Source organism: Microbacterium testaceum, from assembly GCF_003075375.1.
Classification (GTDB): domain Bacteria; phylum Actinomycetota; class Actinomycetes; order Actinomycetales; family Microbacteriaceae; genus Microbacterium; species Microbacterium testaceum_E.
In genome coordinates this window covers 57,672-114,890 of the sequence record NZ_QDFT01000006.1, presented here as the reverse complement: position 1 = coordinate 114,890, position 57,219 = coordinate 57,672, and the positions used below count along the sequence as shown (strand labels likewise).

Here is a 57,219-nt window from a genome sequence, read left to right as displayed (position 1 = left end):
GGCCTCGTCGGCACCCAGCACGCCCTCGTCGAGCCGCAGATCGAGCAAAAAGCGATACGCCTCGCCCACCTCGCGACCGGGCGTGAGACCCAGGATCTGCTGGATCTGGTTGCCGTCGAGGTCGGGGCGGATCGCGTCGATCTGCTCCTGCTCGCGCAGGGTGGCGATCCGGGCCTCGATGTCGTCGTAGGCGGATGCCAGACGCTGCGCCTTGCGCTTGTTACGCGTGGTCACGTCGGCACGGGTCAGGATGTGCAGGCGTTCCAGCTCGTCTCCGGCGTCGCGCACGTACCGGCGCACGGCGGCGTCGGTCCACGCCCCCTCGGCGTAGCCGAAGAAGCGCAGGTGCAGCTCGACGAGGCGCGACACCACCGTCGTGGTCGCGGCGTCGAAGCGCAGCGCCTGCAGGCGTTTGCGCGCCATGCGCGCGCCCTTGATGTCGTGGTGGTGGAAGGTGACGCCCCCGCCGGCCTCGAGGCGGCGCGTGGCGGGCTTTCCGATGTCGTGCAGCAGGGCCGCGAGCCGCAGCGCCACGTCGGGGGCGGCATCCGGGTGGCGGCTCTTCTCGAGAGCGATGGCCTGGCGCAGCACGGTCAGGGAGTGCTCGTAGACGTCCTTGTGGTGGTGGTGCTCGTCGACCTCGAGCTTGAGCGCGGGGATCTCGGGGAGGAACTCCTCGATCAGCCCGGTCTCGACCAGGACGCGGATGCCGCGGACGGGATCGTCGGTCTGCAGCAGACGCACGAGCTCGGCCTGCACCCGCTCGGGGCTGACGATCGACAGCGAGGCGCGCAGCTCGGCGATCGCGTCGAGGGTGCCCTGATCGACCGAGAAGTCGAGCTGCGACGAGAAACGCGCCGCGCGGAGCATGCGCAGGGGATCGTCGCCGAAGCTGACGGCCGGATCGATCGGCGTGCGCAGCCGCCCGGCGATGAGGTCTTCGACCCCACCCGTGGGGTCGACCAACGTGCGCGCGGGGACGCGCAGCGCCATGGCGTTCACGGTGAAGTCGCGGCGGCTCAGGTCGGCCTCGAGCGTGTCGCCGAACTCGACCGTCGGCTTACGGGTCACACCGTCGTAGCTGTCGGCGCGGAACGTCGTGATCTCGACCTGCTCGCCCTTGACGCGCGCGCCGATGGTCCCGAAGGCGCGGCCCACGTCCCACTGCACCGACGAGACGGGCTTGATGAGGGCGAGGATCTCGTCGGGACGCGCATCGGTGGTGAAGTCGAAGTCGTGCGTCGTGCGCCCGAGCAGCGCGTCGCGCACGGGACCGCCCACGATCGCCAGATCGCGTCCGGCCTCGGCGAAGGCGCGGGCGACGGTGGCGACGACGGGATGGGCGGCGAGCTCCTCGAGACGCACGAGTCCCTCGGCCATGTTCAGCATGCCTCCGAGCCTAACGAAGGCCGCTGACAGCGCCTCCCGGGGCGCCTCAGTCCTCGAACGACACGAAGCCCGTCACGAGCAGCTCGCGCACGCGGGGCAGCAGGTCGGCGCGCAGGTGCGCGGCATCCACCTCCATCAGCTGCGCGATCGCGTCGATCAGGGTGCCGACGGGCAGGTCGCCGTCGCACGCTCCGACGAGCGCGGCCAGCGCGGGGTCGACCTCGAGCGTGCGCGCGAAGCCCCCACCCTGGCGCAGTTCGATGACGGACGGGTCGCCCTCACCGGGGCGGTGGTGGCGCGCCTCGGTCACGTCCGGGGCGACGCGCAGCACGCTGTCGGCGAGATCGACGTCGTCCAGCAGTGCGGCGCGATCGTGCGCCGCGAGGCACGAGGCGAGGTGCGGGCCGAACCCGCCCTCGCCGCCGCCGGCGACGCGCTCGTAGCGCGACAGGGTCGGCGCCCCGGCCAGCGGCTTGCGCAGCAGCACGTACCCGAAACCGACGCCGGTCACACCGCGACGGGCGAAGTCGTCGAGCCACGCCTCGATCAGCCGCGCGTAGGCGGGCGTCCCCGGGACCGTCCCGCCGTCGCGCACCCACAGCTCGGCGTAGGCGAGCGGATCGAGGACCTCGCGCTCGATCACCCAGGCGTCCAGCGACGGTCCCACCCACCCGCGGACGCGGTCGAGACCCGATTCCTCGCCGTGGTACTCCCAATTGCCGAGCGACTGGGCGACTCCGCCGGGCGCCAGCTGCGCTCCCACCCCCTCGATGACGGCGGCCACGAGCGCGTCCCCCTCCAGACCGCCGTCGCGATACTCGTAGGCGGGCACGCCCTCGACGCGCGGCGTGATGACGAACGGGGGATTGGATGCCACCCGATCGAACGTCTCGCCCGCCACCGGCTCGAACAGCGAGCCGTGCCGCGTCTCGATGCCGTCCACGCCGTTCAGCAGGGCATTCAGTCGTGTGAAGCGCAGGGCGCGCTCCGAGATGTCGGTCGCGACGACGCGGTCCACCAGTCGGCGCAGTCGCAGGGCCTGGATGCCGCATCCCGTGCCGAGGTCGAGGGCGTTACCGCCGCGGCGGGTGAGCTGCAGACGGGCCAGGGTCTGCGAGGCGCCTCCGACGCCGAGCACGTGGTCCTCGGGCAGCGGACCCTGCAGGGCGGCCTCGTCGAGGTCGCTGGCGATCCACCACTCGACCTCGCCCGCGTCGTCGGCGAAGGCCTGCGGACGGACGAGCACGGCGGGCGCGACGTCGGCGCCGACCGTCGCGATCAGGCCGAGGTCGACGGCGCCGGTAACGGTGAGCGTCGGCAGGGCCGCGTCCACGCTCGCGCGGGGGACCGGCATCCCGAGTCCCCACAGACGTCCCAGGACGGCCAGGGCGTCGTCGCGGCCCTCGAGCGCCTGCGCCGCGGGTCCGCGCAGTCCGCGCGCGAGGGCGTCGTCGGCCTGGGCGCCCCACGCGTCGCGCAGGGCGGCGCTGGCGTAGCCGGCGGAGCGGAGGTCGGCCGCGAGGGCCTGACACAGCTGAGGAGCGGGTTCGGGGAGCACCGGTCCATTCAACAGTCTGCGCGGGGCTATCGGGGGGCTCGAAGCAAGCCGGGCCTAGACTCGTGGCGGTGCGAGGCCCCCTCGTGCCACCGACGATCGTATGACCGTGACCTCCCCGCCTTCGGGCTCACCCGTGCCGCGGCGCTCCCTCACGCGCCGGCTGCTGGCGACCCTGGTCGCCGGTGTCCTGGCCCTCGGCGTCGGACTGCCCGCGAGCGCCGCCGCCGCGGCCACTCCCAGCCCGTCCCCGTCGGCGTCGCTGTCGCCGGCCGTGCTCTCCGCCGCCCCCGCCGCGAACGGCGTGCTGCGCGCCGGAGACACCCTGTCGGTGGTCGCCACGATCACCGGCGGCTCGGTCGCGACGACCGCGACACCCCTCTCGCTCTCGCTCGGCTCCGCCGGACTCGCCGACGACGCCGCCCTCGACCGGTGGCTGAGCGGCGACACGACGGGTGTGACACTGCAGCAGGTCGCCACGGGAACAGTGGATGCCACGGCCTCCGGCGCGCAGAGCACCACGACCCTGTCGACCCCGGCGACCGACCCCGCCCTCGCGAACCGCGCCCCGGGGGTGTACCCCGTCCTCGTGAGCGGTGCGGGGATGAGCGCCGCGAGCGTGGTCGTCGTCCCGTCCGAGGCCGCGCCGCAGACGCCGGTGGCCGTCGTCGTGCCGATCACCGCGGCCCCCATGACCCGGGGACTGCTGTCGGCCAACGAGCTCGCCGAGCTGACCGCCGTGGACGGGGCCCTGTCGGCCCAGCTCGACTCCGTCGACGGCACGGGGGCCACGCTCGCCGTCGACCCGGCGATCCCCGCCGCGATCCGCGTCCTCGGCTCCGCCGCCCCGCCCACGGCCGTCTCGTGGCTGCAGCGGCTGCTGGCGTTGCCGAACGACCGCTTCGCCCTGCAGTTCGGTGATGCCGACATCGCCGCGCAGCTGGCCGCGGGGCTCGCGGCGCCGCTGACCCCCACCTCCCTGCAGAACTACATGTCGGCCGCGGACTTCACGCAGCCGGCACCGGCCGTCTCGGCGGTGTCCACCCCCGACCCGTCCGTTTCGGCCGCGCCGGGGCAGCCCGCATTCCCCTCGCTGTCGACACTCCTCGACATCGGCACCGCGACGCCGAACGTCTTCTGGCCCGCCACGGCCAGTGCGGGCGCCGAGGCGATCGCGGCCCTCGCCCCCCTGGGCACCGCCGAGAATCCCGCGCACGTGCTGGTGGCATCCACGTCCGTGGGCGGAGGCACCCGGCAGGCCGCCGCGACCGTCGGGGGAGTGTCCACCCCGGTCTACGACGCCGAGGTGTCCCGCGCCCTCGCCGCGGCGGCAGGGCAGAACGACACCACCCGCCGCGGCGCCTCTCTCGCCGCCGCGCAGGGGTATCTCGCCTTCGCGCGCACGGCCGCGGGTGGCCAGCCCGTCCTCGCCGTCGTCGACCGGGGCACCGACCGCTCGCGGGTCAGCCTGCGCGCGACGCTCGGGCTGCTGACGACCGCCCCGGGCTACACCCCGACGACCCTGCGCGACGTGGCCGCTCTGCCGGCATCCGAGGTGTCGCTCGCCGCCCCCACGATCGATCAGGCGCGCGTGGGCGAGGTGGGCGATCTGCTCGCCGACGAGCAGGTGATCGACCGTTTCGCCTCGATCCTCGACCAGCCCGAGCTGCTGACCGGGCGCGAACGCGCCGAGGTCCTGCAGGTCATGAGCGTCGGATGGACGGGGGATGCCGCCCGCCAGGCCGTCTCGGACCACCGCGCCCAGACCCGCACCACGCTCGACTCCGTCGGCATCCTGTCCTCCGATTTCCGCCTCGTGAGTTCGAGTGCGCCGTTGCGGCCGTGGGTGCGCAACGACCTGCCGTGGCCGGTGACCGTGGTGCTCTCGGTACGGACGAACGACGCCCGCCTGCGGGTGCAGGAGCGCACGACGGTCGAGGCGCAGGCCTCGGCGAACACCCGCATGGAGGTCCCGGTCGAGGCCCGCATCGCCAACGGCGAGGTCAGCGTCGACTTCCAGCTGCTGAGCCCCACCGGCGTCGTCATCGGCACCCCGCAGGCCGTCGACGTCGAGGTGCGCGCCGAGTGGGAGAACATCGGCCTGGTCGTCATCATCGCCCTGATCGTGGGCTTTCTGACGCTCGGCGTGGTGCGCACGGTGGCCCGTCGCCGGCGGACCCGCGCCGAAGAGCACGACGGTTCGGTCCCGGATGCCGACACCCCCACCGACGGCATCGCGCTCAAGGATCAGCACGCCGACGGCCGCGCCGACGCCGACCCCGACGACATCGACACCCCCCTCGACACCGACACCCCGCAGGAGAGCCGCTCGTGAGCAGTATCGGACGGGCGAGCGTGCTCATCGGAGCCGGAACCATCGTCTCGCGGGTGAGCGGGCTGCTGCGCACGATCGTGCTCGTCGCGATCGTCGGCTCGGTGGGGACCGCGGCCGGCGACGCCTTCGGCCTCGCGAACCAGCTGCCGAACAACATCTACACGGTCATCTCGACGGGTGTGCTCACCGCGGTCATCGTTCCCCAGATCGTCAAGGCCGCGGCGCACGCCGACGGCGGTCGGGCGTTCGTGTCGAAGCTGTTCACGCTCGGCACCGTCATCCTTCTGGCCGCGACCGCTCTGGCGATGATCGCGGCGCCGTTCATCGTGACGATCTACATCGACCCCGCCAAGGTGCAGCCCGACCAGATCGCCCTCGCCACGGCCTTCGCCTACTGGTGCCTGCCGCAGGTCTTCTTCTACGGCCTGTACGCGCTGCTCGGCGAGATCCTGAACGCCCGCAAGGTGTTCGGGCCGTACACCTGGGCGCCGATCGTCAACAACCTCGTCTCGATCGTCGGTTTCGGCGCCTTCCTGTTGATCTTCGGCGGACCCAGCCCCGACGTCGTGCAGTGGACGCCGACGATGATCGGCATGCTGGGCGGGGTCGCCACGGGCGGCATCGTCCTGCAGACCATCGTGCTGCTGGTCTTCTGGCGTCGCGCCGGTCTGCAGTTGCGCCCCGACTTCCGCTGGCGCGGTGTGGGTCTGCGCCACATCGGGCGACTGGCCGGATGGACATTCCTGATGGTGATCGTCGGTCAGCTCGCCGGGATCGTGCAGACCCGCGTGCTGTCGGGTGCGTCGGGCACCGGGCCCGCCATCATCGCGTCGCAGAACGCCTGGCTGGTGTTCATGCTGCCGTACTCGATCATCGTGCTCTCGATCGGGACGCCCTACTTCACGCAGTTGAGCGAGCACGCGGCCGCCGAGCGCCATGACGAGGTCAAGGCCGACATCGTCCGCAGCATCCGCGTCCTGGGTCTCTTCATCGTCGCCGCCACGGCCGCTCTCGCGATCGCCGCGGTCCCGGCCACCCGCGTCTTCACCAACGGCGCCGACGAAGCCCTCGCGGCCGCCCCGCTGCTGCTGTGCTTCCTGGTCTGCCTGCTACCGCTCGCGGTGCTGTTCGTCATCCAGCGCACCTTCTACGCGTACAACGACACCCGCACACCGTTCTTCTTCACCCTCGTCCAGGGCGCCCTGGTCGCGGTGACCGCCCTGGCCGCCGGCGCAGCCGCCTCCGCCGGGGTCATCCCGATCACGCAGCTCGCGGCCGCCGTGGCGCTGGGCCAGTCCTTCTCGAGCGTCGTGCAGGTCGTCATCGCGACCGTCATCCTCGACCGTCGCCTGGGCGGCATCGGCATTCGGGAATGGATGCCGCAACTCCTCCGCTTCGTCCTCGTCGCCGTCCCGGCGGCTGCGGCGGGGTGGGGCGTCGTCCTGCTCTGCGGCGGCACGACCGGGTGGCTCGCCTCGGACAAGCTCTGGGGTGCCCTGGGAGCCGCGCTGGTGGGAACCGTCGTCCTCGCCGTGTACCTCGGCATCCTGGCCCTGTTCCGCACCCCGGAACTGGCGCCGGCGCTCGCCCTCGGGCGACGCTTCCTCCCCAAGCGCTAGCCCCCGGGCCGCGGAATATCCCGGGGCTAGCATGGGTTTCATCCGGCGGAATCAACGAAGGGAACGCGCTACCGTGCGTCACGTCATCATCATCGGATCCGGCCCCGCCGGCTACACGGCTGCCATCTACGCGGCCCGCGCCAACCTCGCGCCGCTCGTCGTCGCGAGTTCGGTCGAGGCCGGCGGCGACCTCATGAACACGACCGAGGTCGAGAACTTCCCCGGCTTCCCCGACGGCATCCAGGGCCCCGACCTCATGGCCAAGATGCAGGCGCAGGCCGAGCGCTTCGGCGCCGAGGTGCTCTACGACGACGTCGTCTCGCTCGAGCTCGACGGTCCCGTCAAGAAGGTCACCCTCGGCAGCGGCAAGGTCGAAGAGGGCGTTTCGGTCATCTACGCGACCGGTTCCGCCTACCGCAAGCTCGGTCTCGAGGGCGAAGACCGCTTGTCGGGCCGCGGTGTCTCGTGGTGCGCGACGTGCGACGGCTTCTTCTTCCGCGACCGGACGATCGCGGTCGTCGGCGGTGGCGACTCGGCCATGGAAGAGGCGAACTTCCTCACCAAGTTCGCATCCAAGGTCTACGTCATCCACCGCAAGGACTCGCTCCGCGCCTCCAAGATCATGCAGGAGCGCGCGTTCGCGAACCCCAAGATCGAGTTCATCTGGAACAGCGCCGTCGACGAGATCCTGGGTGATGACGCGGTCAACGGCGTGCGTCTGCGCTCCACCGTCGACGACAGCACCCGCGAGCTCCCGCTCGACGGCCTGTTCGTCGCGATCGGCAACGACCCCCGCACCCACCTGGTGCACGACAAGCTCGAGCTGACGGACCAGGGCACCATCTGGGTCGACGGCCGCTCCTCGCGCACCTCGGTCGAGGGTGTCTTCGCCGCCGGTGACGTCATCGACCCCACCTACCGCCAGGCGATCACCGCCGCGGGCAGTGGTACCGTCGCCGCCCTCGACGTCGAGCACTTCCTCGCCGCTCGGGGCGAGGCGGGCGAGCCCGCCGTCGCCGAGAGCCCCATCGAGGGTCTTCCCGACGCCGCGGTGGTCTGAGGAACAAATCCGCCGCGACCGGCGTTTTCACACAAGACGATCTCATCTAAGGAGAAAAAATGACCGCCAAGGCGACGACCTCCGCGACGTTCGAGCAGGACGTTCTGCAGGCCGACGGACCCGTTCTCGTGGACTTCTGGGCCGAGTGGTGTGGACCGTGTCGCATGGTCGCCCCCGTCCTGGACGAGATCCAGAACGAGAACTCGGGCAAGATCACGATCCTGAAGCTCAACGTCGACGAGAACCCCGATCTGGCCATGAAGTACCAGATCACGTCGATCCCGGCGATGAAGGTCTTCCAGGGCGGTGAGGTCAAGACGACCATCATCGGCGCCAAGCCCAAGTACGCGCTCGAGCAGGACCTCGCGCCGTTCATCGGCTGACACCCTCTTCGAGAAAGGACCCCGGCACTTCGGTGCCGGGGTCCTTTCCCATATCCGGATGCCGCCGTCCTGCGCCGGCGGTGGGTCGCCGACCCCAAGTGTGGTGTGCGAGCCCCTGTACGACCTCAGGACGCGTCGAGACGCACGCTGGCGTCCCAGCGCCGGTGAGGCTCCTCTTCGCCCAGAATGCGCCACACAGCGCGAGTGAGGGGTGGGTACTGCAGAGCGATCTGCCGGAGGACGCGGTAGTTGCGCGACCGATTGGGTCGGACTCCACCGTTCTCGGCGATGTTCTCGGCGCGCAGGGTCAGGACGACGAGTTCGTCCACGCTGGGGAGGTCTTCCATGAAGTCCCACGGGTCCTCACCCCCGCGCAAGCGCTCGTGGATCAGGACGGCGAGCTCGTCGGAGGCTTCGGCGCGCAGGAGTTCGAGGCTGGCGCGACGGCGCAGGTTGTCATCGTTCGCAGTCACTGATCCAGGGTACGTCGCCCCACCGACACCGAGGGGCGTCGGGCGTTCGCTCGCCGCGAGAAGGCGATCGTCAGCCGGTGTACCCGTCTTCACCCAGCGCGGCGAGAATGCGATTGAGATCCTGGGTACTGGCGAAATCGATGCTGATCTGGCCTTTTTTGGCGTTCAGGGACACTCTCACCTTGGTGTCGAGCCGGTCGCCCAACCGGTCGGCGACGTCGTCGAGTCCCGACCGGCGCGATCCGGCCGTGGGCTTCTGCCGGACCGGCGCGACACCGGGCATCTTCGCGGCCGCCTCGGCGGCGCGGACCGACAGATCCTCGTTGACGATCTTGTCCGCGAGCTTCTGCATTTCGCGCGGGTCGTCGAGTGAGAGGATCGCGCGCGCATGCCCCGCGCTCAGGACGCCGGCGGCCACGCGCTGCTGAACGGGCACCGGTAGCTTCAGCAGACGGATCGTGTTACTGATCTGCGGTCGGGAACGCCCGATGCGGGTCGCCAGCTCTTCTTGCGTGATGCCGAAGTCCTCGAGCAGCTGCTGGTACGCCGAGGCCTCTTCGAGGGGGTTGAGCTGCGAGCGGTGCAGGTTTTCGAGCAGGGCGTCCCGTAGGAGGTACTCGTCGTCCGTCTCGCGCACGACCGCGGGGATGGTGTCGAGACCGGCTTCGCGCGACGCTCGCGTGCGCCGCTCGCCCATGATGAGCTCGTAGGTGCCGTCGCCCTTATCGCGCACGACCACCGGCTGCAGGACTCCGAATTCGCGCACCGAGTGGATGAGCTCAGCGAGGTCGTCAGGATCGAAGTGCGTCCGCGGCTGGCGGGGGTTCGGCACGATCGACTTTGGGTCGACGTGGATCAGTCGCGCGCCCGGCACGCTGACGAGGTCGGCCTCGGCGGTGCTGGGGGTCCGATCTGCGTCGCTCTGCGCCGTCGCTCCGGCATCCGGGAAGAAGACGTCCACCGGACGCGCTTCGGACGGTTCCGCCGTGGGGATCAGGGCGCCGATACCGCGGCCCAGTCCGGTCCTCTTCGCCATCAGGAATCCTTCTTCGTGGTGTCACGTGCGACGATCTCGACCGCTGCTTCGCGGTAGGCGATGGCACCTGCTGACTGGCCATCGTACGCGATCACCGTCTGCCCGAAGCTCGGCGCCTCGGATACGCGGACCGAACGGGGGATGACCGTGTCGAGGACTTCGTTCGTGAAGTGGGAGCGAACTTCTTCGGCGACCTGTTGCGCGAGGCGCGTGCGACCGTCGTACATCGTCAGCAGGATCGTCGAGACATGCAGGGCGGGGTTGAGGTGCTTCTGGATCATCTGGACGCTGCCGAGCAGTTGGCTCAGACCCTCGAGGGCGTAGTACTCGCACTGAATGGGGATCATGACCTCATCCGCCGCCGTGAAGGCGTTGATGGTCAGGAGTCCCAGTGACGGCGGGCAATCGATGATGACGAAATCGAAATGGTTGCCCTCGATCGCCAGGTAATCGCGCAGAGCGCCGCGCAGGCGGTGCTCGCGGGCGACCTGCGACACCAGCTCGATCTCGGCGCCGGCGAGATGGATCGTGCTCGGCGCACAGAACAGGTTGGGCGACTCGGGGCTCGTCTGAACGATGTCGGCCAGCGGGAATTCGTCGATGAGCACGTCGTAGACGCTCGGCGTCTCCGCGTTGTGAGCGACTCCCAGGGCGGTCGATGCGTTTCCCTGCGGGTCCAGGTCGATGACGAGGACGCGTGCGCCCACAGAGACGAGAGCCGCAGCGATGTTCACGGCCGTCGTCGTCTTGCCGACGCCGCCCTTCTGATTCGAGACGGTGAAGACGCGCGTGCGCCCGGAGAGCTCGACGGTCTGCGATTCGAGGGCCCGGCGGCGCGCCGACAGATTGGCGATCTCGCGGGCGATGGGGGAGTCCTCGAAGGATGACGACGTGGACGTCTCATCGGACTGTTTCACGTGAAACACACCTCTCACCGTCGCGAACTCGCTCAGTCTACCCGTCCGGTCGGACATTGACCGTGAGGATGAGCTCCCTGTGGAGCGCGCTGCACCGTTAGGTGAGGCCGCCTACAAGGCAGACTACGAGTGCTCCACCGCGTTCATGGGCGTCGCAAGCGTCGTGAAGTGCGCCAGTCAGGAGCACCGCCTACCTAGGGGATAGAGACGTCGATTCCGCTCCGCGTCCCCGCGAACGCCTTATGGGAGCGGTGACGGTTGACTACCTGATTGGCACCCTCTGACTCGAAGTGCACCTGCGCCTCGGCGCCCGACACGTCGGCGCCATCACGATGTCGGCTTGTCGGCCATCAGGCCCACGACACGCCATCTCGGCGCGAAAACTCGCTTCACCCGGCCCCGCCAGGAGCGGGCAGCATGAATAGTGCGGCGGCCTCAACGGCCGCATTGGTGGGGCTCAATGGCGCCCTTGGGGGAGACAGGGCGGTTGGCAACGGCGGTTCGAACGGATGGCATCCCCGCCCTGAGTCGACGAAGAAGCAACCGGGCCCCCACCCTCTGGGCCCACCCGCGCAGGGTAAGCGGAGCTCTCCCGGTTAACAGCCACGTCGCCATTCAGAAGGCCCGCGCAGGCTGGACGTGGGATCGACCAACCGACCGCGATGCCGCACGAAACCCTCACCTGGAGAGTGGTCAGACGTTTCGACGTCGTCACCACCACGAGTCTGATGGCGCCGACGGTGACATTCCTCCCGGTCCATCGGGACGCCTGGCAGGCACGCCGACCGCCGTTTCACGTGAAACATAGGCACAACATCCTCCGTTGGCCGAGCGCACCGCCCGTCATCGAAGCAGCAATGGGACCATTGTGACCGCATCCGTGCGTTCGCATTGTGATCTGACATCCGTACAGCCCGTCACGAGCCGTACCTGGCGCGCGGACCGAGGAATTGGCCTCGTCCATCTCAAGCTGCGGGGCGCCAGCTCAGTATCCGATCCCAAGACAGAGCGCGCCCCATGCGTCGCATGCCGCCTCCCGGGTCCTGCGGATCCGCCGGCGGACAGCAGAGCTCCATGGCCTTTGCGCGCGCAGAGCTCGACTATGTCCATGGCTACTGCTTCACGCTGGGCAACCTGTTGTGGATGGACCTCGTCATGTTTCACGTGAAACATGGGCGCATCCTCGTTTGATGACACCCCATCGCGCGGACAGGCGCATGACGGTCGCGACTCAGTGGCCAACCTCATTATGTCCTGGGGCTTGGCGGAAGTGACCGGGAGGCAGGGTGAAAACTTCCTCATACGCTCGGCCGCTGGTGCCTAAGCGCAGGCGCGTCTGGCGTCAGCGCCCCACGGAGGTTGGTAGTGAGTACGGCGACGCCGCCGCCGGGCGGGCTCGTACCGGCGTCGAGGCTCGCGAGACACACAGCTCCCGCCGTTTTCGACGAGCCCGCGAGCATCGACAGACTCAAAGAGCCCGCCCTTCAGTTTTGGGGCGGGTAGCGCGAGGGATGCGGTGGACAGATCTACGTCAGAACGCCGAGCCCCCTCAGGGCACCTACGACACCCCGATATGCGCTACTTCTGCACTGGGCAGAGCGGACCCTCGTCCGAAGCGCGGGAACACCAAATGGCGTCGAGTGGCTGGATACGCCGAATCCCGGCACTCAGATGCAATGTTCCACGTGAAACATCGGTTCGTGTCGATGGCGGCTCGCCATGCGCAGCCACTCCCGCCCGCAGCCGTCGAACAGGGGTACGGTGACGCGAAGGTCCCATGCGGTGAGAATTGCTCCTCCGCAAAACACCGCCGAGAGATGCACTCTCCCGCGCACCAGCTACCCCGTCCGTGAACTCCACTCGCGAACCGACGACTGCAACGTAACCCGCCGCCTCTTTGCATGACACGACGGCACACATAAGCGTGCGGATAGTCGCCAATATCGCACCACCCAAACGAGTCTGCAGATGATGCCTCAGCGCACCTTGCCGAACGCTACTGGTGCTCGAGACTCGCATCGACTATCAAGGGACCGGTTCCGATGCACCACGCACCGCACGCCCCCGGATCGTACGCGCCCGCCACCGTCGGACCTGTCTGCCGTGAAGCATCCGAACCCCTCGTAGGTCCACCGACAGCGACGCCATTGTTGCGTTTCACGTGAAACATCGACCGCGTGCGCCGGCGCACACCACGACGGAGCGTCGCGAGCCACCTCGAGCGGCGAACCGCCGCCGACCCGATGCGTCGTCACCAGCCTGTCCGTGATCAGGCCAGCCCACGGCACCGACCCACATTCGTGACCCAGCGATCTCGTGGCCGTGTTGGTCGGCGCGATTGCAAGAGCTTTCGAGAGAGCGTGAGGACGCCCGTGAACCGCCATTCCGAGGGAAGAGGTCTGGTCCCTCGTGAAGACACAGCGGACGCCCGCGGAACGCACTGGTCACGAGTGACGAGGTTCGGGAACAAGCCAGCTTGGTGGGGGACTGCCGTGTCCACTCCCGGGGCGCCGGGTGCGTGTCGAAGCGTGGCTCTGAGAGCGAACAAGCGTCTGCGATTCATCGACCCACTCCCGGACATATCATGCGTACGCACATCCACACGTCGCCCTGTGTGCGAAAGCAGAGCAGTGGGAGCGCTGCAACAAGCCCGCTCAGGGAGCGCAGGACACGACAACGCCACGGTGGTGGCGCACCATCCAGGGCAGAACGACGAGAGACGATTGCCTCACGTGGGGCGGTGCAAGCTCTCCGACACGCCCGCACAGACAGGGAAAGACAGGAGAACGCCACGGTGGTGGGGGCATTTTGGACGGGACGACGAGAACCGGTTCCCTCACGTGGGGCAGCGAAAGCGCGGGAGTGGACTGCGAGAGGAGAACAGCTCGGGTGCAGAGCCGGGACGGACGATCGACGCCCCGGCGGGTCGTCGCTGAGGCGGCTGGCGAGCGACGAACAAACCGCGAGAAGCCCTCCGGAACACGCACACACAGCGAGCGTGCACATCGTCCGGCGCCGACTCACAGATCATGAGCAGCCCCCCAACACGCCTCATTCACCGCCACACACTCCGACGACTACGCCGCCGGCCTCGGTCTCACCTTCTCGCCACCCGATCGCACGCACGCGCATGGCGGGGGAGGGGAGGGTGCTCACGACGTCACCTTCCGCGTAAGCACGCTCCAAAAATCTCATAGTTCAGAACGAATATGGCGCTTCTCGCCACGGTCCGAAGGCCACGCGCCTACGGATACGCCGTCCCAGGTGTACTGTCGCCGCTTCCACCGACACCGGAGGCAGCACCCCCGTCGAGCATGGCTATCGCATGGCGGTGGCCACTCGCTTTCCTCGCTGAATCGCGGCCACTTCGCTGAGACCGGCATGCTCCCGCATCCTCTCGCGAAGCGCACCGGGAGACTGACTGCGAGTTGCACAATCCAACCGGTTCCTCACGATGCTGGTCTACTCTCACGCGGCCGAAGCGTGAACGAGACCATACGTCTCAGAGGGCACCTACTCCGGCTTTCACCCAACTAGCGAAAGACGGAAGCCTGCGGGCCGTCTGTCGGGCCGTTAGCGTCGGAGATCTGGACCACCCGCGCGCAGCGCCAGATCGCCTGCTGCGATCACCCACCACTGCCGACATGTTTCACGTGAAACGTGCGTGGCGTCGCTTTGCATCGATGACCACGCGGCCGCACAGCAGACCGCCAACGCGTCACCGGATTCGAGGCCACAACCGCGTCGCGTCGGGATCTGTGGGGTAGCGAAACGCACCTTCCCGAGGACATCCAGCACCATGCACCGGCTGGCCAAGGGACGCTTCCTATCCGGCCTGAGAGACGGAAGCACCCCTTGCGCACGGTCATTCTCCGCGTCCACGGCACTCACGGCAGCTGGCGTCGAGCTCGGCTGAGGCGACGGGGCGGACTCCTTTGCGCGATTCAACGACGTGATGACGAGCACCGAACCGGAGCTCGCGCGTCCAACCCGACCCCGACAGCGTCACGCGCCTCGGAAGCCCCGCGCCGACGGCCGTCGCCGGACCTCGGAAACGGCTCGGGAACGCGGCGAACACGGCGGTGCGTCATGCCACGACCATCTCGCCGGCCTCGCCCGGCCCCGGGAAGGCGGCGAACTGCACCAAGCACGGCGAAGTTCCCCCGCACGATCGTCGCGAGAACCTGTCACCCGCCGCCCGACATGCACGCCGTCGTGTCAGCATTCCCAATCCCGCGTTCCGCACGAAAGACGTGACGAACGGATGATACGCGCCGCATCGCGGCGACCACGGGCGGGGGATCATACACCTGACCTGCCGACCGACGCTCCGATAGCGAGGGCCCGCGCGCCCTGGTTCTGCGCAATAAGCCGAGCGGCGCGATCCGTATGAGGCGGGGTCAGAATGATGTCGAAAAATACCAGGTTAGAGGCTGAATCAGCGGCCCAGAGTCGCCACGAAGACCCGAGTCGGCTCGCCGAGCACGCCCTCGCCGATCACCTCGACCGACACGTCCTCGAGACCGAATTTGCGAATCGCCTTGGCCGCCGACTCGATCTCGGCCCCCACGTTGGCGCCCTTCAAGAAAACGAGTCGTCCCCCCGGCCGCACCAGAGGCGCGGTGAAGGGAAGAAGCGTCCGCAGGGCGCTGACAGCCCGCGCCGTGGCGACATCGAAGACACGACCGTCGGTCCACTCCTCACCGCGCAGACGGGCCACCGTGACGTTGGTAAGCCCGAGGTCGTCGACCTGCTCCGAGAGCCAGGCCGTGCGACGTTCCATCGGCTCGATCAACGTCCACTCCACGTCAGGCCGCGCGATGGCGAGCACCAGGCCCGGTAGCCCCGCACCTGAACCGACGTCGACCGCACGCCCATGGAAGTACGGCGCGGCGATCGCGCTGTTCAGAATGTGACGCGTCCAGAGACGAGGCACCTCGAGGGGGCCGATCAGGCCCCTTTCCTCGCCGTGGGTCGCCAGGTTCGACGTGAACCGCCGAGCGCGCTCGATCTGCTCTCCGAAGAGATCAGCGGCAGCCGCCGGCTCTGTTTCGAGATGTTCCGGCATCCCGGACTCAGCCGCGACGCAGCACGGTGTGGCGGTCCGCACCCTCGCCGAACGACTCCGACGAGTACCCGCGGTCGGCCGCGATGTCGTGGACGAGCTTGCGCTCGTAGCTCGACATCGCGGGCAGCGACGCCTGAGACGCACCCTCGTCGAGACGGGCGATGGCGCGGTCGACGAGGTTCTCGAGCTGGCGCTGACGCGCATCTCGCGATCCACCGATGTCGAGGATCAAACGCGAGAAGCGCCCGGTCGAGCTCTGAACGGCCAAACGGGTGAGCTCCTGCAGCGCCTGCACGGTGTCGGGGTGCGACAGCGTCGACAACGCCTCGATGTCGTCGGCCTCGACCGATACGTAGGCGCGACCTGCGCGCACATCCAGCGCCAGGTCGCCGTCGATATCGGCGATGTCGAGCAGCCCCTCGAGGTAGTCGGCGGCGATGTCGCCTTCTTGCTCGAGCTGTTCTTCCGTAGCAGCGGTCTGTTCGGGCGTGATCTGATCGGACGTCGTCATCGTTGTCTCCGGGCTCAAGCAGGGGAGGACGAACCGGAAGCGCCGTTGGCGCTCGGATTCTTGGCGGACTGCTGCTTCTTCGCGCGCTGCTTGCCGACGGGCTGCTGGCGCTTCGGAGCGGCCGCACGGGCGCGCTCGGCCTCCTCGAGCAGGCGCTGCTGCTCGGCCTCGTACTTCTCCATTGACACGACCTTGCCCGACGAGTCGATCGCCTTGCCCTTGCGCGCCAGGCGCTCCTCACGGGCCTTCGCGGCATCCGATCCCGGAGTCGGCATCTCGCGGATGACGATGAACTGCTGCACCATCGTCCACAGGTTGCTGACGAACCAGTAGATGACGACACCCAGCGGGAAGAAGACACCCGAGAAGATGAAGGCCAGCGGCAGGATGTACAGCATGATCTTCTGCATCTGGTATGCCTGACCGGTCTTGGCCTCGGGCGACAGGTTCTTCGAGATGATCTGCAGCTGCGTGAAGAACTGCGACGCGATCATCAGCACGACGAGGGTCAGCAGGATCGCGACGGTCACCTGACCGTCGGACTGGCCCCAAGCGGTGACGAGGTTGACGTGCATGGATGCCACATCGAACAGGCGTGCGTCATAGAACTCGCGGGTCAGCTCGGGGGTGAGCAGTCCCACACCGCCCTGACCGCTGTTCGCGTGCTTGGACACGTCGTTGAGCACGCTGAAGAGGGCGAAGAAGATCGGCATCTGCACGAGCAGCGGGAGGCAGCTCGACACGGGGGTGGTGCCGTGCTTCTTGTACAGCGCCATCGTCTCGCGGCTCATCGCCTCGCGAGACAGCTGATCGCGCTTGCCCTTGTACTTCTCTTGGACCTTGCGCAGCTCCGGAGCGATCTCCATCATCTTGCGCTGGCTCTTGATCTGCTTCACGAAGAGCGGGATCAGGGCGGCACGGACGACGAGCACCAGACCCACGATGGACAGCACCCAGGTGAGGCCCGCGGCGGGGGCGAGGCCCACGGCGGTGAAGAGAGCGTGCCAGCCCACCAGCACGAGTTCGACCGCCCATTTCAGCGGCCAGAGGATGGTCCCAATGAGATCGAATTGCACGATCAGTCCTTTCGGGCGGGCACGACGAATCCGTGCCGAGTGAGTTCGTGGCGGAAGGCCCGGTGAGGACGGACGTCGTCGATGCCACCCTGAGCCCAGGGATGGCACCGTGCGAGACGGGCCGCGGTGAACGCGATGCCCTTCACGAGTCCATGCTGCTGCACGGCGCCCACCGAATAGGCGGAGCAGGACGGGTAGTACTTGCACACGTCGCCGTAGACGTGCGAGATCGTCGCTCGATACGCGTGCAGCAGGGCGAGCCCCGCATTACGGGGGAGCAGGGGGACGGATGCCAGAACGCCGTCCACCGTGAGACGGCCGGACCCGGTGGCCGACGTCGGAAGCGTGGAGGTGCTCATACCGAAGCTTTTCGCTCGAGACACCGGACGACCTCGGCGCGCAGGGTGGCGTAGTCGACGGTCGCCGCGGAGGGAAGTGCGCGGATGACGATCGAGGCGCCCCCGCGAATGGACGGGAGCGCCTCGGCGCACACCGCTTTGAGGCGGCGGCGAATGGTGTTGCGGGTGACAGCGGAGCCGACCTGTCGGCTCACGATGAAGCCGAAGCGGGGCGTCTCGGTCTCGGCCGACGAGCCGACGTAGGTAACGGTGTGCGCAGCGGCACACCGAGAACCCCGTCGGACTGTGGCTTTGTAGTCCGATCCGCGGGTGAGTCGGTTCGGCTTCGCGAGCACCGGGTCTGTCAGGCCGAGAGCTCGGTGCGGCCCTTGGCGCGGCGTGCCGCGAGGATGCCGCGGCCGGCACGCGTGCGCATACGGGCGCGGAAGCCGTGCTTCTTGGCGCGGCGGCGGTTGTTGGGCTGGAAGGTGCGCTTGCTCATGGGTCACTCCGGAGGTGGTGTCGCCCGATGCTCTTCTGCCGGGGACGGGGTCGGGACTGCCGTATAGGCATAAGTCAACCGACTAAGGCTACGTCGAGTCCGGCGTTAACTCAAACCGGGAAGCCGACCGCCCATTATCCCCAGGCGTTGTCCACAAGCGTGGCAAAGACACGCGGCCGGGTCTTACAGTGGATTTTGCTCCGCGAGAGCCGCGAACTAGCGTGGCCCCGGAAGTTATCCACAGGTTCGACGCGACTTCGTCGATCTCCGTCGCGTCAAGATCCCGGAGGGGACATGTCTCTGTACGAAGTACCGGATGTCCCCGTCTGGTCGGCAGTGCTGGACCATCTTCTCACCGACGATCGCGTCACGCCCCAGCTGCACGGCTTCCTCAATCTCGCGGTGCCGCAGGGCGTCATGGGAGGCACGCTCTATCTCGACGTGCCCAACGACCTGACCGCCGCGCAGTTCAACAAGCGCATGCGCGCCTCGATCCTCGAGGCCCTCGCCCAGGTGCAGGGGAGCGACCCCGATGTGGGGACATTCCGCGTCGTCGTGAACCCCGATCTGGTGGAGTCCCACCGCGAGACCTCGCCGGTCCCGGCTCCGAGCGTCGACCGGTCCGCCCCGGCCCCGATGCCCTCGAGCGCCACGGATCAGGTCCCCGAACCCATCACCCCGGCCTCACGCAACGACACGCGCCTGAACCCGAAGTACACCTTCGACAACTTCGTGATCGGTCAGTCCAACCGCTTCGCCCATGCCGCCGCGGTCGCCGTGGCCGAGGCGCCGGCCAAGGCCTACAACCCGCTCTTCATCTACGGCGATTCCGGCTTGGGCAAGACACACCTCCTGCACGCCATCGGCGACTACGCCGCGAGCATGTACGCCGGCATCCGCGTGCGCTACGTCTCGAGCGAGGAGTTCACGAACGACTTCATCAACTCGATCGCGAACAACCGCGGGTCCGCATTCCAGGCGCGGTATCGCGACGTCGACATCCTGCTCATCGACGACATCCAGTTCCTGCAGGGTCGTGCCGAGACGCAGGAAGCGTTCTTCCACACCTTCAACACGCTGCACGACCACGACAAGCAGGTCGTGATCACCAGCGACCTGCCGCCGAAGCAGCTCACCGGCTTCGAAGACCGGATGCGCAGCCGCTTCGAGTGGGGTCTCATCACCGACGTCCAGGCCCCCGACCTTGAGACGCGTATCGCGATCCTGCGCAAGAAGGCGCAGAGCGAGCGATTGCTCATCCCCGATGACGTGCTCGAGTACATCGCCACGGTGGTGTCGTCGAACATCCGCGAACTCGAGGGCGCCCTCATCCGCGTCTCGGCCTTCGCCAGTCTGAACAGGTCGACGCTCGACATGTCGCTGGCGCAGACGGTGCTGCGCGACATCATCGACCAGGACGACGCGAACGTCATCTCGCCGACCGACATCATCACGGCCACCGCGCAGTACTTCAAGCTGTCGGTCGACGACCTGTACGGGTCCAGCCGCTCGCAGGCCGTCGCGACCGCGCGACAGATCGCCATGTACCTGTGCCGGGAGCGCACCAGCCTGTCGCTTCCCAAGATCGGCCAGCTGTTCGGCAACCGCGATCACACGACGGTGATGTACGCCTACAAGAAGATCAGCGACCTCATGAAGGAGCGCCGATCGATCTTCAATCAGGTCTCCGAGATCACCAGCCAGCTCGGCCGCATGCGCTGAGCGCCTGAACGATCACAGGGCCCGTCCGCGATCCGCGGGCGGGCCCTTTTCCCGTTTTCTTGCGGGAAACGAGCCTGTGACGCGTCTCGCACGCGGTTTTTCGGGGGGTTCTACACAGTGTGGAAAACCTGTGGATAACTCCGATTTCCTGCGGATGACATGTGCACGGCGCTGTTAACTCTGTGGAGGAGCCGTCGAGTCACTGTCGTCGGAGCCGCCTCAAGTGCCCAGGCTCTCCGCAGCGCGTCCACAGTTAACAACCCCCGGCTTCCCTGCTGTTAACAGGCGTGTCGAGAGTTATCCACACTCTCCACAGCTGTTAACAAGATGAAGATCCCAAATCATTGTTAAGAGAGATCCGATGACCTTGCGGTGGGTCGTCGCCCCCGGCGGAGACCGTCCGAGCGGGGCACTAGCATGGGTAAGCCATACCCGCCGTCAAGGGAGCACCCGTGAAGTTCCACGTCAATCGCGATGTGTTCAGCGAAGCCGTCTCGTTCGTGGTCAAGCTCCTGCCCCAGCGCAACCCGCAGCCGATCCTGGCCGGTGTGCTCATCGAGGCCGGCGAGCAGGGGCTGACCCTTGCGGCCTTCGACTACGAGGCGTCCGCACGCACCACCATCGAAGCCACGGTCGACGAGCCCGGCACGATCCTCGTCCACGGCCGACTGCTGAGCGACATCGCCAGCCGACTGCCGAACGCCCCTATCCAGATCGCCGTCGACGACGACGGCGGCATCCTGCTCACCTGCGGCTCCGCGCGCTTCACCCTGGCATCCATGCCCGTTCAGGAATACCCCGCGATCCCCGAGGTCACCGGTGAGTCCGGTCTGGTCCCGGCCGACGAATTCGCGACCGCGATCGCCCAGGTGGCCTTCGCCGCCTCGCGCGACGATGTGACGCCGGTGCTCACGGGCGTGCAGCTCGAGGTGACCGGCACGCAGCTGAGCCTGGTCGCCACCGACCGCTATCGCGTGGCTCTGCGCGAGATCCCGTGGGACGGCGGCGCCGCGGCATCCGACGAGCCCACCTCGGCACTCGTCCCCGCGCGCACCCTGCAAGAAGTCGGCAAGACGTTCGCGCACGGCGGCGACATCTCGATCGCGTTCTCGGGCTCGGGCGATCGAGAGATCATCGCCTTCTCGTCGGGCAACAAGACCGTCACCTCGCTGCTCATCAAGGGCAACTTCCCGCCGGTGCGGCGCCTCTTCCCCGCACAGACCGAGCACCACAGCGTGGTCAACACCGCCGAGCTCGCCGAGGCCGTCCGTCGCGTCGCCCTCGTGCTCGACCGTTCGGCTCCGCTGCGTTTCACCTTCGGTCCCGACGGGGTGTCGATGGACGCCTCGGGAACCGAGCAGGCGCGCGCGACCGAGTCCGTGGACGCCACGCTGATCGGCGACGAGGTCACGCTGGGCCTGAACCCCCAGTACCTGCTCGAGTCCCTGGGCGCCGTGCGCAGCGAGTTCGCGCGCATCACGTTCACCTCGAGCGACAACGCCAACAAGCTCAGCCCTGTGCTGGTGACGCCGCAGACCTCGGTCGACAAGGGCGGCGAGGGCTCGTTCAAGTACCTGCTCCAGCCCAACCTGCTGCTGCGCTGAGCCGTTCGACACGCGGCCGTGTCGGAGGCGGCGGGTAGTCTGACTCGGTGATCGTGGAGCAGCTCGGACTGAAGGACTTCCGCAATTACGCGGAAGCCGATGTCACGCTCTCCGCCGGGGCGAATGTCTTCGTCGGCCGCAACGGACAGGGAAAGACGAACCTCGTCGAGGCCGTCGCCTACCTGGCCACCCTCGGTTCGCATCGTGTCTCGAGCGATGCTCCACTGGTTCGAGACGGCATGGATGCCGCGATCGTCCGCGCGCGCCTCGCTCACGGGGAGCGCAGCGTCCTGCTCGAGCTGCAACTCAACCGGCAGGGTGCCAACAAGGCCCGCGTGAACGGTGTGAACGTCCGCACCACCGAGTTGCCACGCTACGCGCAGGTGGTGCTGTTCGCCCCCGAAGACCTGCAGATCGTGCGCGGCGACCCGTCCTCGCGCCGGCGCTTCGCCGATCAGCTGATCGTGCAGCGGATCCCGCGCATGGCCGCGGTGCTCGCCGACTACGATCGCGTGCTGCGCCAGCGCAGCGCCCTGCTCAAGTCCGCGCGGGCGCGCGGCGTGCGCGGTGACGCCCTCAGCACCCTCGACGTGTGGGACGACAAGCTCGTGACACTCGGCACCGAGGTGATCGAGGCGCGGCTGGCGTTGGCATCCGATCTCTCCGAACCCGTCGCGCGCGCCTACGCGGCCATCGCCGGTGCCGACCACGACCCCCGTCTGTCGTGGGCTCTCTCGGTCGGCGGAGGCGATCCCGAAGAGGGCGAAGCGACCGACGGCACCGGTTCCTCGGCACCGCTGGCGGATCAATTCCGTGCCGCGCTGGCCGCCCGGCGCCCCGCAGAGCTCGAGCGCGGTCTGACCCTGGTGGGCCCGCACCGCGACGACCTATTGCTCATGGTCCGTGGTCTCCCCGTGAAGGGGTACGCGTCGCATGGCGAATCGTGGTCGGTCGCATTGGCGCTCCGGCTGGCATCCGCAGAGCTGCTGCGGGCGGAGTCCCGCCTCGGCGACCCCGTCCTCATCCTCGACGACGTGTTCGCCGAGCTCGATGCGGGTCGGCGCGCGCGCCTGGCCGACCTCGCGGGCGGTTACGAACAGGTGATCGTCACCTCGGCGGTCGAAGAGGACGTGCCCGAGGGTCTGCGCGCGCACGTCGTCCGCGTCGAGGCGGGGCGGATCTCGGGGGTCGACGATGACTGACGAGCCCGAACTCCCCGAGACGCTGTCGACCTACCTGCGACTGCGCGGCCTCGAACCGTCGCCGTACCGCAAGAAGAAGCGTCGCCGGCGCACGGACGACGGCGAAAACGCCCCCTTCTCGCCCGGGCGCGACCCCCGGGGGCTGGGTGACGTGCTGTCTGCGCTGACGCGCTCGGCCGGCTGGGAGGCCCAGCTGTCGCGCGAGGATCTGGTGCGCACGTGGGACGAGGTGGCCGGAGCGGACACCGCCGCGCACACCCGTCCCGTGGCTCTGGATGCCGGCACCCTGACCGTCCAGGCCGACTCCACGGCGTGGGCCAAGCAGCTGCAGCTGATGCGCGCGCACATCCTGTCGGAGATCATCCGGCGCTTCCCCGAGGCGGGGGTCGAAGCGATCCGTTTCGTAGGGCCCGACGTCCCCTCGTGGAAATGGGGGCCCAGAGCCGTTCCAGGCCGCGGTCCGCGCGATACCTACGGCTGAGTCATGGTCGGTCACGGTTCGACGGGATTTATCCCCGCTCCGGGGCGTACACGCCGTGCGATGAGGCCTCGCGCGATAGGATGGGATCTCCGACGAATCGATCTGGAGCGCGTTCACTCATGACGTCCGAGAACCCCGACACCGTTTCCGAGGAACCCGAAGCGAACACCCCCGCGAAGGTTCCCAACGAGTACGGGGCAGACGCCATCCAGGTGCTCGAGGGACTCGAGGCGGTCCGCAAGCGGCCCGGTATGTACATCGGCTCGACCGGTGAGCGCGGTCTGCACCACCTCGTCCAAGAGATCGTCGACAACTCCGTCGACGAAGCCCTCGCCGGCTACTGCGACACGATCGACGTCACCATCCTGAGCGACGGGGCGGTCCGCGTCATCGACAACGGTCGCGGCATCCCGGTCGACATGCACCGCACCGAGGGCAAGTCGACGGTCGAGGTCGTGCTGACGGTGCTGCACGCGGGGGGAAAGTTCGGCGGCGGCGGATACGCCGTCTCGGGCGGTCTGCACGGCGTCGGCTCGTCTGTCGTGAACGCGCTGTCGACGCGCCTCGAGGTCGAGGTGCAGCGCCAGGGTCACGTGTGGCGTCAGTCCTTCCGCACCGGGGGAGTACCCCTGGCTCCGCTCGAGAAGGGCGAAGAGAGCGACAGGACCGGAACGTCGATCACGTTCTGGCCGGATGCCACCATCTTCGACACCATCGACTTCGACTACGACACGCTGCGCACGCGCTTCCAGCAGATGGCGTTCCTCAACAAGGGACTGCGCATCAGCCTGCGGGACGAGCGACCCGACGCCGTCGTCACCGAGGGCGAGCCCGGCGAAGAGGTCACCGAGGCCCGGCACGATTCGTTCCTGTACGAGCGCGGCCTGGTCGACTACGTCGAGCACCTCAACCGCGTGCGCAAGGCCGACGTGGTCAACGAGGAGATCATCGAGGTCGAGTCCGAGGACACCGAGCGCAAGATCGCCCTCGAGCTGGCGATGCAGTGGACCACCGCGTACACCGAGAACGTCTTCACGTACGCCAACACGATCAACACGCACGAGGGCGGGACGCACGAAGAGGGATTCCGTGCCGCGCTCACCACGCTCGTCAACCGGTACGCCCGCGCCAACAACCTCCTCAAGGAGAAGGACGACAACCTCACCGGCGACGACATCCGCGAGGGTCTGACCGCGGTGATCTCGGTCAAGCTGTCCGAGCCGCAGTTCGAGGGCCAGACCAAGACCAAGCTCGGCAACACCGAGGCCCGCGCCTACGTGCAGAAGGTCGTGGGCGAAAAGCTCGGCGACTGGTTCGACCGCAACCCCGCGCAGGCCAAGAACATCATCCGCAAGGCGATCGACGCCGCCACCGCGCGTCTCGCCGCCCGCAAGGCCCGCGAGACCGCTCGTCGCAAGAGCGTCTTCGAGTCGGCGGCGATGCCCGACAAGCTCAAGGACTGCACGTCGAAGGACCCCTCGATCAGCGAGATCTTCCTCGTCGAGGGCGACTCGGCCGGCGGCTCGGCCGTCCAGGGCCGCGATCCGCACACCCAGGCGATTCTGGCCCTGCGCGGAAAGATCCTGAACGTCGAGCGTGCGCGTCTCGACCGCGCTCTCGGCAACAAAGAGGTCCAGGCGATGATCCAGGCCTTCGGCACGGGCATCGGCGAGGACTTCGACATGGCGAAGGCCCGGTACCACAAGATCGTGCTCATGGCCGATGCCGACGTCGACGGCCAGCACATCACGACGCTGCTGCTCACCCTGCTGTTCCGCTACATGCGCGGACTCATCGAGGCCGGCTTCGTCTACCTCGCGCAGCCTCCGCTGTACCGGCTCAAGTGGTCGAACCACCCCCACGAGTACGCCTACAGCGACCGGGAGCGCGACGCTCTCCTGGTCGACGGGCAGGCATCCGGTCGCCGTATCCCCAAGGACAACGGCATCCAGCGCTACAAGGGTCTGGGCGAGATGAACGACCACGAGCTGTGGGAGACCACCATGGATCCCCAGACCCGCACGCTCAAGCAGGTCACGATCGACGACGCGGCCGCGGCCGACGAGATCTTCTCGGTCCTGATGGGCGAGGATGTCGAGTCGCGCCGCAGCTTCATCCAGCGCAACGCCAAAGACGTCCGCTTCCTCGACATCTGACCCGGGGCGCCGACGCACGGCGCCGACCGACGACGCACGCACTACGGAACTGAGAACACATGGCTGACGACACCACGCCCGAACCCGACGACGTCCGCGGCGAGCCGGTGCACGACCACGGCAAGATCGACCAGGTCGATCTGCAGCTCGAGATGCAGCGGAGCTACCTCGACTACGCGATGAGCGTCATCGTCGGGCGCGCCCTGCCCGACGTGCGCGACGGTCTCAAGCCCGTGCACCGCCGCGTGATCTACGGCATGTACGACGGCGGGTTCCGCCCCGACAAGTCGTTCTCGAAGTGCGCCCGTGTCGTCGGCGAGGTCATGGGGCACTACCACCCGCACGGCGACGCGCCCATCTACGACGCCCTCGTTCGTCTGGTGCAGCCGTGGTCGCTGCGTTACCCGCTGGCGCTGGGGCAGGGCAACTTCGGCTCGCCCGGCAACCAGGGTGCGGCCGCCCCCCGCTACACCGAGACCAAGATGGCTCCGCTCGCGCTCGAGATGGTGCGCGACATCGAAGAAGAGACCGTCGACTTCCAGGACAACTACGACGGCCAGACGCAGGAGCCGACGGTCCTGCCCTCGCGTTTCCCGAACCTGCTGGTCAACGGCTCGGTCGGCATCGCCGTCGGCATGGCGACCAACATCCCGCCGCACAACCTCCGCGAGGTGGCCGACGGCGCGCTGTGGGCTCTCGAGAACCCGGATGCCACGCGCGAGGAGCTGCTCGAGGCGCTCATGCAGCGCATCCCGGGTCCCGACTTCCCCACGCGCGCGCAGATCCTGGGCACGCGCGGCATCAAGGACGCCTACCGCACCGGCCGCGGCTCCATCACGATGCGCGCCGTCGTCAACATCGAAGAGATCCAGGGCCGCACGTGCCTGGTGATCACCGAGCTGCCGTACCAGGTCAACCCCGACAACGTCGCGGTCAAGATCGGCGACCTCGCGCGCGAGGGCAAGATCACCGGCGTCGCCGACATCCGCGACGAGAGCTCGGGCCGTACCGGCCAGCGCCTGGTCGTCGTGCTCAAGCGCGACGCGGTCGCCAAGGTCGTGCTGAACAACCTGTACAAGCACACCCAGCTGCAAGAGAACTTCGGCGCCAACATGCTGGCGATCGTCGACGGCGTGCCCCGCACCCTGTCTCTCGACGGTTTCATCAGCCTGTGGATCGACCACCAGGTCGAGGTCATCGTCCGGCGCACGCGCTACCGCCTGCGCAAGGCCGAGGAGCGCATGCACATCCTGCGCGGCTACCTCAAGGCGCTCGACGCGCTCGACGAGGTCATCGCGCTCATCCGTCGCTCGCCGACGGCTCAGGATGCCAACGAGGGCCTGCAGAAGCTGCTCGACATCGACGACGTGCAGGCGCAGGCGATCCTCGACATGCAGCTGCGTCGACTGGCCGCCCTCGAGCGCCAGAAGATCGTGGACGAGGCGACCGAGCTCGAGGCCCGCATCGCCGACTACAATGACATCCTCGCGACCCCCGGCCGTCAGCGGACGATCATCCGCGACGAACTGACCGCGATCGTCGACCGTTTCGGCGACGACCGCCGCACCGAGATCCTGCACGGGTTCGATGGCGACGTCTCGATCGAAGACCTCATCGCCGAAGAAGAGATGGTCGTCACCGTCACGCGCGACGGCTACATCAAGCGCACGCGCAGCGACAACTACCGTTCGCAGCATCGCGGTGGGAAGGGCGTCAAGGGGGCGCAGCTGCGCGCCGACGACGTCGTCGAGCACTTCTTCGTCACGACGACCCACCACTGGCTGCTCTTCTTCACGAACAAGGGCCGCGTGTACCGCTCGAAGGCCTACGAGGTCCCCGAGGCGGGGCGGGATGCCAAGGGTCAGCACGTCGCCAACCTGCTGGCGCTGCAGCCCGACGAAGAGATCGCCCAGATCCTCGACATCCGCGACTACCAGGTCGCGACCTACCTCGTGCTGGCCACGCGCGGCGGTCTGGTGAAGAAGACCCGCCTCGACGAGTACGACACCAACCGCCAGGGCGGCGTGATCGCCATCAAACTGCGCGGTCAGGTGTCGGACGAGGGCGACGACGCCGAGCAGGCCGGTGCCGACGAGCTCGTGAGCGCCCTGCTGGTCGACGAGGGCGACGACATCCTGCTCATCAGCCGCCTCGGTATGTCGCTGCGGTTCTCGGCCACCGACAGTGCGCTGCGCCCGATGGGACGCTCGACGTCGGGTGTGAAGGGCATGGACTTCCGCGAGGGCGACAGCCTGCTGTCGGCATCCGTCGCCAAGGACGACGAATTCGTGTTCGTGGTCACCGAGGGCGGGTACGCGAAGCGCACCGCGGTGACCGAGTACCGCATGCAGAACCGCGGCGGCCTGGGCATCAAGGTGGCTCGTCTGACCGACGATCGCGGCGTTCTCGCGGGCGGAATGATGGTGTCCGAGACCGACGAGGTCCTTGTGGTTCTTGCCAGCGGCAAGGTGGTACGCTCCTCCGTGGCCGAGGTGCCCGCGAAGGGACGCGACACGATGGGTGTCGTTTTCGCCCGCGCAGGAGGCGACGACAAGATCATCGCGATCGCCCGCAACGCGGAACGCAACCTGGCCGAGACGACGGAGACGACCACGGAGCCCGCCGCAGACGATGCGGACGAGGCCACCGCCTCCACTCCCGAGACCCCCGAGGAAAGTACTGACGCATGAGCACGGTAGCCGACAAACTCGCCAAGAAGTCGACTCACAAGACCCCTGCCAAGCAGGTTCGTCTGCGCCTGGTCTACATCGACTTCTGGTCGGCGGTGAAGCTGTCGTTCCTGGTGGCGGTCGCCGTCGCCATCGTGACGGTGGTGTCGTACTTCCTCATCTACCTCGTCGTCTCGGCGACGCTGCTGACGAAGCTCGATGAGTTCTTCACCAGCTTCACCGACGGCGGCGCGACGCTGTCGCAGTACGTCGGGCTGCCGCAGGTCATGGCCTTCGCCGCGATCGTGGCGATCCTCAACCTGGTCGTCGTGACGGTGCTGGGTGCGGTCATGGCCGGCATCTACAACCTCGCGGTCAAGGTCACCGGCGGCTTGCTCGTCGGTTTCACCTCGAACTGACGCCGATTCGTCAAAACCTCGGAAGTCCGGTAAAGTCTTCGAGGTTGACATCACGTCAGCGAGACGGGGCTATAGCTCAGGCGGTTAGAGCGCTTCACTGATAATGAAGAGGTCCCAGGTTCAAGTCCTGGTAGCCCCACCCCTTCCCTCGCGGGGCCTTAGCTCAGCTGGTAGAGCGCCTGCTTTGCAAGCAGGATGTCAGGAGTTCGAATCTCCTAGGCTCCACAACCGCGATCAAGAGCCGGCCCTCGGGCCGGCTCTTTCGCGTCAGGGGCCATCGTGGCGTGTCCTGATGCTGTCGACCGGCGAATAGCCGAGCGGCGGACGCGGGTCGCTAGAGTCTGGTCATGGACATGCGGGTGGCCGCGTACGCCGTCATCACCGATGACGACGACCGCGTGCTGCTCGCCCACTGGGTGGACGGCCGGCGCGCGGCCTGGACGCTGCCGGGCGGCGGTCTCGAGGCCGGCGAGGATCCCGTGCACGCCGTGCGGCGCGAGGTACGCGAAGAGACCGGGTTCCGGGTCGCGGTGGGCGAGCTGCTCGGCATCCATTCCCGGGTCATCCCGGCCGAGGCGCGGCTGGCCGAGGGCGCGACGGGACCCCTGCACGCGCTGCGCATCGTCTACCGCGCCCGGGTGGTCGGGGGACGGCTGCGCTACGAGACGGACGGGTCGACCGACCGGGCGGAGTGGTTCGCGATGGCAGCCACCCGACGGCTGCGCCGGGTCCAGCTCGTCGACATCGCGTTCCGCATGGCGGGACTCGCGCGAAGCTGAGGGCGTCAGGCCCGATCGACGGTGATGTCGGCCACGACGGCGTCGTACGCGGCGATGAGGTCGTCGGCATCCACGAAGAGGCTGTATCCGTGCGCTCCGGCACCCATCGCGATGCGCGTGCCCGCGATGCGCTCGTCGGCGTACACGGGCCAGTCGGTCGTACTGCCGATCGGCACGATCGTGCCGCGCTCGTACCCCGTGGCGGCGAGAGCCAGCTCCGGCTCGGGCAGGCGCAGCTTGTTGACGCCCACCACGGCCCGCAGCTTGGGCCACGAGATCGCCCGGTCGCCCGGCACGAGCGCGAAGAGGTAGGTGTCGTCCGAGCGCTTGACCACGAGCGTCTTCACGATCGACGCGGACGGGATGCCGAGCAGCTCGGCGGCCTCGTCGAGGCTCGATGCGGCCGGACGCTCGCGCACATCGACCGAGAGGCCGCGCTCACGCGCGGCCTCTCGGACTCTGATGGTGGGATCGCTCACGCGTCCGGCGCGCGCAGCGGGTCGTCCGCCACCCACAGCTCATCGTCGGCGCGCAGCGTCTGCCAGGCGGCGTACGCGACGCCCGCGGCGGCGACGACGCCCAGGATGATGGCGATGACGCCACCGGCCCCGATGCCGTCGTGCTGCGAGGGGAGCTTCTTGCTCAGGCGCTTGGTGGCCTGCTTGCCGTACTTCTCGGCACGCTTGGCGTACTTGTGGGTGTCGAGCTCGAAGCCGCGACCCTTGGCCAGGCGGTCACGGGTGTCTCCCGCGGCATCCCACACCGACATCGCTCCGCCGACCACGGCGCCCGCGGCGGGGACGACCTTGTGGCTGAGGAAGCGGTTGGTGCCCTTCACGCCCTTGTCCACGTACGGCGCGGCGTACTTGCTGTAGCCGTCCTGAACGGCGGGGACGAGGTCTTCGCGGCTGAAGCGACCGAGCTGGTGGCCTGCTTCGCGAGCGACCTTCCCGCTCTCGCCCAGCAGCACCTGCTGCGACTCCCACACCTTGGCGGCGTGCTTCTGGAGCTTGCGCAGTTCCTTCTTGCTCTTGCGGCTGAGGCCCACGGCTCATCCTCCCTGTCGATGGGATGTACGTTGCCCTCATCTTGCCAGAACGGGCCGCCGGCGCCGCCGACCCTTGCAGATAACTCTGAGAGAATGTACCCATGGCCAACCACACCGCCGTCGCGACCCTGCACACCAACCACGGCGACATCGTCGTCAACCTCTTCGGCGACCACGCGCCGCGAACCGTCCGCAACTTCATCGGTCTGTCCGATGGGACGCAGGAGTGGACGAACCCGGCAACGGGCGCCAAGGGCGAAGGTCCGCTCTACACGGACGTGATCTTCCACCGCATCATCCCGAACTTCATGATCCAGGGCGGCGACCCGCTCGGTCAGGGCATCGGCGGACCCGGCTACAACTTCAACGACGAGATCCACCCCGAGCTCGACTTCACCGCGCCCTACAAGCTCGCCATGGCGAACGCCGGTCTGCGTCGCAACGCGATCACGGGTCAGGCCGAGGGCACGAACGGCTCGCAGTTCTTCATCACCACCGACCCCACCCCCTGGCTGCAGGGCAAGCACACCATCTTCGGCGAGGTCGCCGACGACGCCTCCAAGGCCGTCGTCGACAAGATCGCCTCGGTTCCCACCGCCGCCGGCGACCGTCCGATCGAGCCCGTCGTGCTCCAGTCGGTCGACGTCGTCTCGGTCTGACCCTCCGGACGGCGGCGGGTGTCTTCCACCGAGGAGTTCCGTCGCAACAGCGACAACTTCTGCTACCGGCATCCTGACCGGCAGAGCTTCGTGCTGTGCCAGCGGTGCATGCGTACCGTGTGCTCGGAATGCCGGACCCCCGCCGCCGTCGGCGTCATCTGCCCGGAGTGCATGGCCGAGCAGCGCGCCGCGCAGACGCCCGCGCAGAAGAAGGCCGAGCGCCGCTGGGCGTCGCGCCCGATGGCGATCGTCTCGAGCGACCGGCCCCGGATGACCCTCGGCATCATCGCCGTGACCGGGCTGGTCTACATCATCGGCCTGATCCCCGGGCTGGGCCCGGTGCTGACGAGCCTGTTCGCGTTCAACAGTCTCTTCCTGCTGCCGCAGGCCGGCGTCATCCAGCCCTGGCGCCTGGTCACCGTCGCCCTCGTGCACGACGGGTTCTTCCACGTCGGACTCAACATGCTGGCGCTGTGGTTCATCGGTCGCAGTCTCGAACCGCTTCTGGGACGCTGGCGCTTCCTCGCGCTCTACGTCATCGGCGCGATCGGCGGCTCGGTCGCCGTGGCCCTTCTCGCGCCCGGCGTGTGGACGGTCGGTGCATCCGGGGCGATCTTCGCGCTCTTCGGGGCGCTGCTCGTGATCGGTCGGCACATCGGCGCGGACATCCGCGTCATCGGCATCCTGATCGGGATCAACTTCGCCTGGCCGTTCGTGCTCGCCGGGTTCAACGCGATCGGGTCGGGCGACTTCGCCGCGTCCCTCGCGGCCGTGGGCATCTCGTGGCAGGCGCACCTGGGCGGTCTGCTCACCGGCGCCGTGATCGGACTGATCTACTCGCGCACACGGGCCGCGTCGCAACGCGGCCTGCAGACCGGACTCATGATCGCGTTCACGGTCGTGCTGCTGGCGCTTCTGGCGGTGCCGGCGATCGCGTACTTCTGACGGTTATCCACAGCCCCGTCCACAGGTGGGGATGAATTACACGCGTGTAAGTCAGCGCCACCGCGTGGTCATGAGGAAGCCGACGAAGGCGATGCCGAAGCCGATGACGAGGTTCCACGCGCCGATGCCGGGGATCGGGAACTGCGAGCCGCTGAGGTAGAACACCAGCACCCACACGAGGCCGACCAGCATGAGGCCGATCATGATGGGCAGGAACCACACCGGGTTCGGAGCTGCGTTTGCGTCGTTGCGCTCGGCGATCGGGTCTTCGCCTTTGCCAGTTCGAGCCATGCCGCACAGTCTAATGCTCAGGTGCCCGCGAACCCACGGAACTAGACTCTGCCCGTGCAGTCCGACACGCAGCCGCAGACCCGTCGAGGTCGCCGCCCCGCTCCCGCGCCGCGTCGTCGCATCTCGATCGTCGGCATCATCGGCGACCTGCTCGTCACCGCCGGCGTGCTCGTGCTGCTGTTCGTGGTGTGGCAGCTGTGGATCGGCGACGCGATCATCGGCGCCCAGTTCAAGGACGAGGGCAAGAGCCTGAGCGAGTCGTGGGCGGCCGACCCGCTCCCGCCGGCACCCACGTCCGGTACCGAGACCGCCGCCCCCGCACAGCCGACGGCCCCGCCGACGGCCGATCCCCCGGCTCTGCCGCAGCCGGGCGACGCGGAACGCTTCGGCGTCGTCCACATCCCCCGCTTCGGCGCGGACTACCAGTTCCCGCTCGCGGGCGGCGTGAGCTCGGCCCGCACTCTCGACCCGATCGGGCTAGGCCATTACCCCGACACGGCCATGCCCGGTCAGGTGGGTAACTTCGCCATCGCCGGCCACCGCGGCAGTCACGGGGCGCCGTTCGCCGACCTGCCGTCGCTGCACGTCGGGGACGCGGTCGTCGTCGAGACGCAGGACGGCTGGTACACGTATCGCTACCGCAACCTCGAGTACGTCCGCCCCGACGGCGTCAACGTGCTGCTGCCGCTGCCGCAGCAGCCCGAGATCGAGGCGACCGACCGCATCATCACCATGACCACCTGCAGCCCGCGCTACGGCTTCTCGGAGCGCGCGATCGCCTACGGCGTATTCGAGTCCTACACCCCGCGGACCGAGGCCGGTCCCCCCATGTCCCTCACCTCTGGAGCAGCCTGATGTACGGAGCCCTCTGGCGCATCCTCCCCGGTCCGTGGTGGGTGCGTCTGCTGATCATCCTGGTGCTGCTGGCCGCGGTGCTCTACGGACTGTTCTTCTACGTCTTCCCCTGGGTGAGCGACCTGGTCTACCCGTCGGAGGTCACGGTCGAGTGACCGCCTGGCGCGTCGCGGTCGTCGACAATCGCGACAGCTTCGTCCACACCCTCGCCGGCTACCTGCGCGACCTCGGAGCGGACACGGTGATGGTGTCGGCGGATGACCCCACGGTGACCGACCGGGTCGTCGCCGAGGCCGACGCGGTGCTCGTCTCACCGGGCCCCGGACATCCCGACGAGGCGGGCGAGTCCGTCCGCGTGGTGCGACGGGCTTTCGACGAGGGGATGCCGCTGCTCGGCGTCTGCCTGGGGCATCAGGCGATCGCGACCGCGTTCGGCGCGCGCGTCGACCACGCCCCCGAGCTGCTGCACGGCATCACGAGTGTCATCCGCCACGGCGGGGACGGGGTGTTCCGCGACCTGCCCGACGGTTTCGTCGCCACGCGCTACCACTCCCTGTCGGTCGTTGCCGAGACGCTCCCGCCCGAGCTCGAGGTCACGGCCCGGACCGACGGCGGTGTGGTGATGGGCCTGCGACACCGGCGGGCGCCGATCCAGGGCGTGCAGTTCCACCCCGAGAGCGTGCTCACCGAGGGCGGTCACAGGCTCCTGGGCCGGTGGTTGCAGGACGCCGGTCTGCCCGGCGCCGCCGCGCGTGGAGCGCGGCTGCACCCGCGGGGGTTCAGCTCCCCGAGCACACCGTCAGGGTGATCTCGCTGTGCACGGGCACCTCGCCCGGCGCGAGCGACTGGGTGATGACCGTGCGCTGCGCGGCGGCACGGCATCCGGGATCCTCCTGCGTCCGCACGGTCAGCTGCTTCTCGTCGGACTGAAGCTCTCGTTCGGCCGCCTCGAGGGTGTAGCCCGTGTAGTCCACGATGACGACCTGGCCGCTCGCGACGACGAGGTTGACCGTGGTGCCCTTGGCGACGTCGGTGCCGGCCTCGAGCGTCGACGAGATGACGGTGCCGGCGGCCAGGGCCGGGTCGTCCTGCCGGCGGATCGAACCGAGCGACAGCCCCGCCGTCTCGATGGCGGCGCGCGCCTCGCTCTCGGTGATCCCCTCGAGAGTGGGGACCTTGGCCGTGTCGGGGCCGGTCGAGACGTAGACGGTGACCTTCTGCCCGGCGGCGACGCTGGTGCCCGCTGCGGGGACGGTGTCGATGACATTGCCGGCCGCGATCTTCTCGTCGGACTCGTTGACGCGGCTGGCGGTCAGCTGCTCGGCCTCGAGGGTCTCGACGGCCCGCTCGTACGACATGTCGACGACGTTCGGAACGGCGAGGGATGCCGTGGGCACGTCGTCGGTCGGCTGGAACTGCATGACCCAGACGAACACCGCGACGAGAAGCACCGCGAGGACGCTGACGCCTCCCCAGATCCAGGCGACCGGCGGGCCGGGCTGCGTGCGCCGCATGGTGGTGTCGGTGCTGAGCTGGCGCAGCGAACGCGCCGTCTCGGCGGCCTGACGCGGATTGGGTCCGTAGAGCTCGTTCGACAGCGCCGACATCTGCCGCTTGGTCGGTGCCTTGCCGTCGATGGTCTCGTCGAGCGCCTCGCGGAAGCTCGCGGCATCCTGCGGGCGCTGGAACGGGTCCTTGGCGAGGGCGCGGAGGACGATGGCATCCAGGGCACGCGGAATCGTCTCGTCGATCTCGCTCGGCGGCACGGGCGCTTCGCTCACGTGCTGGTACGCGACGGCGACGGGAGTGTCTCCGCGGAAGGGCGTGCGCCCGGTGAGCAACTCGTAGAGCACGACGCCGGTGGAGTACAGGTCGGCGCGCGCGTCGACCGACTCGCCCTTGGCCTGCTCGGGAGAGAAGTACGCCGCCGTTCCGACGATGGCCGTGGTCTCGGCCACGGTGGAAGAGGAATCGGACACCGCGCGGGCGATACCGAAATCCATGACCTTCACCCGGCCGCCGTCGGTGATCATGACGTTTCCGGGCTTGATGTCGCGGTGCACGACACCGGCGCGGTGCGAGTACTCCAGAGCCTCGAGGATGCCGTCGACGTAGCGCAGCGCGTCGTCCGTGGGAACGGGACCCTCGGCGATGACGTCCTTGAGCAGACGTCCGTGCACCAGCTCCATGACGATGTACGGCACGGGTCGTTCGACCCCGTCGCGGCCCGTCTCGGCGTCCTCGCCCGCGTCGAACACGCGCACGATCGTGGGGTGCGCCATGCGCGACGCGGCCTGCGCTTCGAGGCGGAAGCGCGTGCGGAAGGCCGCATCGCCCGCGAGATCGCTCTTGAGGATCTTGATCGCGACGGTGCGCCCGAGAGTCTCGTCGTAGCCTCGGTAGACGCTCGCCATGCCGCCGCGACCGATGAGGTCGTCGACACGGTAGCGCCCCGAGAGGACGCGCGTCTCAGTGGTCACGAGAAGAACTCCTGGCGTAGAGGTGGATCAGGGACGGACGGGGGTGGCGGCGGCGCCGTTGCCCGTCGCCGACGGCGAGGGCGTGTTGCCACCGGTAATCGTCGCCGACGCTTCGCCCGACGGCCCGGCCTGGCGGTCGCCCGTGCCCGAGCAGCTGACGGTGTACGTCACCCGCAGGGTCTGACCCGCCGCGTTGCTTACCTTGAGCTGCGCGTTGCGGGCGTCGGGAGCGAACGCCGCGGTCGACTGACCATTGGTGTCGAAGGTGCCGTTGGTCGCCGTGAAGTTGTACGACGTGACCTGGCCGGTTCCGGACGGGCACGTGTACTGCTGCCACGACACCTGGATGTCGCTGCCGGCCGAGACCGAGGCACCCGGCAGGGTGGGCGTACCGGGGGTGGGCAGCTCGGTCTGGTTCGCGTAGGTGGTGACCGTGATCGTCGTACCCTCGTCGACGCGGCCCGTGGGGTTGACGTCGTAGATGAGACCGACGTCGTTCGCCGAGGTCGCCGCGTTTCCGACGCGGCAGTCCGCGACGAGGTTGTTCTCGTCGAGGATCGCCCGCGCCTCGTCGCAGGTCTTGCCCTGCAGGCCGAGCGAGCCGACCTCGACGCGCTGCGACGTCTGGGTGGGCGTCGGTGTCGGCGAGGACGGGGCGACGCTGGGCGTCGTCGCCGTCGGCGAGGCGCTGGTCGGCGCCGCATCCGGCTGGCCCTGGTTTCCCAGCAGCGTGAAGAGCGTGCCGCCCAGCACGAGCGCGAGCAGGACGATCAGCGCGATGAGCGGCCACGTCCAGGGGCTGCGCTTCTTCTTCTGCGGAGCCGGGTCCTCTTCGGTGTGCTCCTCGGTGAGGAGCGAGGTCGCGGCGGCAGCGGGCATGAGCCGCGTCGTCGCCGAGGTCTGACCCGCGGTGAGCAGCTGCGTGGCGTCGTCCACCGCGGCGGCTCCGGCGGCGACGGCGGGCACCGCGGCGGCCGCGGCAGCGAGGTCTCCGCGGCGCAGGGCCGTGGCGGCGCGCGAGACGGCTGCAGACGAGGCGGGGCGGTCCTCGGGTTTCTTGGCGATCATCGCCATCACGAGGTTCTGCACCGGCACGGCGACCGTGGGCGGCAGCGGGGCGGGCTGCTCGTTGATCTGCGCCATCGCGATCGCGACCTGCGATTCACCGGTGAACGGGCGCTTGCCGGCCAGGCTCTCGTACGCGACGATGCCGAGCGAGTACGTGTCGGTCGCGGGCGAGGCGGGGTGGCCCGACGCCTGCTCGGGCGAGAGGTACTGCACGGTGCCCATGACCTGGCCGGTCGCGGTGAGCGGCACCTGGTCGGCGATGCGGGCGATACCGAAGTCGGTGATCTTGACTCGGCCGTCGGGGGTGATCAGCAGGTTGCCGGGCTTGATGTCGCGGTGCACGAGACCCGCGGCATGGGCCGCCTGCAGGGCCGCGGCGGTCTGCGCGACGATGTCGAGCGTCTTGTCGGTCGACAGCGAGCCCTCGCGCTCGAGGATGGTCGAGAGGGCCTCGCCGGGCACGAGCTCCATGACGAGGAAGGCGCTGCCGTCCTCTTCGCCGTAGTCGAACACGCTCGCGATGCCCTCATGGTTGACGAGCGCGGCGTGACGGGCCTCGGCGCGGAAGCGCTCGAGGAAGCCCGGGTCGCCCATGTACTCGTCTTTGAGGATCTTGATCGCGACGGTACGTCCGATGACGTGGTCGGTCGCTTCCCAGACCTCGCCCATCCCGCCGATCGCGATCCGCGAATCCAGCTCGTAGCGTCCTCCGAAGGTCACACCCTGCGTCGGTCTCATTTGCTCAGCACCGCCTCCATGACCTTCTTCGCTATCGGGGCGGCGATCTCGTTGCCGCTCCCGTTCTGCCCCCGGCCCCCGCCGTTTTCGACGACCACGGCGACGGCGACCCGGGGGTCGTCCGCCGGTGCGAAGCCGGTGAACCAGAGAGTGTAGGGACGGGAATCGTTCTCCGCGGTGCCGGTCTTACCCGCCACTCGGACCCCGTCTATTGTTGCATTCGATGCCGCGCCGTCCTGGACGTTCGCCGTCATCATCGACACCATCTGCGCGGCGATGTCGGGCTCGAGAGCACGACCGAACTCGCTGTCCGCACCCTGGTCGGTGACCGACAGATCGGTGCCGATCACCCGGTCGACCATGCGCGGGTTCATCACCACACCGCCGTTGGCGATACCCGCCGAGACCATCGCCATCTGCAGGGGGGTCGCGCGCACATCGCCCTGTCCGAAGCCGCTCAGCGCGGTCTGCGGAGCGTTGGGCGAGGCGGGGTACGTGGATGCCGTGGACTGCAGCGGCATGGTGAAGGTGGCGTTGAAGCCGTACTTCTCGGCCTCGGCGCGGATCGCGTCGTCGCCGAGCTCGACCGCCAGCTCGGCGAAGGGGATGTTGCAGCTCAGACGCAGGGCCGTCGCGATGGTGACGGTCTCGCCCTCGCCGCACGCGCCGCCGCCGGCGTTGCTGACGACGTTCGTCGACTGCGGGAGGGTGTACGCCGCGAGATTGGGGAAAGCCGAGTCGGGCGTGTAGCGACCCGAGGCGAGCGCCGCCGACGCGACGACCAGCTTGAAGGTCGACCCGGGCGGGTTGAGGTCGCCCGCGATGGCGCGGTTGTCGAGGGGCTTCGACGAATCCGCGACGAGCTGGTCGTAGGCGGCGTCGACGCTCGCGGTGTCGTGCGAGGCGAGGGCGTTCGTGTCGAAGCTGGGCTTGGAGACCATCGCCAGGATGCGCCCGGTCGACGGCTCGATCGCGACGACCGCACCCTGCAGGTCGCCCAGGGCGTCCCACGCGGCTTTCTGCACGGTGGCGTCGACCGACAGTTCGACGTTCGAGCCGCGCGGGGCCTGACCGGTGATGGCGCGGTCGATGCGCGAGAAGAACTGGTTGGAGTCCTGGCCGCTGAGCACGCTGTTCTCGGCCTGCTCGATGGCGGTGCGCGAGTCGAGCACGGGGTTCATGTAGCCGGTCACGGGCGCCCACATCGCGGCATCCGTGTACTGCCGCTGCCAGCTGTAGACGTCGTCGGACGGGACGGACTGCGCGATGGGCGTGCCGCTGGCGATGATGGATCCGCGCTGCACCTCGTACGAGTCGTAGAGCGCGCGGGTGTTGCCCGAGGTGTTGGTCAGGGCGTTGGCCTGGACCACCTGGATGATGCTCGTCGAGGCGAACAGCGCCAGGAACATCGCCAGCATGACGATGCTGAGGCGTCGGAGCTCTTTGGTCACGGTGCCTCCTCGCGGATCGGGGTGACGGCGGGTGCGGTCGGTCGGGTCATCAGCCGATCACCACCCGGGGGCGGCTGCGCACGGCATCCGAGATTCTGAGCAGGAAGGCCACGATGATCCAGTTCGCGATCAGCGACGAGCCTCCGGCGGCCAGGAACGGGGTGGTCAGACCGGTGAGCGGGATGACGCGGGTCACCCCGCCGACCATGATGAACACCTGCAGGGCGATCGTGAACGAGAAGCCGGTCGCGAGCAGCTTGCCGAAGTCGTCCTGCCCTGCCAGGCCCACGCGGATCCCGCGGCTGGTGAAGACCATGTACAGCGCGAGGATCGCGAAGAGGCCCACCAGGCCGAGCTCTTCTCCGAGGCTGGGCACGATGTAGTCGCTCTGCGACAGGGGCGTGATGTACGGCCGGCCCTGGCCGAGACCCGTGCCGAACAGACCGCCGTGCGACAGGCCGAAGATGCCCTGCACCAGCTGGTAGCTGCCGCCGTCGCGGTCGATCACCTCGGGGTCGAAGGCGTTGAGCCAGTTGGCGAAACGCCCGTTGACGTAGGGGAGGAACCGGGATGCCAGGAACGCACCGCTCGCCACCAGCACCAGGCCGATCAGCACCCAGCTGGTCTTGCCGGTCGCGACGTACAGCATCGCGACGAACATGCCGAAGATGAGCAGGCCCGTGCCGAGGTCGCGCTGCAGCACGATGATGCCCAGCGAGACGAGCCAGATGATGAGCACCGGACCGAGCTCGCGCGCACGCGGCCACGTCATGAAGAGGAAGCGCGTCCCGGTCGAGGTGAGGCTCTCGCGCGTGCGGACCAGGTAGCCGGCGAAGAAGATGGCCAGGCAGATCTTGGCCAGCTCACCGGGCTGGAACGACACGAAGCCCAGCGACACCCACACGTCGGCGTTCTGGTCGGTCCCGAGGCCCGGCACGAAGGGCAGCAGGAGCAGCAGGATGCCGACCAGGCCGAACAGATAGGTGTAGCGGAACAGCACGCGGTAGTTGCGGACGAAGATCAGCACGGCCAGGGCCGCGACCATCGCGATCGCCGCCCAGGCGATCTGGCGGTGGCCGGTGGCATCCCACCCCGTCGACTGCTCGGCAAGGTCGATGCGGTAGATCATCGCGATGCCCAGACCCGTGAGGACGGTGGCGATCGGGAGGACGAAGGGGTCGGCGTCGCGCGCGCGCAGGCGCAGCACCACGTGCGTGATCAGCGCGAGGACCGCCGGCACAGCCGCCAGCGTGAGGAAGCCGGTCTCGACCGCTCCCGTCGCACCGAGCTGCACGAGGACGACCGCGCCCGCGTAGACGGCGATCGCGAAGACGAGCAGGCCCAGCTCGCGGTTGCGCTGCTTCGCGGGGACGCGGATCTTCTTGAGCGCGCGCATGACGGCCGTGTCGGTGGACACGGCATCCGAGGATCGGGTCAGCTTCTGGTCTGTCATCCGCTTCCCTCCGCCGTGGGCCGCAGCCGATCGACGATCTGCTCGGCGTCGCTGAGCGAGCGCGCCGAGATGGTGGCTTCGACCGTCTGACGGTCGAAGGCCGACAGGTCGGCGAGCACGATGTCGGTGTCCTCGTAGACGTTCGACAGCGAGATCGGACCGATGGACTGCTGGATGCCGCGGTAGATCACGACCGAGTCGTCGTCGGCGCCGACGTAATACCGCGTCTGCGTCCAGTTGTAACCCGCGAACAGGCCCGCTCCGATGCCGATCAGCACGACCAGCAGCGCGGCGAGCCAGCCGAAGCGTCGGCGGCGGGCGCGTCGGCGGTCCTCTTCGATGAGCTCCTCGAGGAACTCGGCGGCGGGCTCGAAGTGCGTGGGCTCGTTCGCGACCTGGCGCGCGTGGTGCAACCAGTTGGATCGACCGGGGCGTGCGGCGGGAACGACGACGCCGCTCGGATTCGACGCCGATCCGACGATCGTGGGGGTGCCGATGAACACGGGATGCTGGCCGCCCACATCGACCAGGACGACGGTGACGTTGTCGGGGGCTCCGCCGTCGAGCGCCTGCTTGAGCAGGGCATCGGCGGTTCGGGCCGGGGGCATGCCCAGGGCGAGGGTCTTGGCGGTGTGGTCGTCGTCGACGACGCCCGAGAGGCCGTCGGAGCACAGCAGCCAGCGGTCGCCGTCCTGTGTCGGCATGATGAAGCTGTCGACCTCGGGGTCGGGATCCATGTCGCCGAGCACGCGCATGAGCACCGAACGGCGGGGGTGATACCGCGCCTCTTCGGGGGTGATGCGACCGGAGTCGACCAGACGCTGGACGAACGTGTGATCGGCGGTGATCTGCGTCAGCGTGTCGTCGCGGTACAGGTAGATGCGCGAGTCGCCGATGTGGCCGATGACGGCGTAGTCGTCGACCATCACCAGCGCGCTGACCGTGGTGCCCATGCCCGCGAGTTCGGGACGGCGCGCGACGGTGTCGATCAGCTCGGCGGCCGTGTCGGCCAGGGCGTCGCGGATGGCGTGCTCGGCCTGGGCCGGCGTGCCGAACGGCTGGTCGAGGTCGGTGAGCCGGCCGATCGCCAGGCTCGAGGCGACGTCACCGCCGGCGTGACCGCCCATGCCGTCGGCGACCACGAAAAGATTGGACCCGGCATAGCCGGAGTCCTGGTTGTTGGAGCGCACCTTGCCCGTATGGGAGATGGCGGCGCTCGAGCCCTGGAAGACCATGGAGGAGGGTTACTTCCTCAACTCGAACGTCGTCGCGCCGACCTTGATGGGTGCACCCACCTTCACCTGCACCGGGGCCGCGACACGGACGCCGTCGTGCGAGGTGCCGTTGGTGGAGTCGAGGTCCTGCAGCATCCACTGGTCTCCCCACAGCACGAGACGGGCGTGGTGGCTGGAGGTGTAGTCGTCGCGGATAACCAGTCCCGACTCGCTCGAGCGCCCGATCGTGAGCGGCTCGGTGCCGAGCGGCAGCTCGAGGCCCGCCTTGGGGCCGCTGGTGATGACGATGCGTGACACGGCCGACGTCGTGGCGAGACCGCCCACGGGGGCGGGGGCGGGGGCGGCGGGACGCTTGACCTGCGTGGTGACCGCGTCGGGCGACGCGGTGGGGGCGGCCGCCGCCGGAGCGGGGGATGCCGCCGGCTCGGGGAGCTTGCGCACCTTGACGCCGAACAGGTCGGCGCGCAGCGAGTAGACCACCCCGAACACGAAGAACCAGAGCAGCACGAGGAACCCGCCCTGCAGAAGAAGAAGAGTCAACGGACTCATGACTGGGGTCCCCGTTCCCGGACGTCGAAGATGCGCGTGGCGTCGGACGCCGACGGGCGCCGCGGCGGCTGCGCCTGAGCCACCACACGGAACACGATATTGGTGCGGCCGATCGAGATCGTCGAATCGGGCGGCAGAGCGGCCTCGGAGACCTTGCGGCCGTTGAGGGTGGTGCCGTTGGTCGAGCCGAGGTCGCGGACCATCGCGCGCTCGCCGTCCCACAGGATCTCGACGTGCTTGCGGCTGGTGCCGGCGTCGGGGATGGTGATGTCGGCGTCGCTCCCGCGGCCGATGACCGTGCGCGCACCGGTGAGGGGATGCCGCGTGCCGTCGATGTCGACGACACCTCGCCACGCGATGCGACCCTCGGTGGTCTGCGAGTCGACGCGCAGCGTGCCGGTCGACAACGACGAGTCGCGCTCGATCGAGATGGCCACGGGGCCCGCGAACGAGTAGCCCTGCGTGCGCGCGTGCTTCTTGACGAGCGTGTCGAGCTCGGACACCAGGGTCGAGCCCAGCGCGCTCATCTTCTCGTCGTCGGCGGGGGAGAGGCGCACGCTGAAGGTGTTGGGCGCCAGGATGCGGTCGCGCGTGACGACCACGGCCTTCTTGTCGAGCTCACTGCGCAGCGCAGAAGCGATCTCCACCGGCTGGATGCCACTGCGGAAGGTCTTCGCGAACGCACCGTTGACGGCGCGTTCGAGACCTTTCTCGAAACTGTCGAGTAGCCCCACGAGACTCCTTCAGGCAGGCAGACCAGTAGGCACATCGTAGTCAGCACGCCTGGACAGGTCATGGAAGGGGGCTTTCGGGCCCGCGTTTCGTGGTGGGGTCGTGGCCGTGATATTCTCGGGAAGTTGAGTTCGTGGCATCCGTGCCGTGACTCGCGCGAGTGGCGGAATAGGTAGACGCGCTGGCTTCAGGTGCCAGTGCCCGCAAGGGCGTGGGGGTTCAAGTCCCCCCTCGCGCACAGCAAGACGAAGGCCCCGGGTTCTCCCGGGGCCTTCGCTTTTTCGCAGGACCGGAGGGTCCCCCACTCATGGGGCGTCGGGCGGCGCGGGGTGTTCCGCCGGTCCTGCGAGTCAGGGTGAGTCGGATGCTCTCGTCGAGCCGGCACGGCGACGCCCGGCCCGCCGCTGAGCGCGAGGGCGCGAGCTCACTCAGCTTCGCGTTCGGACAGCCTCGGTGAAGGGAGCAGCCGTGACGGTCGCGATGGAGGGGATGGGCACCCCGGCCAATTGCCGCCGGATCGTCGGCTTGTCGAGTTTCCCTGCTCCGTTGCGAGGAACGAGATCCACGACGATGAGCCGCGAGGGCAATTTGTAGCGAGCGATGCGGCCGGAGAGGAACTCTCGGATCTCTTCGAGGGTGAGGGGTTTTGCACGGAATGCGACCACTGCGCAGACGGCTTCACCCCACCGGTCGTCAGGAACCCCGATCACGGCGACGTCGGCCACGGCGGGATGCGAGTTCAAGACGTTCTCGACCTCCGCGGGGTAGACGTTCTCGCCACCTGAGATGACCATGTCCTTCAAGCGGTCCACGATGAAGATGTACCCCTCTTCGTCCATGTAACCCAGGTCCCCGGTGCGGAACCACCCGTGCTCCGAGAAGGCGGCGGCGGTTGCCTCGGGATTGTTCCAGTAGCCGGGCGAGACGTTCGGTCCGCGTACCCACAACTCACCCGAGACGCCGGGTTCCGCGATGGGTTCGAGGGATGCCGGGTCGACCACCTTCACCTGGGTGTAGGGCATCTGGATCCCGCACGACCCGAGCTTCTCGGTGGTCCGGGAGGCCTCGAGATAGGTCGAGAACGGCGAGGTCTCCGTCAGTCCCCATGCCTGTTGGATCAGGACGCCCTTGTCGACATAGCGGGAGATCAGCGCCGGCGGGACCGGTGCACCGGCGGCGATGGTGGAGCGCAGCGCACCGAGGTCGGCTTCGGCGAATTCGGGCTCGCGCTCGATACTGGCGAGCATCGCCGGCACGAGGAACATGCTCGTCACGCGGTACTTGACGAGGTCCCGGACGGCTTGTGCGGGCTGGAATGCGCGCCGCACGATGAGCGTGCCACCTCGGGTCAGGGTCCGAAGCGCGAGCGCGTTGAACCCGCCGATGTGGAAAAGCGGAGCAGCGGCGAAGCACACGTCTCCGAAGCGCGTGTCCACGACGGTGTCCACGTTGACCCAGTTCCACCAGAGATTGCCGTGCGTGAGCATCACACCTTTGGCTCGACCAGTCGTCCCCGACGTGTAGAGCAGGGCGGCCAAGTCGTCATCGTTCCGAGAAGTCATCTCGGGCGCGGTCGCACCGCTCGCGCTGTAGTCGCCGTACGAGCCCCACACGTCGCTGGAGTACTCGGCCGCCGGCGTGTGCTCGTCGTCGTCGACCACGAGGGCGCGAACGAGTCCGAGTCGATCCACGAACGGGTCGATGACCGCTGCCTGCAGAGGCTCGGAGACGAGCACGCTGGGCTGGGCGTCCTCGAGCACCGCGCGTGTCTCAGGCGCCGCCAATCGGAAGTTGAGGGGTACGAACGCTGCTCCCACCCATGTGGCGGCGAAGAACGTCACGAAGAAGGTGAGGCTGTTGTGACCCGCGTAGGCCACGCGTTCGCCCGGCCCCACCTTGTCCTCACTCAAACTCGCCGCCAGCCGCTCGATGAGACCGTACAACTCGGAGTACGACACGTCGCGTCCCTCGTAGACGATGGCGGTCAGGCTGGGGTGGGCTTTGGCCAGCCGGCGGATCTGTGCGGTGGCGCTGATATCGACTTTGCTCAAGGCTCGTCTCCTCTTCGAGAGCTGAATCGGCCACGTCGAGCGTGCCGCAGACGCGCCAGGCGCATATCGACCCGTGCCATTCTGCGGCACGGAGCCTGCCGGGACACCCGGGGGGACGGCACCTTTGACAGCGGGGCTCGTGCTGCCGCAGCCGCGAGGCCCACGGCACTCGGCCGAACGCAGCTGCGAGGAAGGTGCGATGAATGGCGATCTCGGCGTCCACGGAGGAACTGGCCGACAGCTTTCAGAATTTCGCCGCACGGCGCGGGTTCGACGACATCGTGGTCACCCTGGGCCTGCAGCCTCACGCCGCGGACGGGACGAGTATCGCTTTCTCGCTGCCGCTGCGTGAGCCGGTCGCGCAGGCGAGCGGCATGTTCTCTGCCGCCGCGCTCTTCGGAGCAGCGGACATCGCCGGCACGTTCCTGGCAATGCAGAGCTACGACGACCAGGGATTGTTCCCGCTCGCGGTGCAGTCGAGCCAGAACTTCTTGAGCAATTCGAAGGCGGAGTTCGCTGTCGCCACGGCGCGCATGCTGCGTGCCGGTGGATCCGTCGCAGTGACCGAAGTGGCCGTGGCGGACTCCGCCGGAAAGCTGCTGATGAGCGCCACCTTCACCTACGTGCTGTCTCGTCGCGTCGTCGGCCGCTGACGCTGTCAATCAAAGGAGGAAAACATGACTCAGGCTCTCGTCTGCATGTCGCACAGTCCACTACTGGAGTTCACCGACCCGCCTGCTGACGTCAAGGACGCCGTCGCGGGAGCTTTTGAAGAGGTGCAGCGATTCGCCCGGGACTTCCGCCCCGACATCATCGTGAACTTCGGCCCCGACCATTACAACGGCTTCTTCTACGACCTGATGCCGCCGTTCTGCATCGGATACGAGGCGTACGGGACGGGGGACTACGACTCGTGGGACGGTCCCATCGCGGTGCCCGGTCAATTGGCGGAGGACCTGGCCGCGCACGTCATCGCGAATGACATCGACACCGCGATCTCGCGCCGGATGGAGGTCGATCACGGGGCCGTCCAACCGACCGAGATCATCTTCGGGGGGCTCGACGTCGTCCCCATGGTGCCGATCTTCGTCAACTCCGTCTCGAGACCGTTCGCGAAGGTCTCGCGCGTCCGAAAGTTCGGGCAGGCTGTCGGTGAATTCTTCCGCGATCGCGACGAACGTGTCCTCTTCATCGGCTCCGGCGGGTTGTCGCACGATCCGCCGGTTCCGCAGATCGCCACGGCGACCCCGGAGCAGCGCGAATTCCTGACGGTCGGCCGCCACCCCACGCCCGAGGCGCGCGCCGCCCGGCAGCAACGAACGATCGACACCGCGGTCGCGTTCGCCAAGGGCGAGGCGGACATCATGGAGCTGAATCCGGAATGGGACCGCGCGTTCCTCGATGTCGTCCGCTCCGGTGACGTCGCCGGTTTCGACGCCTACGCCGCGGACGACATGGACCGGGTGGCGGGCCATTCGTCTCACGAGATCCGGACGTGGGTCGCCGCATACTCCGCCCTGCGCGCGTGCGGACCGTACGAGCTCGGCTATGAGTTCTACCGACCCATCAAGGAGTACATCGCCGGTTTCGCCGTGACGACCGCTGTCCTGAAGGATCCCCTGTCGCGTCGGTCCTGAGACGGCGCTCAGAGAGGAAGAAAAGAAGAGGCCCCGATCCGCGGATCGGGGCCTCTTCTTTTGGAAGACTTGGAGAAGCTCAACCGACGCCGTGCGAGCGCAGGAAGCGCCCCACGACCTCATTGAAGTCCTCGGCGCGCTCGACCTGCGACCAGTGGCCGCACTGGCTGAAGATGTGCGCATCGGCGTGAGGGATCGTGTTGACCAATTCCCACGTCCGGCTCACCGGGATGACGGCATCCTGGGTCCCGTGGATCAGCAGTACCGGAACGGCGAGACGTGCGAGGACGTCGAAGTCCAGGGGGAGTGCGGTGCGGTCCCGGTCGCGGGCGGCCACCACTTCGACGAGTCGCGACGAAGCGGTGTCGTTCAGCGCGGAAGCGTAGCGGAGCGCCACCAACTCATCTGTGACCAGCGTCTTGTCGACGACGAAGAGCTCGAGGGTCTGCCGCACGCCCTCGGGCGTGAGGACCGGCGACGAATGCCCTTGGAGCGCGGCCGTCAGCTTGGCACCGCCCGTTCCCATCGAGACGATCCCGGCGACGCGCTCGGGGAAGTCGATGGCGAACTGGAAGGCCAGCCACCCACCGAGGGAGTTGCCGACGATCCACGTCTTCTCGATGCCCAGAGCGTCGAGAACTCGGACGGCGTGACGCACCCACTCACGGATCCCGTACTCGGTGCCTTCGGCGACGACGGTCTGCCCGTAGCCGATCGAATCGATCGCGATACAGCGCCCGAGCTCGGACAGTTCCGGGAGGTTGAGCCACCAGTTCGCAGCGGCCGTGACGCCCGTCCCGGAACCGTGCAGGAACAGGATCGGTGTACCCGTGCCCAGCTCGTGGTAGTGCGTCAGCTCGCCGGGGGCCGTCTCGACCCAGCGGTCCTCGAGGCCGAAGAAGGCGTCGGTGGTGTAGTCGGGAGCGATGGTGTCGGTCATTTCACTCTCCTCGGTCGCGCGCGGCGATCATGTCCAGCGCGATGTCGGTGATCAGATCTTCCTGCCCGCCGATGAGGCGACGATTGCCCACCTCGACGAGGATGTCGCGGGTGTCGACTCCGAAGCGACTGGCCGCGCGTTCCGCGTGCCGGAGGAAGCTGGAGTAGGCGCCGGCGTATCCGACCGAGAGGGTCTCGCGATCGACCTGGACGGGGCGGTCCTGCAGCGGACGGATGAGATCGTCGGCCGCGTCCTGAAGGGCGAAGAGATCGGCTGCAACGTCCCAACCCTGCAGTTTCGCCACCGCAGTGAACGGTTCGATCGGGGTGTTGCCCGCCCCTGCGCCGTGGCCGGCGAGCGAAGCATCGACTCGATACGCGCCCGCCTCTACCGCGACAACGGAGTTCGCCACCGCGAGGGACAGATTCTGGTGCGCGTGGATGCCGATCTGCGTCGATTCGTCGAGCACCTCGCGGTAGGCGAGGACGCGCTGCCTCACGCCGTCCATCGTCAGACGGCCGGCGGAATCGGTGACGTAGACGCAGTGGGCGCCGTAGGACTCCATGAGCTTCGCCTGCTGCGCGAGCGCGGCCGGCTCGGCGAGATGGCTCATCATGAGGAAACCCGAAACGTCCATCCCCCATTCGCGGGCCGCCCCGATGTGCTGCGCGGCAACGTCGGCCTCGGTGGAGTGCGTCGCGATGCGTACGCTGCGAACGCCGAGGTCGAATGCTCGCCGCAGGTCCTCGAGCGTTCCGATGCCCGGCAGGAGCAGGGTCGTGAGGACGGCGTTCTTCACGCTCGCCGCGACCGCTTCGATCCACGCGACGTCACTGTGGGACCCGGGACCGTAGATCAGCGAGCTCCCCGCCAGACCGTCGCCGTGAGAGATCTCGATCGCGTCGACGCCGGCCGCGTCGAGCGCCGAGGCGATCTCGGCGGCCTTGGCCGGCGAGATCTGGTGTCGGATGGCGTGCATGCCGTCTCGGAGTGTGACGTCCTGCAGATAGATCTTCGTCATGCGACGGCCTTTCCCGTCTCGGAGCGGAGGGCGATGCGCTCCGCGGTGCGCAGTGCTGCGCTGGTCATGATGTCGAGATTGCCCGCGTACTCGGGGAGATACATGGCGGCTCCTTCGACCTCGAGGAAGACGGACACGCGCGTGTAACCCTCGGTCTGCACACGCGTGTCCGGAACGAGAACGCCGTACTCCGCGCCTTCGTCCAGGAACTGGACGCTCTGCTTGAGCCGGTAGCCGGGGACGTAATCCGCAACCTCGGAGACGCGTGTCACCACCGCTTTTTCGATGGCCGCCTTCGTCTCGTCATCGAGGCGTGAGGTGAGAACCTGCACCGTGTCGCGCATGATCATCGGTGGTTCCGCCGGATTCAGGACGATGATCGCCTTGCCACGTGCCGCTCCTCCGACGGCTTCGATGGCGGAGGACGTCGTCTCTGTGAACTCGTCGATGTTCGCCCGAGTTCCCGGCCCGGCGGACTTGGACGCGATCGAGGCGACGATCTCGCCGTAGTGCACGGGCGTGACGGAGCTGATGGCCGCGATGATCGGAATCGTCGCCTGGCCGCCGCACGTGACCATGTTGACGTCGGGGGCGTCCACGTGCTCGTCGAGATTCACTGCCGGAACCACGTAGGGTCCGATGGCCGCGGGTGTGAGGTCGATGAGCTTCTTTCCGAGAGGAAGGAGTTTCTCGGCATTCTTCTTGTGGGCAGATGCGCTCGTCGCGTCGAAGATGATCTCGATCTCGTCGAATTGGGGGCTGGCGATCAATCCGTCCACACCCTCGGACGTCGTTTCGACACCGAGGCGGCCGGCTCGCGCGAGACCGTCCGAGGCGGGGTCGATCCCCACCATGACGCCCATTTCGAGCGCGCTGGACAGGCGCATGACCTTGAACATCAGATCGGTGCCGATGTTCCCGGAGCCGATGATGGCTACCTTCGCCTTTGTCATGATTACTCCTTCAGTGGAATGTCAGCGAGGACGTGCGGCTGCTCGAGGACCCAGCCGGGTTCCACGACGAGCAGTGAGAATGAGCCGGCTCGGGTCTCGACGTCGACGACGTAGCGGAACCCGGCCTCCTCCGCCCACGCGATGGCGGGAAGATCCTGCTCCGGGACGGGCAGCACCACGCGACGACACCGTTCGTCCGCGGCGAGGATCGCGGCCGCCAACCCGGCGACTGCAGCGGGCGAGGGCGAGCCCTCGACCACGAGTTCTCGATCGTGCGTTCCGGCCGGATAAGCGAGGGCGAGTTCTCCCTCGCGGGCCCGCCGCACCTGGATCCGGGCGGGTTCGCCGTCGGTGCCCGGTACGACCACGACCCCGTCGGAGCTCGGGGGGACCGGGGATGTCATAGGTCGTCGCCTCCCGCCGCGGTGGCGAAGCCTCGGACCCCGATGCCTCCGTCGGCATTGACGATCGCCCCGGTGACGGTGCCGGCTTCACGGCGCGAGCCGAGATAGACGTACGCGCCGGTGGAATCGACGGGATCCGTGCTGGCATCGTGCAGCGGGATCCACATGTTCGTTCCTGCCTGGCCGTCTCGCTTCGCGAACGACTGCTCGATGGAACGCTGCGACATGCCCGCCGCCGCCGGGCCGCGCAGGTCGGTACGGAGGCCACCGATGGCCACGCCGTTGACGCGCACCTTGGGAGCGAGCTCGTACGCCAGCTGGGCCACCAGCCCTCTCGCCGCGTGCTTCGCGGCGGTGTACACGGCGCCGCCCCCGGCGGGGTAGAACGCGGCGTTCGAGAGCGTCATCACGATGCTCCCCCTCGCAGCAACCAGCGCGCGCCACGCGGCCGAAACCGTGAGCAGGTATCCCTTGACGTTGATGTCGAACAGTTCGTCGTAGATCGACTCGATCTCATCCGGCGTCGTGCGGGTGATCGACCGGTTGAAATCCCAGATCCCCGCGTTCGGCACCAGGACGTCCAGGGAGCCGAATCGGTCGACTGTCGCCTGTACGGCGGCGTTCAGATCCGCCGTGGATCGCACGTCCCCGACCAGCGGGAGAATGCGATCGCCGTCGATTCCCGCCGCATCGACGGTCTGCTGCAATCGCTTCGCGTCGCGTCCGAAGATCGCGACGCCCTTCGCGCCTTCACGCAGATAGCGCAGGGCCACCGCCTGGCCGATTCCCGAGCCGGCCCCCGTGATGAGGGCGGCGTCGCCGTCCAGCCATCCCTTTGTCGTCATGTGACAGCCCAATTCAGAAGAAGGTCGAGATGTTCTTCATGAGAAGAACGTTCTGATCGAAGAGGATCGTGCGTTTGACAACCTCGAATCCGTGAACGCCGCTGGGGCGCAGCACGTCGTTGCGGCCGCCGGCGTAGATGTCCACCTCGGTGTGGAGCCGGTTGCGGTAGACGATGAAGGCGCTGCGCACCTGCAGCAGATCGTCGCTGCGCTGCCGGACCGAGACATTCGAAACGAGGTGACGCGTTCGGCTGGGCGGGTCTTCAGCCCAGGCCATGCCCGAGTCGTACCGACGGATGCGCCACGCGAGTGAGTCTCGAGTTTCGTCGTAGAACGCGGATTCGCCTGGCGCGGCGATGGACAGGGCCTGCTGCCGTCGGAGCCTGTTCGAGCGGATGGGCGCCCAGTAGTGCAGGTCCTCGGCGAGCATCTCCATCCAGTCTGCGAACCGCCCGTCGTCGAGGAACTCCGCCTCGAGGTTGTAGAACTGCGTGACTTCGAAGTGGGTCTGGATATCGGCGAGCTTCATCCCGTCGACTTCGTCGTCGAGGATGCTCGTCGACGAAGCGGTCGCCCCGTTCATCGTCGACGGATTCAGTCGGAAAGAATCGGTCATTTCTTCATCCCATCCCGCTCATCAGTGGGGTTCAATCACGCGTTCCGCGTCTTGGCACGCTCGGCGCGCAGCATGCTGCGGAGAGCGAAGGACGGGTCGGCGAGGTCGGACGCGACGACGGGGATTCGCTGGTCGATGATGCGGCGCGCAGCGCGGACGGTGTTGTTGTCGTCGATGGCGGCGACGCCGACGAGAAGACCCTCGTCGACGAGGAACACCGCCGGATGCACGCCGGGTCGGACGACGAACTCGCCGTCACCGTGCAGTCGTCCGGATGCCTCCAGGTGGATGCCGTGCCGATCGGACCAGAACCAGCTCGCGCCGCGAACCGGCAGGTCCACGCCGAGCATGGCGTGCGCCGCGTGCTGTCCGCTCAACTGGGCGGCTTCCCAGTGCTCCTCCCGCCGGTGCAACACGCCGCGGCTGTCTCGGAGTCGCGCCACGTCTCCCGCGGCGAACACCGAGGGGACGCTCGTCCGATAGTGCTCGTCCACCAGGATTCCCCCGTCCGTCTCCAGTCCGGCCGCCGCCGCGAGTTCGATGTTCGGGACCAGCCCGACACCGACGACGACGAGTTCGGCGGGGATGACCGAGCCATCGTCGACGACGACCGTCATGGCCTCGCCATCCGTCTCGATGCGTTCGGTGAGTCCGGTCACGACCCGGATCCCGCGAAGGCTGTGCATGGCGTGCAGATGCGAAGCGAGGAGAGAGCCGATGACGGGCTGCAGAGGAGTCTCGGCCGGGTCGATCAACGTCACGTCTGCTCCGTGGAGGTGCAGCGCGGATGCCAGCTCGGCTCCGATGAGCCCCGCGCCGATCACGGCGACGCGCGTGCCGCTTCTGACGTGCGCGCGGATCGCCGCCGCGTCATCGAAAGTCCGCAGCGTGCGCACGCCGGGCAGGTCGGCGCCGGGAACGGTCAGCGACCGTGCGCGTCCGCCGATCGCCAGGAGAAGCGTGTCACCCTCGACGACCTCGCCGTTCTCCAGCGTCACGGTCACGGAAGCGGCGTCGATGGCCTCGACAGCTTGACCGAAGCGCGTGTCGATCCCCGCCTGCGACAACTTCTCGGGGCTCGAGAAGGCGAGGTCCTCGAGCGAGAAGTCGTTCGCGAAGAGCCGTTTGCTCAGCGGAGGACGGTCATACGCCGCCGGTTCCGCGTCCACCAACGTGACCGGCGCCTCGTGCCCGAGTGACCGGAGAGTCTGGGCGGCGCTGAAACCGGCGAGGCCGGCGCCGACGATCACCACCCGACCGGCGTCGCGAGGAAAGGACATCACGCGATCCGATCGGGGCGCGGGATCAGTCGGATGTCGTCGCCGTCGATCACCAGACGATGGCAGGCGACATCCTCCGTCGCGGGCATCGACAGCACCTCGCCGTTCTTGAGGCAGAACTTGCCCGCGTGCAACGGGCACTCGACCACACCAGCGTCGATCCAGCCCTCGGACAAAGAGGCGTCTTCGTGCGAGCACGTGTCGTCGAGAGCGAAGAACTCTCCGCCATCGTTGAAGATCGCGATGTCGTCGACGGTCCCCGCGACGGCGGCGTCGATCTTGATGGCTTCTCCGTCGGGTACCTCATCGGTCCGTGCGACGACGATTCCTTCGGTCATTGTTCGGCCTCCTCGTGCCACGCCGGAGTGTTCATGAGCTCGGCCCACCGCTTGTAGAAGCGACGGCCGGCGGCGTCGCTGTACAGCTCGCTCGTGGAGCCGGGGTGCACGCCGTCCTCGGCTTCGGTGCCGATGCCCATCTGGTAGTTGAGAGGGACGGTGTTCGTGCGCCACCCGTGGGATATCGACTGGATCTCACTCCAGTTCTCGCCGTCATCCTGTTCGAAGATCCCCGAGGGACCGAAGGTGCGCAGGTTGTAGAGGCGCTGAGCCGTGCGCACCTCCTCGGGCATGGACTTGTCGAGAACCGTCCACGCCCACACCTCCATCTCGTCAGGGCCTTTGGGATGCCAGACGCGGATCGAGCCGTTGACGGGGAGGTAGGAGAAGTTCGGGAAGATCGTGGCGTGGCCGGTCGTCATGGGACCCTCGACGCGGGCCGCGCCGAGCCGCTCGCGCATAGCGGCGTAGTCGTAGTGCTTGTGGACCGGGCCCGCGTCGAATCGGCTCTTCGGGTGCACCGGGAAGCCGGTTCCATTGCCCCGATCGTCGGAGTACTGACGTCCGGCGGTGTTGGCGATCTCGGCTTTCGGACCCTTCCCCGTCGGCGAGAGCACCATGAGGGCGGACGCGTGCGACATGTTCACGTGGTACCAGTCCGTCCCGAACTGCTCCGCGGCCAGCTTCCAGTTGCCCTTCAGCACCCACTTCGTGATCCCGCCCACGACGGTGGTGCCTTCGGAATCGCGGTCGAGGAACGCCTCCAGGTACCACTTCATGTCCCCCAACTGCTCGTCGAGCGGCGGCGCCTTCGGGTTCCAGGTGGCGAAGATCAGGCCGAGCACGGTATCGAGCTGGGCTACCTCGAGGAGGCCCCACTCGTCGCGGTTCCAGAGTTCCTGCGAGTAGCCGACCTCGTTGGGGACGCTGATGAGTTTGCCTTCGAGGTCGTAGGACCATCCGTGATAGGTGCAGGTGAAAGCGCGCGTCGAACCGTAGTCGGCCCGGAGTACTCGCGCCCCGCGGTGACGGCAGGAGTTCAGGAACGCACGGATGCGACCGCTCTTGTCCTTGGTCACGATGACCGGGTCCTCGCCCATGAACGTGGTGAAGAAGTCGCCCGCCTTGAGCAGCTGGTCCACATGGCCCAGGAACAGCCAGCTCGACGCGAACACCCGCGCCTGCTCCTGCTCGTAGAGACGGCGGTCGGTGAAGATCGCCCGGTCGATCAGACCGTGATCCGTGTCGATCAGGGACGACACGTCGATGCGGGGGGCGAAGCCGTGCGGCCGACAGATGTCTCCGGTCACGAGCCCTGGTCGTTGGCCTTCCTCGGTGCTGGGCAGCCGTTCAATCGTCATCGTTCACCTTCCTTGAGTGCGGAGCGGTACGTGGACCGAGACCGGCGCCAGGCCGGGAGCGCTCGCCTGGTAGACCGAGCCGGGAGTGAGCGGTACGGCCGCGGCGACCGCCCCCGCGAGTACGACGTCTCCCGCGCGGAAGCGCTCTCCGTAGGCGCCGATTGCGCGCGAGAGCCATTCGAGTGCCGTCAGCGGGTGGCCGAGTACGGCGGAACCGGGTCCGCTCGCCACCACGTCGTCGTCCCGGGTCATCGTAATGATCGCGTCGGGGAGGGCATCGAGGACGTCGACCGAAGCCGAGGTGAACGCGCCGTAGGCGATCCGCGCGCACGACGCGTTGTCCGCCACGGTGTCGACGAGGCTGATTCGCCAATCGACGACCCGGGAGTCGATGATCTCGATCGAGCAGGCCACTCCTGCGATGGCGGCGCGCAGCTCCTGCGGGTCGGGAGCGAGCCCGAGATCTTCGCCGATCAGGAAAGCGAACTCGGCCTCCGCGCGCGGCGCGATCAGACGCGACGCATCCCATTGCTCGCCCTCACGGATCACCATCGCATCGGTGACGACCCCGAAGTCGGGCTGATCGACCCCGAGTTGCTTCTGCATCGCGAGCGACGTCAAGCCGATCTTGTGTCCCACGCCGCTCTCTCCGGCGTCGAGGCGCTTCCTGATGTTCACCGCCTGCACCTCGTACGCCTCGGCGAGCGTCAGGCCGTCCCGCAGCGTCGAGGGCGGGGGGACGGCGATGCCGCTGAGCTCCGCCTCGCGAAGCGCCTCAGCGAGCGCGGGGATCCCGTACGGTTCGTCGGTTCCTGAAGATGTCACGGGTCGATAGTGCGCCGGAGCAGGTGACGCTGCGACCCGTCGTGCCGCTGTCCGGAACGCCGGGGGCCGCGGGCGCGCGACATCGGCAGTATTCGTGTCTGAGGAGGAATCATGCGTGCTGCCGTCGCTGTCGCTCAGAACTTCGAGAGCCCTCTCGATGGGCTCTCTCTCCGGGAGGTCCCGGACCCTGTGCCCCCGGTCGGATGGACTCGTATCCGGGTGAGGGCCGCTGCGCTCAATCCCCATGACACGTGGACTCTGCGGGGTATCGGGCACCCGGCCGAGCGACTTCCGATCGTGCTCGGTTGCGATGCCGCCGGGGTCACCGACGACGGACGGGAGGTCGTCGTTCATCCCGTCATGGGAGACGCCCTTCGCGGCGGTGGCGATCAAACGCTCGATCCGCAGCGGGCATTGCTGTCGGAGACCATCGACGGGGCGCTCGCCGAATACATCGTGGTTCCCGACGAGCTCGTCGTCCCCAAGCCCGACGGACTCACATGGGCGGAGGCTGGGGCGCTCGGCGTCGCCTGGGGGACGGCATACCGGATGCTGTTCACGCGCGCGGGAGTCCGCGCCGGCGATCGTGTGCTCGTCCAGGGCGGCAGCGGCGGTGTCGGCAGCGCCGCGATCGCGTTGGCAGCCGCTGCCGGTGCGCGCGTGTACGCCACCGCTCGCACGGAGGACAAGGCTCGGTTTGCGAGGGAGTGCGGGGCGTCGGCCGTGTTCGCGCCCGGCGAGCGGTTGCCGGAGCGCGTGGATGCCGTCGTCGAGACAGTCGGCGAGGCCACGTGGGCGTCGTCGCTTCGAGCCCTTCGACCGGGCGGGATCGTGGTCGTCGCCGGCGCCACGAGCGGTGCCATGCCCCCCGCCGAGTTGCAGAGGGTGTTCTACAACCAACTGCGCATCTCCGGCTCCACCGGGTGTACGCGCGGGGAATTCGAGGCGATGCTCCGTCTGGTCGAGGTGGCCGGCATCAGACCGCGGGTGACGACCATCTCTTTCGACGAGATCCCCGCAGGCTTCCGGCGGCTGCTCGACGGCGACGTGCTCGGCAAGCTCGTCGTCGAGCTGCCGCCATCCTGACAACGCGGTGACGGCGATCGAACGCCCCGTTCACCTGCCGGCACCGCGCGATGGGAGCCGAGATCCCCGGTCAGAACACCCGAACGCCGCCGGCCATGCTCAGCTGGGGTGCCGTGGTGCAGACGAGGACTTCCGCTGTCTCCGTGAGCGTTTCGAACACGTGATCCGTGTCGGCCGGGAACCTCACGAAGTCACCTCGTCGCCCCGTGACGGTCTTCGCAACCGGGCCGATCGACACGACACCGTCCACGACGTAACAGTGCCGGAGCGACCCGCGACTACGAGCGGGGCACAGGAAGGGTTCATCGCCGGATCTGAGGCGGATGAGGGCATTGACGACGTAGCCGGAGCCGAAAGCCTGGTCGAGTTGGCGGACGTCCGCTCCGCCCTGCTGTTGCCACCGTCCCTCCTGGGCGCGATTGACCAGGACCTCGGTTCCCATCTCCGACAACAGGGCCCGGGGACTCACGTCGAGAGCGAGAGCGAGGCGGTCGATGGTGTCGATGGTCGGGTTGCCGGAGCCGGCCTCGACCAGCAGGACGGTCTGCTTCGATAGACCGGACCGTCTGCCGAGCTCGGCCAGAGAAAGCTTTCTCTCCTCGCGGAACCGGCGGAGATTCCGCGCCAGGATGTCGTTCGCTGCCACGCCGGGTGCTCCTTACGAGACGTGTGGATCGTCCATTGCAATGTACCGCCCGGATAGCCCCCAATGGCCGGGAGGCCCAAGATGTGCTCACCGGTACCCGAGCCGGCACCAGCATTACCGGCATCCGCCGGCATCGATGAAGATGAGGGCACCCATGCAAGACAGCACCGACCTCGCGCAGGAGAACCGCACGGCGGTGGACAAGGCCGTCGCCGTGCTCAAAGCCTTCGGGGCGGACCGCCACACGGGTGTGGGCGTCAGCGAGCTCGGTCGTCGCGCGGGGCTGAGCAAGTCCACCACCTTCCGTCTGCTGGCCATGCTGCAGCGCAACGGCATGGTCGACCGCACCGGAACGGTGTACCGCCTCGGTCGCGCACTGGAGGAGATCGGCGGCCCCGCTGCGCTGCCCGCCCACAAC

54 protein-coding genes and 3 tRNA genes (2 of these 57 running past the window's edge) are annotated in these 57,219 nt (G+C 68.1%); 24 read left to right on the top strand and 33 right to left on the bottom strand.

Annotated features, from left to right (window positions below):
- On the bottom strand, positions 1–1,389 hold the 5' portion of the coding sequence (locus DC432_RS04130; RefSeq protein ID WP_116536796.1) for a CCA tRNA nucleotidyltransferase. It extends 39 nt beyond the left edge of the window; only the first 1,389 of its 1,428 coding nucleotides appear in the window; its start codon is at positions 1,387–1,389; the stop codon falls past the left edge of the window.
- 46 nt (positions 1,390–1,435) lie between these two features.
- Complete coding sequence (locus DC432_RS04125; protein WP_116536795.1) at positions 1,436–2,947, bottom strand: DUF7059 domain-containing protein; 1,512 nt, start codon at positions 2,945–2,947, stop codon at positions 1,436–1,438.
- A 106-nt stretch (positions 2,948–3,053) separates the two neighbouring features.
- On the opposite strand from DC432_RS04125, the gene DC432_RS04120 reads away from it, so the two are divergent.
- From DC432_RS04120 to trxA, 4 genes are all read left to right on the top strand, one after another.
- Positions 3,054–5,279, top strand: coding sequence for a DUF6049 family protein (locus tag DC432_RS04120; protein WP_133177879.1), 2,226 nt, complete (start codon positions 3,054–3,056; stop codon positions 5,277–5,279).
- Positions 5,276–6,898: a murein biosynthesis integral membrane protein MurJ gene (murJ, locus tag DC432_RS04115; RefSeq protein ID WP_116536793.1), complete on the top strand. Its 1,623-nt coding sequence runs from the start codon at positions 5,276–5,278 to the stop codon at positions 6,896–6,898. Before DC432_RS04120 ends, murJ begins: the two co-directional genes overlap by 4 nt.
- Before the next feature lie 73 nt (positions 6,899–6,971).
- On the top strand, positions 6,972–7,958 hold the full coding sequence (gene trxB, locus DC432_RS04110) for a thioredoxin-disulfide reductase (protein ID WP_116536792.1): 987 nt from the start codon (positions 6,972–6,974) through the stop codon (positions 7,956–7,958).
- A gap of 59 nt (positions 7,959–8,017) precedes the next feature.
- Positions 8,018–8,341, top strand: a complete 324-nt coding sequence (gene trxA, locus DC432_RS04105) for a thioredoxin (RefSeq protein WP_108319841.1) — start codon at positions 8,018–8,020, stop codon at positions 8,339–8,341.
- Between the two features lie 125 nt (positions 8,342–8,466).
- On the opposite strand, the gene DC432_RS04100 is transcribed toward trxA, so the two are convergent.
- The 9 genes from DC432_RS04100 to rpmH all read right to left on the bottom strand — a co-directional run bounded on the left by DC432_RS04100 (position 8,467) and on the right by rpmH (position 18,262).
- Positions 8,467–8,814 carry a tryptophan synthase subunit alpha gene (locus DC432_RS04100; protein WP_108319839.1) on the bottom strand — a complete coding sequence of 116 codons (348 nt, stop codon included), beginning with the start codon at positions 8,812–8,814 and terminating at the stop codon, positions 8,467–8,469.
- 70 nt (positions 8,815–8,884) lie between these two features.
- Positions 8,885–9,850: a ParB/RepB/Spo0J family partition protein gene (locus DC432_RS04095; RefSeq protein ID WP_116536791.1), complete on the bottom strand. Its 966-nt coding sequence runs from the start codon at positions 9,848–9,850 to the stop codon at positions 8,885–8,887.
- Positions 9,850–10,776, bottom strand: a complete 927-nt coding sequence (locus DC432_RS04090) for a ParA family protein (RefSeq protein WP_243393023.1) — start codon at positions 10,774–10,776, stop codon at positions 9,850–9,852. The genes DC432_RS04095 and DC432_RS04090 overlap by 1 nt, the downstream gene beginning before the upstream one ends.
- Positions 10,777–15,205: 4,429 nt before the next feature.
- Positions 15,206–15,835, bottom strand: a complete 630-nt coding sequence (rsmG, locus tag DC432_RS04085) for a 16S rRNA (guanine(527)-N(7))-methyltransferase RsmG (protein WP_116536814.1) — start codon at positions 15,833–15,835, stop codon at positions 15,206–15,208.
- 7 nt (positions 15,836–15,842) lie between these two features.
- Positions 15,843–16,346, bottom strand: coding sequence for a protein jag (locus tag DC432_RS04080; RefSeq protein WP_116536789.1), 504 nt, complete (start codon positions 16,344–16,346; stop codon positions 15,843–15,845).
- Between the two features lie 14 nt (positions 16,347–16,360).
- On the bottom strand, positions 16,361–17,422 hold the full coding sequence (yidC, locus tag DC432_RS04075) for a membrane protein insertase YidC (protein ID WP_207770738.1): 1,062 nt from the start codon (positions 17,420–17,422) through the stop codon (positions 16,361–16,363).
- Positions 17,423–17,424: 2 nt separating this feature from the next.
- Complete coding sequence (yidD, locus tag DC432_RS04070) at positions 17,425–17,781, bottom strand: membrane protein insertion efficiency factor YidD (protein ID WP_116536788.1); 357 nt, start codon at positions 17,779–17,781, stop codon at positions 17,425–17,427.
- A complete protein-coding gene (rnpA, locus tag DC432_RS04065) occupies positions 17,778–18,116 on the bottom strand; it encodes a ribonuclease P protein component (RefSeq protein WP_116536787.1) in 339 nt (112 codons plus the stop codon). The genes yidD and rnpA overlap by 4 nt, the downstream gene beginning before the upstream one ends.
- 8 nt (positions 18,117–18,124) lie before the next feature.
- Positions 18,125–18,262 (bottom strand): 50S ribosomal protein L34, encoded by a 138-nt coding sequence (gene rpmH, locus DC432_RS04060; protein ID WP_013584598.1) that lies wholly within the window; start codon positions 18,260–18,262, stop codon positions 18,125–18,127.
- A gap of 294 nt (positions 18,263–18,556) precedes the next feature.
- Here rpmH and dnaA point away from each other — a divergent pair, with 294 nt between their 5' ends.
- The 10 genes from dnaA (at position 18,557) to DC432_RS04010 (ending at position 29,294) form a co-directional block, all read left to right on the top strand.
- Entirely contained in the window at positions 18,557–19,984 is a 1,428-nt protein-coding gene (gene dnaA / locus DC432_RS04055; RefSeq protein WP_116536786.1) for a chromosomal replication initiator protein DnaA, read from the top strand.
- A gap of 452 nt (positions 19,985–20,436) precedes the next feature.
- On the top strand, positions 20,437–21,588 hold the full coding sequence (dnaN, locus tag DC432_RS04050) for a DNA polymerase III subunit beta (protein WP_108317367.1): 1,152 nt from the start codon (positions 20,437–20,439) through the stop codon (positions 21,586–21,588).
- Positions 21,589–21,635: 47 nt separating this feature from the next.
- The gene (recF, locus tag DC432_RS04045) at positions 21,636–22,790 is read left to right on the top strand and encodes a DNA replication/repair protein RecF (protein ID WP_116536785.1); all 1,155 of its coding nucleotides are present in this window, start codon (positions 21,636–21,638) and stop codon (positions 22,788–22,790) included.
- A complete protein-coding gene (locus tag DC432_RS04040) occupies positions 22,783–23,271 on the top strand; it encodes a DUF721 domain-containing protein (RefSeq protein ID WP_116536784.1) in 489 nt (162 codons plus the stop codon). Before recF ends, DC432_RS04040 begins: the two co-directional genes overlap by 8 nt.
- A gap of 119 nt (positions 23,272–23,390) precedes the next feature.
- Complete coding sequence (gene gyrB, locus DC432_RS04035) at positions 23,391–25,427, top strand: DNA topoisomerase (ATP-hydrolyzing) subunit B (RefSeq protein ID WP_116536783.1); 2,037 nt, start codon at positions 23,391–23,393, stop codon at positions 25,425–25,427.
- A gap of 59 nt (positions 25,428–25,486) precedes the next feature.
- Complete coding sequence (gene gyrA, locus DC432_RS04030) at positions 25,487–28,117, top strand: DNA gyrase subunit A (protein ID WP_116536782.1); 2,631 nt, start codon at positions 25,487–25,489, stop codon at positions 28,115–28,117.
- Positions 28,114–28,515: a DUF3566 domain-containing protein gene (locus tag DC432_RS04025; protein ID WP_108317372.1), complete on the top strand. Its 402-nt coding sequence runs from the start codon at positions 28,114–28,116 to the stop codon at positions 28,513–28,515. The genes gyrA and DC432_RS04025 overlap by 4 nt, the downstream gene beginning before the upstream one ends.
- A gap of 65 nt (positions 28,516–28,580) precedes the next feature.
- Positions 28,581–28,654: transfer RNA gene (locus DC432_RS04020), tRNA-Ile, on the top strand.
- A gap of 13 nt (positions 28,655–28,667) precedes the next feature.
- Positions 28,668–28,740, top strand: a tRNA-Ala gene (locus DC432_RS04015).
- Positions 28,741–28,862: 122 nt separating this feature from the next.
- Positions 28,863–29,294, top strand: coding sequence for an NUDIX hydrolase (locus tag DC432_RS04010; RefSeq protein ID WP_116536781.1), 432 nt, complete (start codon positions 28,863–28,865; stop codon positions 29,292–29,294).
- 5 nt (positions 29,295–29,299) lie between these two features.
- On the opposite strand, the gene DC432_RS04005 is transcribed toward DC432_RS04010, so the two are convergent.
- Positions 29,300–29,773, bottom strand: a complete 474-nt coding sequence (locus DC432_RS04005; RefSeq protein ID WP_116536812.1) for an aminoacyl-tRNA deacylase — start codon at positions 29,771–29,773, stop codon at positions 29,300–29,302.
- Positions 29,770–30,342 carry a DNA helicase gene (locus DC432_RS04000; protein WP_116536780.1) on the bottom strand — a complete coding sequence of 191 codons (573 nt, stop codon included), beginning with the start codon at positions 30,340–30,342 and terminating at the stop codon, positions 29,770–29,772. Before DC432_RS04000 ends, DC432_RS04005 begins: the two co-directional genes overlap by 4 nt.
- 101 nt (positions 30,343–30,443) lie before the next feature.
- Between DC432_RS04000 and DC432_RS03995 the strand changes: the two genes are divergently transcribed.
- Together DC432_RS03995 and DC432_RS03990 are read left to right on the top strand one after the other, a co-directional pair.
- Entirely contained in the window at positions 30,444–31,001 is a 558-nt protein-coding gene (locus DC432_RS03995; protein ID WP_108317376.1) for a peptidylprolyl isomerase, read from the top strand.
- A gap of 18 nt (positions 31,002–31,019) precedes the next feature.
- Positions 31,020–31,946 (top strand): rhomboid family intramembrane serine protease, encoded by a 927-nt coding sequence (locus tag DC432_RS03990; protein WP_243393022.1) that lies wholly within the window; start codon positions 31,020–31,022, stop codon positions 31,944–31,946.
- Positions 31,947–31,997: 51 nt separating this feature from the next.
- On the opposite strand, the gene DC432_RS03985 is transcribed toward DC432_RS03990, so the two are convergent.
- On the bottom strand, positions 31,998–32,237 hold the full coding sequence (locus DC432_RS03985; protein WP_108317377.1) for a cell division protein CrgA: 240 nt from the start codon (positions 32,235–32,237) through the stop codon (positions 31,998–32,000).
- A gap of 54 nt (positions 32,238–32,291) precedes the next feature.
- Between DC432_RS03985 and DC432_RS03980 the strand changes: the two genes are divergently transcribed.
- Genes DC432_RS03980 through DC432_RS03975 form a run of 3 tightly spaced genes read left to right on the top strand, consistent with a single transcriptional unit; the run spans position 32,292 to position 33,900 of the window.
- On the top strand, positions 32,292–33,092 hold the full coding sequence (locus tag DC432_RS03980) for a class E sortase (RefSeq protein ID WP_116536779.1): 801 nt from the start codon (positions 32,292–32,294) through the stop codon (positions 33,090–33,092).
- Positions 33,092–33,247 (top strand): hypothetical protein, encoded by a 156-nt coding sequence (locus tag DC432_RS16335; RefSeq protein ID WP_165801172.1) that lies wholly within the window; start codon positions 33,092–33,094, stop codon positions 33,245–33,247. The genes DC432_RS03980 and DC432_RS16335 overlap by 1 nt, the downstream gene beginning before the upstream one ends.
- Positions 33,244–33,900, top strand: coding sequence for an anthranilate synthase component II (locus DC432_RS03975; protein WP_116536778.1), 657 nt, complete (start codon positions 33,244–33,246; stop codon positions 33,898–33,900). Before DC432_RS16335 ends, DC432_RS03975 begins: the two co-directional genes overlap by 4 nt.
- Here the strand turns inward: DC432_RS03975 and pknB are convergent.
- From pknB to DC432_RS03940, 7 genes are read right to left on the bottom strand one after another with little or no spacing between them, the layout of a single operon-like run.
- The gene (gene pknB, locus DC432_RS03970; RefSeq protein WP_116536777.1) at positions 33,872–35,572 is read right to left on the bottom strand and encodes a Stk1 family PASTA domain-containing Ser/Thr kinase; all 1,701 of its coding nucleotides are present in this window, start codon (positions 35,570–35,572) and stop codon (positions 33,872–33,874) included. The genes DC432_RS03975 and pknB overlap by 29 nt on opposite strands.
- A gap of 27 nt (positions 35,573–35,599) precedes the next feature.
- Positions 35,600–37,378 carry a serine/threonine-protein kinase gene (locus tag DC432_RS03965; RefSeq protein WP_116536776.1) on the bottom strand — a complete coding sequence of 593 codons (1,779 nt, stop codon included), beginning with the start codon at positions 37,376–37,378 and terminating at the stop codon, positions 35,600–35,602.
- On the bottom strand, positions 37,375–38,829 hold the full coding sequence (locus DC432_RS03960; protein ID WP_116536775.1) for a peptidoglycan D,D-transpeptidase FtsI family protein: 1,455 nt from the start codon (positions 38,827–38,829) through the stop codon (positions 37,375–37,377). The genes DC432_RS03965 and DC432_RS03960 overlap by 4 nt, the downstream gene beginning before the upstream one ends.
- Positions 38,830–38,878: 49 nt before the next feature.
- Complete coding sequence (locus tag DC432_RS03955) at positions 38,879–40,282, bottom strand: FtsW/RodA/SpoVE family cell cycle protein (RefSeq protein ID WP_116536774.1); 1,404 nt, start codon at positions 40,280–40,282, stop codon at positions 38,879–38,881.
- Positions 40,279–41,517, bottom strand: a complete 1,239-nt coding sequence (locus tag DC432_RS03950; protein WP_108317384.1) for a PP2C family protein-serine/threonine phosphatase — start codon at positions 41,515–41,517, stop codon at positions 40,279–40,281. The genes DC432_RS03955 and DC432_RS03950 overlap by 4 nt, the downstream gene beginning before the upstream one ends.
- 9 nt (positions 41,518–41,526) lie before the next feature.
- Positions 41,527–42,066: an FHA domain-containing protein FhaB/FipA gene (locus tag DC432_RS03945; RefSeq protein WP_116536773.1), complete on the bottom strand. Its 540-nt coding sequence runs from the start codon at positions 42,064–42,066 to the stop codon at positions 41,527–41,529.
- The gene (locus tag DC432_RS03940; RefSeq protein WP_108317555.1) at positions 42,063–42,800 is read right to left on the bottom strand and encodes an FhaA domain-containing protein; all 738 of its coding nucleotides are present in this window, start codon (positions 42,798–42,800) and stop codon (positions 42,063–42,065) included. Before DC432_RS03940 ends, DC432_RS03945 begins: the two co-directional genes overlap by 4 nt.
- Before the next feature lie 152 nt (positions 42,801–42,952).
- Here DC432_RS03940 and DC432_RS03935 point away from each other — a divergent pair.
- Positions 42,953–43,036 (top strand) — tRNA-Leu (locus tag DC432_RS03935).
- A 190-nt stretch (positions 43,037–43,226) separates the two neighbouring features.
- Here DC432_RS03935 and DC432_RS03930 read toward each other — a convergent pair.
- Positions 43,227–44,939 (bottom strand): acyl-CoA synthetase, encoded by a 1,713-nt coding sequence (locus DC432_RS03930; RefSeq protein ID WP_207770737.1) that lies wholly within the window; start codon positions 44,937–44,939, stop codon positions 43,227–43,229.
- A gap of 113 nt (positions 44,940–45,052) precedes the next feature.
- Between DC432_RS03930 and DC432_RS03925 the strand changes: the two genes are divergently transcribed.
- Together DC432_RS03925 and DC432_RS03920 are read left to right on the top strand one after the other, a co-directional pair.
- Positions 45,053–45,502 carry a PaaI family thioesterase gene (locus DC432_RS03925; protein WP_116536771.1) on the top strand — a complete coding sequence of 150 codons (450 nt, stop codon included), beginning with the start codon at positions 45,053–45,055 and terminating at the stop codon, positions 45,500–45,502.
- A 24-nt stretch (positions 45,503–45,526) separates the two neighbouring features.
- On the top strand, positions 45,527–46,486 hold the full coding sequence (locus tag DC432_RS03920; RefSeq protein ID WP_116536770.1) for a 3-carboxyethylcatechol 2,3-dioxygenase: 960 nt from the start codon (positions 45,527–45,529) through the stop codon (positions 46,484–46,486).
- A gap of 79 nt (positions 46,487–46,565) precedes the next feature.
- On the opposite strand, the gene DC432_RS03915 is transcribed toward DC432_RS03920, so the two are convergent.
- From DC432_RS03915 to DC432_RS03870, 10 genes are read right to left on the bottom strand one after another with little or no spacing between them, the layout of a single operon-like run.
- Entirely contained in the window at positions 46,566–47,426 is an 861-nt protein-coding gene (locus DC432_RS03915; RefSeq protein ID WP_116536769.1) for an alpha/beta fold hydrolase, read from the bottom strand.
- Position 47,427: 1 nt separating this feature from the next.
- Positions 47,428–48,447 carry a 4-hydroxy-2-oxovalerate aldolase gene (gene dmpG, locus DC432_RS03910; protein WP_116536768.1) on the bottom strand — a complete coding sequence of 340 codons (1,020 nt, stop codon included), beginning with the start codon at positions 48,445–48,447 and terminating at the stop codon, positions 47,428–47,430.
- On the bottom strand, positions 48,444–49,400 hold the full coding sequence (locus DC432_RS03905) for an acetaldehyde dehydrogenase (acetylating) (protein ID WP_116536767.1): 957 nt from the start codon (positions 49,398–49,400) through the stop codon (positions 48,444–48,446). The genes dmpG and DC432_RS03905 overlap by 4 nt, the downstream gene beginning before the upstream one ends.
- Positions 49,401–49,402: 2 nt before the next feature.
- Positions 49,403–49,804 carry a hypothetical protein gene (locus tag DC432_RS03900; protein WP_116536766.1) on the bottom strand — a complete coding sequence of 134 codons (402 nt, stop codon included), beginning with the start codon at positions 49,802–49,804 and terminating at the stop codon, positions 49,403–49,405.
- Positions 49,801–50,649 (bottom strand): SDR family NAD(P)-dependent oxidoreductase, encoded by an 849-nt coding sequence (locus tag DC432_RS03895; RefSeq protein WP_116536765.1) that lies wholly within the window; start codon positions 50,647–50,649, stop codon positions 49,801–49,803. Before DC432_RS03895 ends, DC432_RS03900 begins: the two co-directional genes overlap by 4 nt.
- Before the next feature lie 13 nt (positions 50,650–50,662).
- Positions 50,663–51,265 carry an aromatic-ring-hydroxylating dioxygenase subunit beta gene (locus tag DC432_RS03890; RefSeq protein ID WP_243393020.1) on the bottom strand — a complete coding sequence of 201 codons (603 nt, stop codon included), beginning with the start codon at positions 51,263–51,265 and terminating at the stop codon, positions 50,663–50,665.
- A 35-nt stretch (positions 51,266–51,300) separates the two neighbouring features.
- A complete protein-coding gene (locus DC432_RS03885; protein WP_116536764.1) occupies positions 51,301–52,545 on the bottom strand; it encodes an NAD(P)/FAD-dependent oxidoreductase in 1,245 nt (414 codons plus the stop codon).
- On the bottom strand, positions 52,545–52,883 hold the full coding sequence (locus DC432_RS03880; RefSeq protein ID WP_116536763.1) for a non-heme iron oxygenase ferredoxin subunit: 339 nt from the start codon (positions 52,881–52,883) through the stop codon (positions 52,545–52,547). The genes DC432_RS03885 and DC432_RS03880 overlap by 1 nt, the downstream gene beginning before the upstream one ends.
- Entirely contained in the window at positions 52,880–54,193 is a 1,314-nt protein-coding gene (locus tag DC432_RS03875; protein WP_243393019.1) for an aromatic ring-hydroxylating dioxygenase subunit alpha, read from the bottom strand. The genes DC432_RS03880 and DC432_RS03875 overlap by 4 nt, the downstream gene beginning before the upstream one ends.
- A gap of 54 nt (positions 54,194–54,247) precedes the next feature.
- On the bottom strand, positions 54,248–55,069 hold the full coding sequence (locus DC432_RS03870; RefSeq protein ID WP_116536761.1) for a 2-keto-4-pentenoate hydratase: 822 nt from the start codon (positions 55,067–55,069) through the stop codon (positions 54,248–54,250).
- A gap of 111 nt (positions 55,070–55,180) precedes the next feature.
- On the opposite strand from DC432_RS03870, the gene DC432_RS03865 reads away from it, so the two are divergent.
- Entirely contained in the window at positions 55,181–56,155 is a 975-nt protein-coding gene (locus DC432_RS03865; protein ID WP_116536760.1) for a zinc-binding dehydrogenase, read from the top strand.
- Positions 56,156–56,225: 70 nt separating this feature from the next.
- Here the strand turns inward: DC432_RS03865 and DC432_RS03860 are convergent, their stop codons facing one another.
- Positions 56,226–56,801, bottom strand: coding sequence for an XRE family transcriptional regulator (locus DC432_RS03860; protein ID WP_116536759.1), 576 nt, complete (start codon positions 56,799–56,801; stop codon positions 56,226–56,228).
- A gap of 196 nt (positions 56,802–56,997) precedes the next feature.
- Between DC432_RS03860 and DC432_RS03855 the strand changes: the two genes are divergently transcribed.
- On the top strand, positions 56,998–57,219 hold the 5' portion of the coding sequence (locus DC432_RS03855) for an IclR family transcriptional regulator (protein WP_243393018.1). Its footprint extends 516 nt past the window's final position; the window shows 222 of its 738 coding nt (coding positions 1–222); the start codon lies at positions 56,998–57,000; its stop codon lies beyond the right edge, outside the window.

Excerpts from the sequence above, each read along its gene's own strand:
- DC432_RS03920 (WP_116536770.1), top strand. The coding sequence starts at position 45,527 with ATGACTCAGGCTCTCGTCTGCATGTCGCACAGTCCACTACTGGAGTTC.
- dmpG (WP_116536768.1), bottom strand. The coding sequence starts at position 48,447 with ATGACGAAGATCTATCTGCAGGACGTCACACTCCGAGACGGCATGCAC.
- gyrA (WP_116536782.1), top strand. The coding sequence starts at position 25,487 with ATGGCTGACGACACCACGCCCGAACCCGACGACGTCCGCGGCGAGCCG.
- DC432_RS03895 (WP_116536765.1), bottom strand. The coding sequence starts at position 50,649 with ATGACGACAAAGGGATGGCTGGACGGCGACGCCGCCCTCATCACGGGG.
- rsmG (WP_116536814.1), bottom strand. The coding sequence starts at position 15,835 with ATGCCGGAACATCTCGAAACAGAGCCGGCGGCTGCCGCTGATCTCTTC.
- rpmH (WP_013584598.1), bottom strand. The coding sequence starts at position 18,262 with ATGAGCAAGCGCACCTTCCAGCCCAACAACCGCCGCCGCGCCAAGAAG.
- DC432_RS04010 (WP_116536781.1), top strand. The coding sequence starts at position 28,863 with ATGGACATGCGGGTGGCCGCGTACGCCGTCATCACCGATGACGACGAC.
- trxA (WP_108319841.1), top strand. The coding sequence starts at position 8,018 with ATGACCGCCAAGGCGACGACCTCCGCGACGTTCGAGCAGGACGTTCTG.
- DC432_RS03885 (WP_116536764.1), bottom strand. The coding sequence starts at position 52,545 with ATGTCCTTTCCTCGCGACGCCGGTCGGGTGGTGATCGTCGGCGCCGGC.
- DC432_RS03955 (WP_116536774.1), bottom strand. The coding sequence starts at position 40,282 with ATGACAGACCAGAAGCTGACCCGATCCTCGGATGCCGTGTCCACCGAC.
- DC432_RS03880 (WP_116536763.1), bottom strand. The coding sequence starts at position 52,883 with ATGACCGAAGGAATCGTCGTCGCACGGACCGATGAGGTACCCGACGGA.
- DC432_RS03925 (WP_116536771.1), top strand. The coding sequence starts at position 45,053 with ATGGCGATCTCGGCGTCCACGGAGGAACTGGCCGACAGCTTTCAGAAT.
- DC432_RS04040 (WP_116536784.1), top strand. The coding sequence starts at position 22,783 with ATGACTGACGAGCCCGAACTCCCCGAGACGCTGTCGACCTACCTGCGA.
- DC432_RS03995 (WP_108317376.1), top strand. The coding sequence starts at position 30,444 with ATGGCCAACCACACCGCCGTCGCGACCCTGCACACCAACCACGGCGAC.
- DC432_RS03890 (WP_243393020.1), bottom strand. The coding sequence starts at position 51,265 with ATGACCGATTCTTTCCGACTGAATCCGTCGACGATGAACGGGGCGACC.
- DC432_RS04080 (WP_116536789.1), bottom strand. The coding sequence starts at position 16,346 with ATGACGACGTCCGATCAGATCACGCCCGAACAGACCGCTGCTACGGAA.
- DC432_RS03985 (WP_108317377.1), bottom strand. The coding sequence starts at position 32,237 with ATGGCTCGAACTGGCAAAGGCGAAGACCCGATCGCCGAGCGCAACGAC.
- DC432_RS03945 (WP_116536773.1), bottom strand. The coding sequence starts at position 42,066 with ATGAGTCCGTTGACTCTTCTTCTTCTGCAGGGCGGGTTCCTCGTGCTG.
- dnaA (WP_116536786.1), top strand. The coding sequence starts at position 18,557 with ATGTCTCTGTACGAAGTACCGGATGTCCCCGTCTGGTCGGCAGTGCTG.
- DC432_RS03905 (WP_116536767.1), bottom strand. The coding sequence starts at position 49,400 with ATGACAAAGGCGAAGGTAGCCATCATCGGCTCCGGGAACATCGGCACC.
- DC432_RS16335 (WP_165801172.1), top strand. The coding sequence starts at position 33,092 with ATGTACGGAGCCCTCTGGCGCATCCTCCCCGGTCCGTGGTGGGTGCGT.
- DC432_RS03915 (WP_116536769.1), bottom strand. The coding sequence starts at position 47,426 with ATGACCGACACCATCGCTCCCGACTACACCACCGACGCCTTCTTCGGC.
- DC432_RS04095 (WP_116536791.1), bottom strand. The coding sequence starts at position 9,850 with ATGGCGAAGAGGACCGGACTGGGCCGCGGTATCGGCGCCCTGATCCCC.
- gyrB (WP_116536783.1), top strand. The coding sequence starts at position 23,391 with ATGACGTCCGAGAACCCCGACACCGTTTCCGAGGAACCCGAAGCGAAC.
- DC432_RS03865 (WP_116536760.1), top strand. The coding sequence starts at position 55,181 with ATGCGTGCTGCCGTCGCTGTCGCTCAGAACTTCGAGAGCCCTCTCGAT.
- DC432_RS03900 (WP_116536766.1), bottom strand. The coding sequence starts at position 49,804 with ATGACATCCCCGGTCCCCCCGAGCTCCGACGGGGTCGTGGTCGTACCG.
- DC432_RS04025 (WP_108317372.1), top strand. The coding sequence starts at position 28,114 with ATGAGCACGGTAGCCGACAAACTCGCCAAGAAGTCGACTCACAAGACC.
- DC432_RS03965 (WP_116536776.1), bottom strand. The coding sequence starts at position 37,378 with ATGAGACCGACGCAGGGTGTGACCTTCGGAGGACGCTACGAGCTGGAT.
- yidD (WP_116536788.1), bottom strand. The coding sequence starts at position 17,781 with ATGAGCACCTCCACGCTTCCGACGTCGGCCACCGGGTCCGGCCGTCTC.
- DC432_RS03950 (WP_108317384.1), bottom strand. The coding sequence starts at position 41,517 with ATGGTCTTCCAGGGCTCGAGCGCCGCCATCTCCCATACGGGCAAGGTG.